The following is a 55483-nucleotide window of genomic DNA, read 5'->3' on the forward strand; positions in this document are numbered from 1 at the left end:
CCGAACGAGGGGTCGCGCTCGCCGTGGGAGCAGCGGTGCTCGGGATCGGGGTCCTCAGCCTGGTCCGGGCCGTGGGCTAACGGGCGCGGGCCCCTGCCGCCTCGAGGAGCTCCTCCACCCGGTCGGGGGCCTCCCAGGTCGGGGCAAGATCGAGCCGGCCGAAGTGCCCGTAGCACGCGAACGGCTCGTAGATCGGCCTCCGCAGGTCCAGCCGCTCGATGATCGCCGCCGGGCGGAAGTCGAACACCTCGAGGACCACCCGGCGCAGCGCGTCCAGGGAGAGCCTCCCGGTGCCGTGCGTCTCCACGTTCACCGCGATGGGACGGGCCTGGCCGATGGCATACGCCACCTGGACCTCACACTCCTGGGCGAGCCCCGCCGCCACGACATTGATGGCCACGTAGCGGGCCATGTACGACCCGGACCGATCGACCTTGGTCGGGTCCTTGCCGGAGAACGCCCCCCCGCCGTGGGAGCCGTAGCCGCCGTAGGTGTCGGCGATGATCTTGCGCCCGGTCATCCCGGTGTCCGAGGCCGGGCCCCCGATCACGAACCGCCCCGATGTGTTGACGAGGATCTCCGTGTCCTCGTCTAGCCATCCGTCGAGCACCGGTTCCACCACCAGCCGCTTTAGATCCAGCCGCAACTCCTCAAGGGGGGTCTCCTCCGCGTGCTGTACGGCGAGGAGCACGGTATGGGCCCGGATTGGCCGCCCGTCCTCGTACTCCACCGTGACCTGGGTCTTCCCGTCCGGGCGTAGGTAGGGAAGGGTCCCATCCCGGCGCACCTCGCTCACCCGCTGGGCCAGCTTGTGGGCCAGGGTGATGGGAAGCGGCATCCGCTCCGGCGTCTCGGTGGTAGCGTAGCCGAACACGATCCCCTGGTCCCCCGCTCCCACCTGGTCGTACGGGTCCGTGGACCCGGCCCGGGCCTCCCGCGCCTTGAGCACGGCCTGGGCGATGTCCGGCGACTGCTGGCGGATGAGCACCGCTACCGCGCACGCATCGTGGGAAAGCCCGTACTCCGGCCGCGTGTACCCGACGTCCCGGATCACCCGGCGCGCGATCTCCCCCGGCTCGATGTGGGCGGTGGTGGCGACCTCGCCGCCGATGATGACCAGCCCTTGCATGGTGAACGTCTCGCATGCCACCCGGCCCTGCGGGTCCTGGGCGAGCACCGCGTCCAGGACCGCGTCGGAGATGCGGTCGGCGAGCTTGTCCGGGTGCCCCTCGGTCACGGATTCCGCGGTGATCAACTTCGTGGCCAATCCCACCTCCTCGGATCTAAGCTCTTCCCAGAGCGTCGTCGGGGAAGACTACCATACCCGCGTCCGATCGGCCAGCGCACCTTCCTGGCATCGGTCACTGCCTCGGGTTTTGAAGTAAACTCGGGGGCTTAAGATCGGTGCGTGTCGAGTTCATCCCAGGGAGGGACGATGGAACGGACGCTTGTGCTGCTCAAGCCGGATGCCGTGCAGCGGCGCCTCATCGGGCGGATCATCAGCCGGTTCGAGGACAAGGGGCTAAGCATCGTGGGGTTGAAGCTCCTTCGGATCTCCCCCGAGCTCGCGGAACGGCACTACGCCGAGCACCGTGGAAAGCCGTTCTACGGGGAGCTCGTGGCCTACATCACCTCGGCCCCGGTGGTGGCGATGGTGGTGGCAGGGCCGCGGGCCATTGACACCGTGCGCCGGCTGATGGGGAAGACCAATCCACTCGACGCCGAACCGGGCACGGTTCGCGGGGACTTCGGGCAGTCCATCACCATGAACCTCGTCCACGGCTCGGATTCCCCAGCCTCAGCAGCACGGGAGATCCCCTTGTTCTTCGGGGATCAGGAGTTGGTGGACTACCGGACGGCGGACGCGCCGTGGCTGGGAGGCTGACGTGGAACTCCCGGCGCGTTACGACCCCCGTGAAGTCGAGCCCCGCATCCTCCGGATGTGGGAGGACGGCGGCTACTGGGCCTGCGACCCTGGGAGCGGGAAGCCTCCGTTCTCCATCGTCATCCCCCCGCCCAACATCACCGGCCGCCTGCACTTGGGCCACACCCTCGTCAACACCCTCCAGGACCTAGTGATCCGGTACAAGCGCATGGACGGCTACGAGGCGTGCTGGTTCCCGGGCACCGACCACGCCGGGATCGCCACCCAGAACGCGGTGGAAAAGGAGCTTGCCAAGGAAGGCAAGACCCGACAGGATCTGGGGCGGGAGGCGTTCCTCGCCCGGGTATGGCGGTGGAAGGAGCGGTACGGGAACGAGATCGTCGACCAGCTCAAGACCTTGGGCTGCTCGTGCGATTGGTCCCGCCAGCGGTTCACCCTGGACGAGGGCCTGTCGCGGGCGGTGCGGACCGCGTTCGTCCGCCTATACCGCGAGGGCCTGATCTACCGGGGCGACTACATGATCAACTGGTGCCCCCGCTGCTCAACCGCGCTTTCCGACATCGAGGTCGAGCACGAGGAGCAAGACGGGAACCTATACTTCATCCGATACCCGCTCGAAGGTGGGGGGTCCGTGACGATCGCCACCACCCGACCGGAGACGATGCTCGGGGACACCGGGGTCGCAGTGAACCCCGGCGACGAACGGTATCGGCACCTCATCGGCCGCGCCGCCGTCCTCCCCATCCTTGGGCGGCGGCTCCCCATCGTCGGGGCGGAGGAGGTGGACCCCACGTTCGGGACCGGTGTCCTCAAGGTCACCCCGGCCCACGACCCGGTGGACCGGGAGATCGGGCATCGCCATGGCCTCCCGGCAGTGGACATCCTCAACGCGGACGGGACGATCAACGACCGCGGCGGCCCGTTCGCCGGCCTGGATCGGTACCGGGCCCGGGAGGCGATCCTCGCGCGCCTGAAGGTGGACGGGTTCCTGGAAAAGGTCGTCCCGTATCGGCATGCCGTCGGACACTGCCAGCGCTGCCAGACCCCGGTGGAGCCGCGGATCTCCACCCAGTGGTTCGTGCGCACGAAGCCCCTGGCCGAGCCGGCCATCGACGTGGTGCGGGCCGGGAGGATCGAGTTCATCCCCGAGCGGTGGACGAAGGTCTACTTCGACTGGCTTGAGAACATCCGCGACTGGTGCATCTCCCGCCAGCTATGGTGGGGGCATCGGATCCCGGCTTGGTACGGCCCGGACGGGGAGATCTTCGTGGGCCTGGATGTGGGGGAGGCCCGCGCCCTCGCCCGGGACCACTACGGACGTGACGTGCCCCTGCGCCAGGATGAGGATGTGCTCGATACCTGGTTCTCCTCGTCGCTGTGGCCATTCTCGGTGATGGGCTGGCCGGACGAGACCGCGGACCTGCGGCGGTTCTACCCGACCTCGCTCCTCGTCACCGCGTTCGACATCCTGTTCTTCTGGGTGGCGCGAATGGTCATGATGGGCCTTCACTTCATGCACGAGGTACCGTTTCGCCAGGTCATGATCACCCCACTCATCGTGGACGAGCACGGCCAGAAGATGAGTCGGTCCCGGGGCAACATGATCGACGCCCTCGAGGTGAAGGAAAGCCACGGCATGGACGCCCTGCGGTTCACCATGGCCCAGAGCTCGTCCAAGGGGCGGGAGCTGCGCCTGTCGATGCGTCAGCTCGACGAGGCCCGGAACTTCGAGAACAAGGTGTGGAACATGGCTCGGTTCGTGCTCGCCACCACCGCCGACGTCCCAGCCGGGGTGGACCTCGCCGGCCGGCCGCTGGCCTGGGAGGACCGATGGATCCTGTCCCGCCTCGCCCGGCTCGTAGCCAAGGTGCGGGAGGAGCTGGACCGCTACAACTTCCACCTCGCCGCCGAGTCCCTGTACCACTTCACGTGGCACGAGCTGTGCGACTGGTACCTGGAGCTCGCGAAGCTGCGCCTCCATGATGGGCAAGGGGAGGCCCGTACCACATGCCAGCTCGTGCTGCGGGAGGTGCTGGACACGGTGGTCCGTCTCCTTCACCCGTTCATGCCCTACCTCACCGAGGAGATCTGGCGGCACATGGGCGGGGCGGGGACGGTGGCCCGGGCGGTTTTCCCCCGGCCTTGCCCCGAACGCATCGACCCCGAGGCCGAGGCGCGCCTGTCCCTGGTGATGGACCTGATCCGGGAAATCCGTGCGGTGCGCGCCGAGCTCGGGGTCCCGGCCGCGGCCGAGGTGGAGGTGGTCCTCGTTGCCGGGGACAAGGCGCGGGAGCTTGCGGCCTCGTTTGCCCCGGCGATTCGGCGCCTGAGCCGGGCCGCGTCCGTCCGCTGCGCGGCGGGGTACCTCTCGAGCGCGGGCACGGCCTGGGGGGTGGCCGGGGACATCGCGTTCTTCCTGGCGCTTGGGGACATGGTGGACTGGGATGCGGTGGCCGCCCGGCTCTCGCGGGACCTCGCGCAGGTGGACGACGCCCTGGCCAAGGTGGAAGCCCGCCTGGGGAACCCGGCGTTTCGGGACAAGGCCCCGCCGGAGGTGGTGGCCAAGGCCGAGGCCGAGGCCGAGGGGCTCAGGACCCGCCGGGCCCGGTTGGCACGCCTGCTCGGGGAGGGAAGCCGGTGAACGGCCTCCCCTGGTCGGCCCTGGCCCCGGAGCGGGAGGTCAAGCCCGGCCTCTCCCGGACGCGGGCGCTCCTCTCCCGGCTCGGGAACCCGGAGGAGCGGTTCCCGGCGGTGCACGTGGCGGGGACCAACGGCAAGGGGTCGGTGGTGGCGTTCCTGGACTCCGTGTTCCGCGCCGCGGGCTTGCGCGTGGGGATGTACACGTCCCCCGACCTTGGCGACCCCACCGCCCGGATTCGTGTGGATGGGGAGAAGATCCCCATGGGCCGGCTGACCGAGCTCGTAAGCGAGGCGGCGCTGCCGGTGGAGGAGCTCATCGCCGGCCCGGGGCGGCCCACATACTTCGAGGCCTTGACCGCGGCCGCGTTCGGCCACTTCGCCGCGGAGCGGGTGGACCTGGCGGTGGTGGAGGTGGGCTTGGGCGGCCGCTACGATGCCACCAACTGCCTGGCCCGGCCGATCCTGTCCCTGCACACCAACGTTGATCAAGACCATAGCGAGTTTTTCGGTCCAGGCCTCGCCCGCGCGGCATGGGAGGATGCGGGCATCGCCCGGCTCGGGGTGCCGTTCCTGACCTCGGAGGACAAGGAAGACGTCCTGGCGGTGGTGGCCGCGGAGTGCCGCGCCGTCGGGGCGGCGCTGTGCGTGGTGGATCCGGAGGACGTCCAACCCGTAGAGCTGGGGTGGGAGAAGGCAGTGTGGCGTTCCCGGACCGACCCGTTCGATCTCGGGCCATTCGAGACCGGCCTCGTGGGCGCGTACCAGGCGCGGAACCTGGCCCTGACCCTGGGGGCGCTGGCCGAGCTCGCCGGGGGGATAGGGCTGTCCCGAGACGCGGTGCGGGAGGGGCTGGCCCAGGCCCGGTGGCCGGGTCGGTTCGAGGTGGTGCGGATGCGGCCGTGGGTGGTGCTGGACGGGGCCCACAACCCGTCCGGGGCCCGGGCCCTGGTGGCAGCCCTGGACCGACTGCCCCCGCCGCCGGGACGGTGGACCTTGGCGTTCGGGGCATTGCGGGGGAAGATGGTGCGGACCATGGCGGAGATCCTGTTCCCCCGGTTCGACGAGGTGGTGCTGGTCGCGTCCCGTACGGAGCGAGCGCTCCCGCCCGAGGCCCTGGCCCATCAAGCACGGCGCCTGGCGGCGCGGTGGCGGATCGGGGCCGGGGAGACGGTGGCCGAGCTCGTTCGTAAACTGGGAGAAGGGGATCTCCTGGTGGTGAGCGGGTCGCTTACGGTGGTGGGGGAGGCGCGGCGTGTCCTTGTCGGAGCTCCTTAGCGCGGTGCGGGCGCGACCACTCCCCCAGCACGTGGCGGTGATCATGGACGGGAACGGCCGCTGGGCCAAGGCCCGCGGGCTTTCCCGCACCGAAGGCCATCGGCAGGGGGCGTTGGTGGTGGAGCGGCTGACCCGGTTCGTGGGCGAGGAACGCCTGTTCCCCTACCTCACCGTGTTCGCCTTCTCCACCGAGAACTGGGGCCGGCCCAAGGAAGAACTGGAGTTCCTGTTTGCGCTCCTCGATGGTTTCATCCGCGACAAACTCGGCGAGCTCGCCGCACGCGGGGTGCGGTTGCGGGTGCTGGGCGCGGTGGACCGACTTCCGGCGTCGTTGCGCCGCACCCTCGCCGCCGCGGTGGAGGAGACCAAGGGCAACGACGTCCTCCACCTTTCGGTGGCCCTCAACTTCGGCGGACGGTGGGAGATCGTGGAGGGGGTGAAACGGGCGATGGCCATGGCCCGGGAGGGGAAGGCGACCGCCTTGTCCGAGGACGCGTTCCGCAAGCTCCTGCCCACGGCCGAGCTCCCCGATCCCGACCTCATCATCCGCTCCGGCGGGGAACAACGCCTGTCCAACTTCTTCCTGTGGGGAGCGGCCTATGCCGAGCTCTACTTCACCCCCACCCTATGGCCGGACTTCGACGAGGAGGTACTGCTCCGGGCGATCCACGACTTCCAAGGCCGCAAGCGGAACTTCGGCCGGGTGACCACGTGACTTCGCTCACGAAGCGCCTCGTCACCGCCACCGTGGCCATTCCGCTCGTGCTGGCCGTCTTCTGGGTTGCCGAGCGCTACCAAGCAGGATGGGCGGTGGCCCTGTTCCTCGCCGCAGTGGGCACGGTCGCCGGCTGGGAATACCTGGACCTGGTGGGCCGGCTGGGCATCCCCCTGCCGCGGGAGCTGTTCCTCCTGGCCGTTCCCGCGTTCTTGCTCCTTCTTCTCCCCTGGAACGGCCAGTACGCCCTTGTGCTGGCGTGGGGCGTGGTGTACCTGATCGTGATCTACAGCTTCTTCCGCCGCGGCCCCGAGGAGGGGTTCTTCGCGTCCCTGGCCGGGATCTTCGGGTTCCTGTACGTCCCGGTGACCTTGGGGTTCGTGTACCTCTTGTTCAAGGCAGGGTTCGCCTACGTGGTGCATTTCCTGCTCATCGTGTGGGGCTACGATTCCGGAGCCTACTTTGTGGGGAGCCAATTCGGCCGTCACCAGCTCCTCCCCCGCATTTCGCTCGCCAAGACCTGGGAAGGGACCGCTGGCGGGCTGCTCTTGGCCACCGTCGGCGCGGTGTTCCTCCCCGAGTTCTGGCAGGACCTTCCGCGTTGGCTCCCCCACATCGTGGCCCTCGGGGTGTGGGTGGGGAGCTTCGTCCAGCTCGGGGACCTGTTCGAGTCCCTGGTGAAGCGGGCGGCAGGGGTAAAGGACGCCGGGCACCTCTTCCCCGGCCACGGGGGGATGCTGGACCGCATCGATGGCCTCCTCGCCGCGGTCCCCGTATACTTTTTCTACATGCACTACATCGTGCGTCTGCTCTAGGCCCGGGCGAGCTTTTCCTCCACCGATTGGACCTTGGCCTGAAGCCGCCCCGGCGGGGCATCGCGGTCGTCGATGCGGATCGTGGTCAGGACGCGGCGGTTCCTCGCTCGCACCGCCTCGTGGCAGCGACGGACCACGGCCATGATTTCGTCCCATTCCCCTTCGAGCAGGGTGCCCATCGCCGTGAGCTGGTGGGAGAGGCCGCTCTCCCGCACGATCCTAAGGCACTGGGCCACCTCGGCGGACACCGACTCCCCTCTGCCCAAAGGGACGACCGAGAACTCGCACACGATCATCCCGTGCCCCGCACCTGGACCCCTGTGAACTTGGCCGGGGCCGTCCCGTGCCCGACCTGCATCACCTGGCCCGGCTCCCCTTTACCGCAGTTGGGTAGGCCCCACATGTGCCACTCCTGGGGGCCACAGATGGCCACGCACGACCGCCAGAACTCGGGGGTGATCCCGGTATAGAGGGCGTTCTTGAGCATCCGGGCCTTGCGCCCGCCCCGGATCTCCCAGGCGATCTCGGTGCCGAACTGAAAGTTGACCCGGCGGTCGTCGATGGACCACGACTTGTTCGTCTCCAAGTAGATCCCATGCTCGGTGCCCGCGATGAGCTCGTCCAGGGTCCCCCGGCCGGGGAGGAGGCTGATGTTGGTCATGCGGATGAGAGGGATCCTCGCCCAGCTCGACGCTCGGGCCGCCCCGCCGCTACGCTGGACGCCGATCTTGGGCGCCGTCTCCCGTGACGTGAGGTAGCCGACGAACATGCCGCCCCTCACCAAGTCGACCTTCTGGGCGGGCACGCCCTCGTCGTCGTAGCCGAACGTACCGAGGCCCCCGGGGACGGTGGCATCGGCGACGATGTTCACGATGTCTGACCCGTACCGGAAGTTCCCCCGCTTATCCAGGGTGAGGAAGCTCCCCCCGGCGTAGGAGAGCTCGGTGCCCAGCACCCGATCCAGCTCCGAGGGGTGCCCCAGGGACTCGTGCACCTGGAGGGCCATCTGGGAACCCCCGATGATGACGTCGAACACGCCCGTCGGGCAGACCGGGGCGGAGAGGAGGGCCACCGCCTCCTCGGCGATGCCTTGGGCGTGGCCGGGGAGGTCCATCGCCTCGATGAACTCGTAGCCGGCGTTGGCGAAGTCCCCCCCGAAGGAGTTAGGGTAGGAGCGGCGCTGGATCTCCCCCGCTCCTGCGGCGTAGGCCTCGATCCCGGCCCCACAGCTGGTGATCGTCTGCCGAATGAGGCTGCCCTCGGTGTTTCCGAATACCTTCTCGATGCGCCACGCGGCCATCGACCCCTTGGCCATGGCCACCCCGGGAACGGCGAGGATCCGCTCGGCGGCGGTGATGAGGAGGCCCAGCTTTTCCTCGAGGGGAACGGCCAAGGGATCGCGGACGCAAGGGGTGGCGAACGCGTCCCGGTGGGCGGGTTCCGGGGCGAGTTCGACCGGTTCCCGCTGCAGTTGAGCGGTGGCTCGGGCGATGGCCAGGGCGCTCGTGGCGGCGCGGCGGAGACCCGTTTTCGTGAGGTCACCGGTGGCGGCGAACCCCCACGCGCCTCGGTGGAGGACGCGGATTCCAATCCCTCGGGATTCCCGGCGCGACAGCATGTCCACCTCGCGGTTCCTCGTGTCGATGTTCTCCTCGATGCGCCGCTCCCCCCGCACCTCTCCGTAGTCCACCCCGAGGTCGGCCAAGACGTTCAGCCCAAACTGGACGAGCTCTTCCATACCGTCCCCCTTTCGAGAGCTAGTATAGCGGGCCCGCCGCTTCTCCTACCACCTTGGACGAGCATGCGCCGCGTCACGGCATGCCAAGCCGTCGAGTCCTTGGGGTAGACCGCACCGAGCTATGCCCCGCGTTGGCCTCCACGTCGGTCAACGGCGATCACGGCCGGCTTCATCGTGGCCCTCCTCGAGTTCCGCGAGCAGCTCCACCCCCCGGCGCAGATGGGGGATGACGATCGATCCGCCCACGACCAAGGCGATCGCCATGGCTTCGGTGATCTCCGCCGCTTTGGCTCCGGCCAACCGGGCTTGGACGAGGTGGTAGGTGACGCAGTCGTCGCACCGCAGGACGAGCGAGGCCACGAGGCCCATCAGTTCCTTCGTCTTGCGGGGAAGGGCCCCGTCCTCGTACGCATCCCCGTCCAGGGCGAAGAATCTTTTGATCGTCAGGTTCCCGTGCTTGAGTACAAGTTCGTTCAGCCGGGCTCGCTCGCTGAAAAACGCCTCCGCTTTGCCCATCGAATGGTCCTTTCTTCACCCTCCCCCTGCCCCTCCCATCAAGGGAGGGGGACCAGGAGGCTACAGGAGAGGGCTGGGATGAAGGGAATGCAGTCACGGCTTCGCCCGGGGCTCATCGAGGAGCCGCCGCTCTCCCTCGATCCGCTTCACCCCCGTGATCTCCTGGGTCACCTCCAGCGTGCCCAGGTACTGGCCGTCCTTCCCCCGCACAGGGAAGTACCGGATGTACACGAGCTTCCCCTGGACGGGGATCCAGAACTCGGCCACATCGCGTCGGCCTTCCCGGAACTCGCCCACGATGCGCTCCACCACGTGCACGCTCTTCTGGGGGTGGCAGTTCTGGACCTTGCGTCCGATCACGGCGGGGGTGCGCACGAAGATCCGGTCTTTGGACTGGTTGAAGTAGCGCACCGTGTCGTCCTTGTCCACGAACGTGATGTCCACCGGGAGCGTGTTCAGGACGGCCTCCAACTCCTCAAAGGACATGTTCCCGGTGGGGAAGCTCACCCGCTCCTCCCTGGCACCCGGCGTGGCGCCTTGTTCGGCGGCGGGGGCGGCAGGCACCGCCGGGGTGAAGCAACAGTACCCGATCTCGTCGAACTGGGCTCGGATCCCCCGCCATTCCCCCTCCGGGATGACCTGGAGGGCGGTGGGAAAGAGGATGTGGTTCTCCTTGTAGAAGTGGCCGGCGAGCATCTCCGCCATGGCCACGGCGACCTCGGCCAGCCGGGCGCGGGCCCGTGGGCGTTCGGCCTCCGCGGCGTGGCGCAGGATGGCCTTCTTGAGTTCCCGGATCCGCTGGTGCTCCGACCACATCACCGCCGGGGGCTCGGTAACCCCATGCCGCTCGAGGTACGGGAACAGCACGTTCTCCTCGCGCAGGTAATGGCTTTCCGACTCTTTCGTGTGGGCAAGGAGCCGCTCCCGCTCTTCCCGGTCCTCCTCGGTTTCGGGTTCCTTGCGGACGAGCGCCGCCAGGCGGTTGGCCATGCCGAGGAGCTCCTTATGCTCCTCCATCAGGATGTGCACCGGGTGCCACGGCGGGGCCAAGGGCGCCGTTCGCTCCAGGGACTCCCGGAACAGGGCCAGATGAACATCGCACAGGCGCTGGATCTCCGCCCGCGGGATCCCCTCGCGTACCAACTCCTCTTCGAGCTGGGCGATCTCCATCGGGGTCACGTTCCCGACAGCCTCCCGGAACGCGGCCTTGACGGCGTCCGGGCTCTCCCCGGCGTGGAGGCGCCGGAGGATCGCCTTCAACGCCTCCTTCCGTTTCGTGCCGATCAACTCGCTCATGCGAACCTCCTTCGCGCGCGGAGGGCAGGGCTGCCGATCTTCCTTGTCACGTCGGCCAAGGTGGTGGCCGCGAGGAAGTCCACAATTCGAGCCCGCAGCGGGTCCCACACCGGCTGTAGCGGGCACGCTGGATTCCCCGGGCAGGGGGCGACCTCGAACGGGCACTCCTGGAACACCCCTTCCCCGTCCAAGGCGCGGATCACGTCGGCGAGGGCGATTCCCCCAGCCGGTCGGGCGAGGTGGACGCCTCCGCCGCGGCCGCGGGAGGAGGCGAGAAGCCCGGCCCGCGCCAAGGGCGGAACGAGCTTGGCCAGGTAGGCCTGAGGGACACCTGCGGCCTCGGCAAGCTCGTGGACAGTGGCCGGGCCGCCGTCGCGGGCGGCAAGGGCGGTCAGGGCCAGGATCGCGTACTTGCTGGACTGCGAAAACCTCACCGTCATCTCCAGATAACCGGATCTCTTTATCTTGTTTATGGTACAAGGTCGCCCCTTACCTGTCAAGGAGCGAGGCTAGGCGACGAAACACATGACTGGGAACCGAGGTTTGACACTCAGAACTTGGAACCTCGAACTGGGAACTGAAGTTTACGGGCCCGTGCGGGCCTCCGTCGTGGCCGGCTCAACGGGCGCACCCGGCTCCCGAGCTCAGGCCAAGGGATCCCCTATCACCCACAGGGACCAGCTTACCGTTGCTCCCTTCCGGGCCTAGCGGGGTTCACCGGTATGCGTCGCAGGGGGCTCGACCGTCATCGCCCGGGGCATCCGGGCCCTTTTCCGTCTCCCCGCCCTCTCGGGAAGCCCATGGGTTCCACGTATAGCGGGTTTTGGATACAGGGGACCGCTAGCCCCCCACCTGCACGGGCCCGAAAGGCAGTTTAGAGGTTCTCGGTTGGTCGGTCAAGTTTCTTCCCCTCAAGGCGAGCGCCTGCGGGAACGGCGGTGTGTACGTACAAAGGGGCGAGGACTCAGGTGCGTTGGAGGTAGCGGATGAACCCAGAAAGAAGCCACGCCGGCTGCGCGGTCCGCGGTGGTCTGGAACGCGTCCTGTGGGATATAGCCGAGGCCATGTGCGAGGTACAGGAGGCTGCGAACCTCACCTACCGATCCGCGAGCCTGGGCGAGGAACTGGATACATTGCCGGTTTGATCCCCGCTCGAACCCCTCGGCGTGGCCAACCAAGAACTTCTGGACCGGGAACCGACCAACCGATGTTCTGGCGGAGGGGGTGGGATTTGAACCCACGGCACCCTTTAGGGGTGCACCGGTTCTCCAGACCGGTGGTTTAGACCGCTCGCCCACCCCTCCGTAACCGTGATTGTAGCGAGGCGGTCCCCCGCCGGTCAACCGGGCAGGGCACGGCCGATGGTGAGCCAAAGGGCGTACCCCACCAACCCCGCTCCCACCGGGGTCAATGCCCACCCGGCCGCGATCGCCAGGAGCTGGCGGAGGTTGACCGCGGCCACCCCCTTCACCAGGCCAATCCCGACCACCGCCCCCACCACCGCCTGGGACGCCGACACCGGAACCCCGATCACGGTGAACGCCTGGAGCACCGCTGCCTGAGAGGCCACGGCGAGGAGCGCCGGCCACGCGCCGAGGGCGACCAACTTCTCCCCCACCGTCTCCATCACCGGCCGGGCGTAGGTGAGCACCCCGAGGGCGATGCTCCCCCCACCGATCAGGGCCGCCGCGCCCACGGAGAGGAGCCCAGCCCCCACGTACACCCCGGTCACGTTGGCCACGTTGTTCGCCCCTAGGGCATACGCCCCCCATACCCCGATCGCAATGATCCCTCCTCGGACAACGCGATCGTACCACAGGACGCCGGCGAGCCGCCGCTCCACGAGCGGGCTCAGGAACTTGTGCAGGAAGTAGGCCAGGGCCAGGCTCCCAAGCGGTGAGGTGATCCAAGAGAGCACGATCCGCGTGAGCACCCCCCATTCCACCGGGCGACCGGCGGCCAGGGCCACACCGAGGATCGCCCCCACCGCAGCCTGGGTGGTGGACACGGGGAGACCACGCCAGGTCATGAGGGCCACGGTGAGCCCGGCGCTCAAGGCCACACAGAACGAGCTTCTAAGTCCCTGAGCGGCGAGGGCGCTGTAGGTGGCCATGCCCCTCTCGCCGGCAAGATACGCCCCAAGGAGGGCAGCGACGGCGGTGAGCAGGACAGCAGTGGGGTAGCGCACGGCGCGCACGCCGACCCCGAGGCCGAACACGTTGGCCGCGTCGTTGGCCCCGAGAGCCCAGCCCATCAGCACCGCCGGGATGATCGCCCACATGTCGCACGGCGCGGGGCGCCGTGTATGGGGGCCTTTATACTCTATAGAGAGGTTCGTGCAAGGGAGCTGCGCCCGGGAGGACTTGAACCTCCGACCTGCGGTTTAGGAAACCGCTGCTCTGTCCGAACTGAGCTACGGGCGCATGGAAGGCCACCGAATGATGGCCACCAAGGGCATCATAGCCGGAGGCGGGCCGGACCGGCAAGGCCTGAAACCCCTGTGCAGCGCTTTGCCCCAAGCGTGGCCCCTCCGGGGCGAATGCCCTACACTCGCCGTCTTACCCTGGTTTCCGCCGGGCACAGAGCTGGCCGCAGCCGGCCAGGATGCGCACCCCACGAGACCGGCGCACGGTGGCGTCCACCCCGTGCCGGAGGAGCTCCCGCCGGAACGCGTCCACCCGCGCCTCGTCCGGCCGCGCGAACGGAAGCCCGGGGGCCGGGTTGAACGGGATCAGGTTCGCGTGCGCCAGCCGCCCCCGGAGGAGGCGGGCCAGTGCCCGCGCCTGATCCAGCCCATCGTTGACCCCGGCGAGGAGCACGTACTCGTAGGTCACCCGTCGGCCGGTGGCTTGGGCATAGACGTCGGCCGCGGCCAGCACGTCGGCAAGGGGCCACCGCATGGCGAGCGGCACGAGCTCCGTCCGCAGGGCATCGTCCGGGGCATGTAGGGACACGGCCAGGTTGAGCTGCAGTCCCTCCTCGCTCAACCGGAGGATCCCCGGGACCACCCCGGCGGTGGACACGGTGATCCGCCGCGCCCCGAGGCCGAACCCGCGCCGGTCGTTCAGGTTACGGATCGCCTTCACGGTGGCCGCGTAGTTGAGCAAGGGTTCACCCATGCCCATCACCACCACGTGGGCCACCTGCTCGCCGCGGGCCCGCAGTTCCCGGGCGAAGTGCAGCACCTGAGCGGCGATCTCCCCGGCGGAGAGGTCCCGCCGGTAGCCCATGGCCCCGGTGGCACAAAACGCGCAGCCGATCGGGCAGCCCACCTGAGTGGAGACGCACACTGTCCGGCGCCCGTCCTCCGGCATGAGCACGGCCTCCACGGCCGCCCCGTCGGGGAGGGCAAACAGGACCTTCGCTGTTCCCTCTTCGGGGTCGCCATGGCGGGCCGCCGGGGTGAGGATCCCGAGGCAATAGGTCTCGGCGAGGCGGTCGCGGAGGGCACGGGGGAGGTTGGTCATCTCCGCAAACCCGGTAGCCAGGTGGCGCCAGGTCCACTCCCACACCTGACGAGCGCGGAACGCCAACTCCCCCCAGGAAGTAAGCAACTCCTCGAGCTCGGGGAAGGACAGGTCCAGAAGATCCTGGCGAGGCATCATCCCGATTATAGTCGGGACGGCCACCCGGTTGGACGTCCCCTGGCCTCCGGGCTATCTTCCACGATGTGGATGAACTGGGCATCGTGGGGGGTACGGTGGTCACCTCGCGTGGGGTTCGCCCCGCGGACATCCTGGTCCGAGACGGGCGGATCGCCCGGGTGGGGAAGATCCGGGCGGTGGGGAAGTGCGTATCGGCCCAAGGGCTCTACGTCCTTCCCGGTGTGGTCGATGCCCACGTGCACCTGGCGCTCCCGGTGGCCGGGACGCGATCGGCCGACGACTTCGCAACCGGCACCCTGGCCGCGGCCGCCGGCGGGGTGACCACGGTGATCGACTTCACCGTGGGCGCCCCGGACCTGGACCTCCCCGCGGCCATCGAGCAGCGCCTGCTCCAGGCCAAGGCCGCGGCAGTGGACTTCGCCCTGCGCGCGGAGATGGTGGGGTGGACGCCGGAGCGGGCGGGGGAGCTTGCGGCCGCGGCGGAGCTTGGGGTGTGCTCGTTCAAGTTCTACCTCGCCTACGCGGCCAGCGGCCGGCGAACGCCCTTGGGGACCCTGCACGCGGCGATGAAGGGGATCCGCGCCCTGGGGGGGGTGGCGATGGTCCACGCCGAGGCGGAGGAACTGGTGGATGCAGCTGGGGGGCCATTCCCCGCGGCCCGCCCCGCGGTGAGCGAGGAGGTGGCGATCGCCGAGGTGGGGACCCTCGCCCTTCGTACCGGGTGCCCCACGTACATCGCCCACATCTCCAGTGCCCAGGGCCTGGCCGCGTTGCTCGCCGCGCGTCGGGCCGGGGCCCCGATGATGGGGGAAACCTGCCCCCACTACCTCCTCCTCGACGAGGCGGTCTACGGTAGGCCCGATGGCCACCGGTACTCCGTGACCCCGCCCCTCAGGACCCCGGACGACCGGGAGGCCCTGTGGCGGGCCCTCGCCCGGCGGAACCTCCAGGCGGTGGCCACCGACCACTGCCCGTTCACCCGGGCCCAGAAGGACGCGGCCGCCGGCGACCCGGCCCGCCTCCCCTCGGGCCTCCCCGGGGTGGAGACCCTGCTCCCCCTGCTCTATTCCGAAGGAGTGGCCAAGGGGCGGATCGCCCTCCGCCAACTCGCCTGGTACCTGGCCGAAGGGCCGGCCCGCGCGTTTGGCCTATGGCCGCGCAAGGGCGCCATCCGACCCGGTGCGGACGCGGACCTGGTCCTGTTCGATCCCCACGCCCACTGGACGGTACACACCTCGGATCTGCACATGGCCACCGACTTCTCCCCCTACGAGGGGCTCAACCTCGCCGGCAAACCGGTAGGGTTGCTCTCACGGGGGGAGTGGCTCGTGCGGGACGGGGAGTTGCTCGCCCGTCCAGGGCGGGGGACGTTCGTCCCCTGGCAGTCAGGGCCAAGCTGAGGTCGACCTCGACCGGGTATCCATTTGCCCCTTACCCTCCCCCCCCAGGTACATCGAGGCAAAAGGAGGTCTTCATGCGGCGGCGGGGCAGGAGATCGCGTTCGGCGGGTTCACCGTGGAGGTGGCGCGGCCGGCGGCAGAGCGGACGCTGGTAGGGGTCGGCGCAGCCCTGGGCGGCGGGTCCCTCGACCTCACCGTGCGCGCCCGCTACCCGATGGACTTCGCCGACGCCAGCGCCGAGCCCACCTCCACCCGGCTCAGCCTGGGGTTCGTAGGCGGCCTGGGCTACCTGCGCCTGCAGATCCAGCCGCTGGACTGGTTGTGGATCGAGGGGTGGCTGGGTTACCTCTTGGGCTTCCCCGGGCGGTGGACAGAGGGCGACCGAGAGCTGGCCGGCCCGGGGGTGCAGGTGCAGGGCCCCTTCTTCGGGCTCCGGATCACGTTTGGGGGCATGGCCGAGACCGCCGAGGAGAAGCCGGCGCCCTGACGCGACACTGGCATTCCCCCGCCGCACGAGCGGATTGGAATCAGGGGGTTAGCGGTTCCGCCAGGTGGCCAGGATCTCCCCGAAGAACAGGGTGTGCAGGTCTCCCCGCGGGTAGTACCGCGAGCGAACGCCGTCATCCAGCAGGCCCTGAGGGACGAGGGCCGTCTTGGCCACCACCCGGCATTCGTAGACAATGGTGCACCCCGCGAGCATGGGGACGGGTACCTCGTGCCCCGGTTCCGTCTTTAGGCCCAGGGCAGCGAACTTGTCCGTCTCCCGCCCCGAGCGGCTCCCGCAGAACTCGAGCTCCTCTGCCATTGTTCCCACCGGCACGTTCACCGTGAACGCGCTTGTATGCTCGATGCAACCGTGGGTGTAGCGGGACGGGCGCACGAGGGCGAGGAAGATAGGCCGCGACCACACCGTACCGATCTGGCCCCAGCCGATGGTCATCGCGTTCGGCCGGCCGCGCGCGTCCACCGACACCAGCAATGCCCCAGCCTCGCCGAGCTGTTCCTGCACCCGCGCGAACTCGTCCCACGGCCCTATTCTCTCGCGCATCCTCGCCTCCAGGTTGCCCGTTCGAACGGGCTCGGGAAGTAACCGGCCAGGATCCCCCCGCCGATGAACTCCCGCAGGATGGACGTGGCCGGGATCTCCTCCTCCGGGTATGGGGTAAGCCAGCGGAGCATGCCCAGGAGCCGTTCCGCCTCCAGCCGAAGGCGCGGATGGCGCACCTGCAGGAGCAGCGGTTCCGCCCGCTTGCGGAGCACCGACCACTCGTACACCAGGGCCGAGTTGAACATCACGTCCGCTTCCCCCTGGTAGGGGAACACGTGCCGCTTCTCCCCCCGCCGGACGTTGGCCCACAGGCGCAGGGTGTTCTCGGCGCTGTATCCACGGAACGCCGCATCCCGCACGATGCGCCGGATGAGCCGGGTGTCGGTGGTGGAGAGCCGCACGTGGTCGTCCAGGTTGAGCTGGGTCAGGGCGGACACGTAGATCTTGAACGTGCGCCCCCCCAGGCCGGGGGGGAGGAGCCCCGGATTCAGGCAGTGCAAGCCTTCCACCAAGAGCACGGCGTCCTCGGCCAGGCGCAGCTCCGCACCCTGTTCGCGCTTTCCCGTGAGGAAATCGTAGCGCGGGAGGCGAACCACCTTCCCCGCGAACAGTTGCTCCATCTGCCCCTGGAACAGGGGGAGATCCACCGCGGACAGGTCGTCGAAATCCGTCAGCCCCCGCCGGGCCATCTCCTCCCGGGGGAGGAAGTAGTCGTCGAGCGATAGGGGATAGGGCCTGAGGCCGTGGGCGAGGAGTTGGATGGCCAGCCTCTTGGTGAACGTGGTCTTCCCCGAGGAGGAGGGCCCGGCGATGAGCACCAGTTGCCGTCCCGTGCCACGGGCGGAGATGGTCTGGGCGATCTGGGCGATCCGTTGCTCATGAAGGGCCTCGGACACGAGGATCACCTCCGCCATCCGCCCGGTGCGCACCGCCTCATTGACCGTCCACGCGTCGTAGAGCCCCAATAGCTCCAACCAGTGTCCGTACTCCTCGAACACCTGCCACAGGGGCGAGTAGTCCTCCGGCGGAGCAAGCTCGGTCGGCCGTTCCCGGCGTGGGAACCGGAGGATGAACCCGTTGTGGTATGGGGTGAGGGCGAAGTACTTGAGGTACCCGGTGGAGGGGACCATGGGGCCGAAGAAGTAGTCCCGCAGCTCCCCCAGCCGATAGAGCGGCACCCGGTCCCCGTTCATCCCCTGGGCAAGCAGCGCCGCCTTGTGGGGGAGCCCTACCCGTTGGAACCAATCCTGAGCCTCGGCCAGGGGCACCAGCTCCCGGCCGATGGGGAGATCGGCGGTGACCAGCTCCCGCATGTGCGCCTCCAGCTGCGAAAGCTCCTCCGGGGTAAACGGTGGGCGCCCGGCCACCCGGCAGTAGTAGCCCCCGAACGGCACGGAGTGGTCGATGATCAGACGGGCGTCGGGAAACGATTTTCGCACGGCGGCCGCGAGGAGGAAGCTCAAAGACCGGGTGTAGATCCTAATGCCATCGGAATCGGTGAGGAACACGGGCCGCACCTGGGCGTCCTCCCGGAGGGGGTCGGCAAGCTCACACAGCGCGTCATCCACGATGGCGGCCATCGCCGGGACCGGCGCGTCGGGGTACGCGGCGCGCACGAACTCCGCAAGGAGCGTCCCGGCCGGCCCTTCGAACGTCCGCCCGTCGGGGAAGTGGGCCTGGACCGTATCGCGCCTCTTCGCCAGATGCACCTGGGACATGGGACGTGGATTATACCCGGCTCGCCTGGGGCTTCCGGTCAGCCGGAAGCGGCGGTGCGGTAGGCGAGGAAGTCCGCTTGAGAGAACAGGACAAAGCGAACCTCGTCGAGCGCGCCCGGGTGCTCGCCCAGGAAGTCGCGCACCGTCTGCAGGGCGACGCGGGCCGCCTGCTCCACCGGATAGCCGTAGACGCCGGTGGAGATGCTGGGGAACGCGACCGACCGCAGGCCGCGCGCCACGGCAAGGGCCAGGCAGGACCGGTAGGCGCGGGCGAGGAGCGTGGGCTCCCCGTGGGCGCCGCCGTGCCAGACCGGGCCCACGGTGTGGATGACCCATCTGGCGGGAAGCTCCCCGCCCGGGGTGATCACCGCGTCCCCGGTGGGGAGGGGCCCTCGTTCCCGGCGGATCTCGGCCGCGGATTCCGTCACCAGGGGGCCGCCGGCGCGGTGGATGGCCCCGGACACCCCGCCGCCCGGGGTGAGGTCAGGGTTGGCCGCGTTGACGATGGCGTCCACCTCCTCCCGGGTGATGTCCCCCCGGACGAGCACAAGCCGCGTTCCCGAAAGGTCGACCTCGAACTGCTCTTCAGCCACGTCCGTTCACCTCCCACCTTGCCACGCATTGCGGGCCTTGGCCACCAGCTCCCGGGCATGGGCGATCGCTTCCTGGGCCCACTTGGGACGCACCCGTTCCGCCGGGGACGGTGCCCCGGCGTCCCCCATGTCGAGGGCGATCTGGTCCAGGCGCAAGAGGGGCCGCAACCTGCGGAGTGGGGGGTCGCGGCGGGCGGCGCGGGCGAGGAGCTCGGGGACCCCCTCCTGGGCGACGGCCTCCGGGTCCTCCCCGCGCACGAAGAGGAACGCGCGGAGCGCCCGATCTGCGGCGGCGAGGGCGGCATCCAGGGCCCAATCATGGTGACCTCCTGCCAGCAGGGCCTCGGCCGCGGCCAGGTCGTGCTCCGCCTGGCGCAGGTACCGGCCGGCCTCCCCGCGCCGGGCTGCCTCGGGCCACGGTGTCCCCGCCCCGGCCCTGAGCTCGTCCGGCATCCCCTCGTCGGAGAACCCGAACCGGTGCCCGAGCTCGTGGTACACCGTGCGCCGGATCTGGTCGCACAGCTCCTCCTCGCTCCGGCACCACGCCTCAAGCGGGCGTTGGTAGATGATCATCACCCCGGGGAACACGTCCCGGTCCTCCACCTCGGGCAGCGCTGGCCCCTCGTACATCCCAAACGGATAGTTGGGCGGGACGAGGCCCCACTCCGCCATCAGCTCATCGTCCGGGTAGTCCTCCACCCGCACTTCGAGCCCCCGGAGGTAACGGCGGAACGGGGCCGGCAGCTCGGCCAGGGCATCTCGAACCAATTGCTCAAACCGGTCACGACTCACGTGAACGGGCATACCTATGGAATCCTACTCCTCCCGTCGCCCCCGGGCATCTCCGGATGGAGTTGACCCGGCGCAGCCGCTGAGTACAGTGCGGTCCATGCGCGTGGGTTATGTCCAGTTCGCCCCGGAGTTCGGGGCGGTTGAGCGGAACCTGGAGGAGGTCGCCGAGTTCTTTCACCAGGACCGGGCCGACCTGTGGGTCCTCCCCGAGCTTTTCAACACCGGCTACCAGTTCGCCTCTGAACACGAGGTGCGGGAGCTCTCCGAACCCCTCCCCGACGGTCCAACCACCCAGCGATTGATCGCCCTCGCCCGCGGGCTGGGGTGCCACATCGCCGCCGGGGTTGCCGAGCGGCATCGCGATCGCATTTACAATGCCGCCGTGCTCGTGGGGCCGGGGGGTCTCGTCGCCCGGTACCGCAAGGTACACCTCTTCTACCAGGAGAAGCGGTGGTTCGTCCCGGGAGACCTCCCGTTCCCCGTGGCCGACCTCGGCCCGGCCAAGGTGGGGCTGATGGTCTGCTACGACCACCTGTTCCCCGAGTCGGCGCGGTCCCTGGCCCTGCAGGGGGCGGAGGTCATCGCCCATCCCGCAAACCTGGTCATCCCGGGCCTCGCCCAGCTCACGATGCGCGTGCGGGCCCTGGAGAACCGGGTGTTCACCGTCACCGCCAACCGCATCGGTACCGAGGCCCGCACCGGGGAGAGCCTTCGTTACACGGGAGAGTCCCAGATCGTGTCCCCGACCGGGGAAGTGCTCGCCCGCGCCGCCCCGGACATCGAGGAAGCGCGGGCGATCGAGATCGACCCCGCCCTTGCCCGCGACAAAAGGCTCCCCTTGGGTGGCGACGTGTTCGCCGACCGGCGCCCGGAGTTCTACCGTCGCTTGGTCGAGGGATAGAATGCCCCCGGAGGGGAAGATGACACGCACGTTCAAGGTGGCCACGTTCAACGCGAACTCCATCCGCAGCCGGCTTCCCTTGGTGCTGGAGTGGCTTGCCCGGGAGCGGCCGGACGTCCTGGCTCTCCAGGAGACGAAGGTCCAGGACCCGGACTTTCCTGCGGGCGCGTTCCGAGGAGCTGGGTACCACGTGGTCTTCCGCGGTCAGAAGGCCCAGGCCGGGGTGGCCCTGGCCAGCCGTGAGGAACCGAAGGACGTGGCGTTCGGGCTGGACGACGGCGGCCCCGCCGACGAAGCCAGGCTTGTCCGGGCCACCGTGGGCGGGATCCCGGTGGTGAACACGTACGTCCCCCAGGGCCAGTCGGTGGAGTCGCCGATGTTTCGGTACAAACTGGAATGGCTCGAGCGCCTCAGGGCCTACTTTGCCCGCCACTTCTCCCCGGACGAGCCCCTTCTGTGGTGCGGGGATTTCAACGTCGCCCCGGAGGAGATCGATGTCCACAACCCGGACCGGCTCAAAGACCACGTGGACTTCCACCCGGAGGCCCGGGCGGCCCTCGCCCGGGTTCGGGAGTGGGGGTTCGTGGACGTGTTCCGCCGCCATCACCCTGGGGAGCCGGGCCAGTACACGTTCTGGGATTACCGCGTGCCCGGGGCGCTGGACCGGAACCTGGGGTGGCGGGTGGACCACATCTGGGCCACCAGGCCCCTGGCCGAGCGCTCGACGGGCGCCCGGATCGACCGCGACGCCCGCCAGGCCGCGAAGCCCTCCGACCACACGTTCCTCGTGGCCGAGTTCTCCCTCTAGACCCACGGCACCCGGACGAAGGACCCGCGCCCTTGTTCTCCGTCCGGTGGCAGGGGACGATGGCCGCGATGACGGGCGTTCGGGTAGCGGTGCTGTGCGGCGGTCCCTCCGCCGAGCGCGAGATCTCCCTGCGCTCCGGGCGCGGGGTCGCCAGCGCCCTGCGCCGGCGTGGCTGGAACGCTGACCTCGTCGAGATCGACTCCTTCGATGGCCTCCCCCAGCGTCTCGGCCCGTTCGCGGCGGTGTTCAACATCCTCCATGGGGGGCCTGGTGAGGACGGCACCGTCCAGCTCCTCCTTGACCTGATGGGCAAGCCCTACGTGGGCTCCGGGCCGCTCGCCTCGGCCCTGGCCATGGACAAGGTCGAATCCCGCAAAGCCTTCCAGGGGAAGGGCCTGCCCGTGCCGGACTGGTTTCTCTACTCCGAGGGCGACCTGGACGCGTTCCTCGCCCGGGCGGAGGACGAGCTCGGCTACCCGCTCGTGCTCAAGCCCCGTCGGGAAGGATCGAGCGTGGGGGTGCACTTCGTCCGCGACCGGGTCGAGCTCGTCCGGGCCGCGGAGGAGCTTGTGGCGCGGTTCGGGGAGTTCTTGGCCGAGCGGTTCATCCCCGGCCGCGAGGTCACCGCCGCCGTGCTTGAGGTAGACGACCGGGTCGAGGTGCTGCCCCTGGTGGAACTGCGTCCGCAGGGGGCGCTGTTCGACTGGGGGGCCAAGTACACCCCTGGAGCGTGCACGTTCGTGTGCCCGGCGGAGCTCCCGCCCGAGGAGGCCCGACGGACCCAGGAGGTGGCCCGGGAGGCCCACCTCCTCCTCGAATGTCGGGACTTGTCCCGCGCCGACATCCGCCTTGCCCCGGACGGGACCCCGTACCTCCTCGAGGTGAACACCCTGCCCGGAATGACCGAGATGTCCACCTTCCCCCGCGCGGCCAGAGCGGTAGGCATCTCCTACGATGAGCTTGTGGAGCTGCTTCTCAAGCGGGCGCTCGCCCGCTTGCCCACCACCGCCCCGCTCGGGTAGAGTATCCTACCATCACCCCACCGAGATCTTGCGGTTTCATGGGGCCCTTAGCTGGCGGAGGGGGTCCAGAACCCGCAGGGCTTCTGGGGACAAGGAGGAGGTGGTGGTGTTGAAGCTCCAATGGATCGGACACGCCTGTTTTCGCATCGAGAGCAATGATGGCACGGTAATCCTCACCGATCCGTACGATGAGAGCGTTCCCTACAAGGCCCCCACCAGGCCGGCCCACATCGTGACCGTGTCCCACGATCACTTCGACCACAACGCGGTGGGGCGGGTCAAGGGTTCCCCGGAAGTGATCCGCGGGCTGGGGGAGCGGACGGTGCGGGGGATCACGTTCCGCGGGATCCCCGCCTACCATGATACCGAAGGGGGCAAGAAGCGCGGCCGGGACGTGATCATCCGCTTCGTCGTGGACGGGGTCACCCTCGCCCACTTCGGCGACCTCGGCCACACCCTGAACGCCGAACAGCTCCGGCCCTTGCAGGACGTGGAGGTGGCCCTGCTCCCGGTGGGGGGGCACTTCACCATCGGGGCCAAGGAGGCGAGCGAGGTGGTGCGGTCGCTGCCGAGGCTCCGGGTGGTGATCCCCATGCACTACCGGACCGAGGTCGTCAAGGACTGGCCGATCCGGCCAGTGGACGAGTTCCTGGCCGAGGCCGGGCTCCCGGTGAACCGCATCCCCAGCTCGGAGGTGGAGATCACTCCCGAGGCCCTTCCCACGAAGAAGGAGGTGTGGGTCCTCGACCATGCCTAAGCCGTCGGCTCGCAGCGCGGCGGCCCCGGCTTCGCCGATCCGGCGCCTGTACCCTCTTGCCGTGGAGGCGAAGCGGCGGGGCAAGAAGGTGTACCATCTGAACATCGGCCAGCCCGACATCCCCACCCCGGACGCGTTCCTGCGCGGGGTGCGGGAGTCGGACGTGAAGGTCCTCGCCTACGCCCCCTCCCCAGGGATCCCTGAGGCGGTCGACGCCCTGCACCGCTACTACGCGGAGTGGGGCCTCGACGTGGCCCGGGAGGAGATCCTCATCACCATCGGCGGGTCGGAGGCGATCACGTTCGCCCTCACCGTGACCTGTGATCCCGGGGACGAGGTCCTCGTTCCCGAGCCGTTCTACCCGAACTACCAGGGCTACGCCCGCCTGACCAACGTCGAGATCGTGCCCATCACCACCTCGCGCGAGGACGGGTTCCATCTCCCGCCCCGGCAGGACATCGAGGCCCTGATCGGCCCCCGTACCAAGGCGATCCTGTTCTCCCATCCCGGCAACCCCACAGGTGTGGTGTACACGCCAGCCGAGCTGGAGACGCTCGTGGACATCGCCACAAGACACGATTTGTTCATCATCTCCGATGAGGTGTACCGGGAGTTCGTGTACGAGGGGAAGCACCGAAGCATCCTGTCCTATCTCGAGGCGGGCGATCGGATCATCCTCGTGGACTCCATTTCCAAGCGGCTATCCGCGTGCGGGGCCCGGGTGGGGGCGTTCATCTCCCACAATCGGGACGTGATGGCGGCCGCGTTCAAGTGCGCCACGATCCGCCTGTCGGCCCCCACGTTCGAGCAGCTGGGCCTGGTGGCGTTCATGGCCGATCCCGATCACAGGCGGGTGGTGACGGACATGATCCGGGAGTACCGGAGGCGGCGGGACGTGTTGTGCCAGGAGCTTGCGGCGATCCCGGGGGTCACGTTCAGAAAGCCAGAAGGCGCGTTTTACATCATGATCGGACTCCCGGTGGCTGACGCTGAGGCATTCGTCCGGTGGATGCTCACCGACTACCCGGGGCAAGAGACGGTGATGCTCGCCCCCGGGGCCGGGTTTTACCGGACCGAGGGCCTGGGGCTGGACGAGGCCCGTGGCGCGTACGTGCTCCAGGTGGACGATCTCCGCCGGGCCTGCGCCGCCCTGGCCGAAGGGCTGGAGCTGTTCGCCAAGGCCGCCGCCGAGGAGGCCGTGGTCGGGAGGGGATGACGGCGGGGAAAGAGCGCCTCGACGTCCTCCTGGTGGAACGAGGGCTGGCTACGTCCCGGGCCCAGGCCCAAGCGCTGATCCGCGCCGGGCAGGTACGGGTGGACGGCCAGGTTGTGGACAAGCCCAGCGCGGCGGCGGCCGGGGATGTCGTCCTCGAAGTGAGCGCTCCTCCTCGCTACGCCTCCCGCGGCGGGGAAAAGCTTGCCGCGGCGCTTCTTGCGTTTGGCGTGGATCCCGCGGGCAAGGTCTGTTTGGATGTGGGGGCATCCACGGGCGGGTTCACGGATTGCCTACTCCAGCACGGGGCGGCACGGGTGTACGCAGTGGACGTGGGCCGGGGCCAGCTCGACTGGAAGCTGCGGAACGACCCGCGGGTGGTGGTGAGGGAGGGCCTGAACGCCCGTTATCTTCGGCCGGAGGACATCGGCGCGCCGGTGGACCTGGCCACGGTGGACGTGTCGTTCATCTCCCTACGGCTGATCTTGCCCCCCTTGCGCGGGATCGTGAAGCCCCAAGGGGACGTGGTCGCCCTGGTGAAGCCCCAGTTCGAGGCTGGCCGGGGAAGCGTCCGGGGCGGGGTCGTGCGCGACCCGGCGGTGCACCGGGAGGTCCTGATCGGGATCGCGGCGTTTGCCAGGGAAGAGCTGGGCTGGTCGGTGCGGGGAGCGACCCCTTCCCCCCTCCTCGGCCCGGCCGGCAACCGCGAGTTCTTCCTGCACCTCGTCCCTCGGCTCGGGGAAGACGCCCCTATTGAGTGGACCCGCGTCGCGACGGCCGCTTTCAACCTACGTGAGGGCCAGACCCCAGCCCTGACCGAAGGAATCCATGATTAGAACGGAATGTGGTGTGGCTCCTCGAGAACGATACCGCGGGCAAGGGCCCAGCGCTCGACCCCAGACCAGAACGCCTCGCACGCGTCCACGACATGCTCGGGGTTGTCCAGTTTCCCCTCCATCGCCAGGCGGCACAGGGCATCGTAGCCGCCGGGTCGCCCGAGGAGCCGGAGCGACTCCTCGAACACCCGGGTGCCCGAGGTGTAGCAGTGCCGGTTGTCGAGCCCCACCAGAAACGCCCCGTACAAGGCCATGTGCACGGCCAGCATGGGAAGGCCGGCGGTGTGCCCGAAATGGCGGGCGTTCCGGAGCTTGCCCACCAGTTCATAGAGGTCCCCCACGATCAGCTCCCGCATCGCGGCGAGGAACTTCTCCTTCGGCTGGTTAAGCACAACACCGCGTAGCTCAGGGAAGAACCGGTCCGGGTCGTGAAGAGCGCGGACATGGACGTACGCGCCGTGGGTAAGGGACCAGCGCCCATCCACCCCGGCCGCCTTCTCCAAGAGCACATCCTGCCCGTAGAAGTCCACCTCGGCCTTCCACGGCCCGGCCACCCACTCGTGGGTGGAGTCCTCGCCCATGGTACGCAGGACGCACAGGATTTCGATGTCGGAGCAGGGGCCGTCCGTGCCGCGGGCTAGGGACCCGTATAGCCCCACCGCGAGCACATCGTCGCCCCGGGAGGCGCGTGCCCGATCCGCGATCGTTCGGGCCAGGGTCAGCCGTTCCTTGCACGCCATCGGCTGCGGTCCACCGGCCATCTCGTTCCCGCCGAACCCATTGTAGCTCCGCCGCCAGGGCCCATCAGTCGCGTCTTGCATCCTGACCTGAAAGACAGCCGGGCGGGCATCCCGCTGCTCCCGGGGCCTGGCCGCCGGCCCGTCGTCCGCTAACCGGTGAGCCGGGTGCGGGTCAAGGTTAAACCGGATTCAATGCAGAGCAATTCACCGCTCGGCACCGGCCGCCAGCCAGGCCCTGCGTCCAGGGGCTCCGAGGCCACGACCACGGCCCCCTCGTCCATCCGGTGGTGCAAGGTGTAGTAGTCGGGGTCCCGCGTGTACAAGCAGAACGCATACAGCGAACTTCCATCGGTGAGGAGCAGGTTGAGCGCAGTGTAGTCGCGGATCATGCCCAGGAGCTCCCGAAGGGCGCCGGTGAGCCCTTGGAGCGTACGCGGTTGCCACGCCCGCGCTAGCCACCGCACGAGTTTTTGGGAATCGGTGCCGCTGCCCCGGTCCAACACCTCGGCGTCGCGGACCGTCCCGTTGTGGGCGAGGAACACCCCGTCGTGAACCATGGGGTGGGCATGGGCTCCCCCAGTCAGAGCCCCATACTCCGGGGATGCCTTGCGGGCGTGGGCAAGGAGCAGGGTCGTGGCCGCATCGAGGTCGCTGGGGACCCCGTCGCCGACCCTGGCCAGGACGGCCCGGCCCCAGCGGTACAGCCGCATCCGCCCCCGCCCGTCCAAGTACGCCCAACCGAACCCGTCCCGGTGGGGCGCCTTCTGGCCGCGCCGGCTCATCGCCAGAAGCCCGTGCGGGGCATCCACGAGGTACCGCCGGATCGGGATCGGCTCCCGGCTCACGAACCCGAGCATCCGGCACATCCCGTGCTCCTCTAGTGGGCCACGGCTTCCGCCAGGAGCCGACCCAACACCTTGGCCGTCTCGAACGGCTGGAGGTCGGTGTCCTCATCGAGGTCGCCCTTCCCGCCCGCGCCGTAGTACGGGTAGCGCTTCACCGCAACCGGGGTCATCCGCGCGGAAAGGGCGAACCCAAACAGGTACCTGAGCACCTCCAGAGGCTCGCTTCCCCCGGTCACCGCTGCCAACGCGCACGGCTTGCCCTCAAGCGGGTGCGGCTCCGTGTGCCCACGCATGTCGTGGAAATAGGCCAAGCACGCGAGGCGCTCGGTCACGGCGATCAGCCGCGACGGCACGGGGTAGTACAAGGGGGACCCGAGAACCAGTCCATCGGCTTCCTTCAGCGTTTGGAGGAGCTCCTGGAAGTCGTCCTCGACCACGCACCGGTACGGGACTTTCCCGCACACGTCGTAGCAGGCCTCGCAGGGGCCGATGTCGAGGTCGGCGAGGTGCACGACCTCGGTGCGGATCCTGGGGTTGGCCTCCTTGGCCGCAGCGAGCACCGCCGCGACGAGCCGGTTCGTGTTCCCCGCCTTGCGCATGGAACCCACGATGCCGAGAACGTACATGACCGCCACCTCCGTCGATGGCAGCCTATCCCCAACGCCCCGTGGCGGGCAAACGGCGGCCCCCAAAGGCGGTGGAACCAGGCTATTCAGGCCTGGAGCGGCCTTTTTGCTCCTCCCTGATTAGCTGCGCAGGCCGAGGATGTCGGCCAGGTTCGCCTTGGGCTCGATACGGAACGCGAGCGCCCCCGGCTTTGACGTGGTGAACAGGGTGGTCACCCCTGGTCCATGGCCACTCACCACGCAGTCGGAGTGGACGACGATGCCGATGGACAGCGCCCCGGGGCGGTACACCCGGCCAAACGAGTGGTCGGTGTCCCGGATCGCCACCAGGTCCCCGAGCCGCAGGTCGGAAAGCCCATACCGCTCCACGGTCTCCGGGTCGAACAGCTGGATGTCGTAGTCCCCCCGGTAGCACGTGTCCGCTCCCAGACCTGAACCCATGATCGCCGCGGGGACCTCGTGGGCCACCCCAACCACCAGCGCTCCCTCCTCTTCCCATACCGGCAGGCGATCGAGCAGCCGGGGGTCAAGGTTCATGACCCGTACGTGGGGATGATCGGGCAAGGTCAGCCCCACGCCGTACGCCTTGATCCCGACCTTGTCCCCGATCTGGAGCTTGTCGAGCGTGTCGGGGGGGAAATCCACGAGCACGTGCTCGATCCCGCCGTGCTTGCCGGTGACCACGCCCTTCGCCCCCTTGGCGTCCCCGGTGATCACCGTGGCCTCGTTCCCCACGCACGCCAGGAAGTTCAACCCCTGGTTGGTCGCGGGCAGGTCCTCCCGGTCCGTCATCAGGTTGCGCAGGGACACCCCAGGCTCGGCGTGATCCGCCGCCCACCCTACCGCCGGATCCCCGACCCGCAGGTTGTACGTGATCCCGCCCACGCCGGGGAGCATCACCGGCTGCCCCTCGTGGGTGATGCGGTAGCCGCGCACGGACGGATTGGTAACCTCTCCCAGCACCGAGATCATGATCAGCCGATCGGCATTGGTCCTCATGTCCTCCTGCACCTCCAGCCCCATGCTATTGAGCACGGTGGGGATTGACAAACGCCCCCTCGTCGGCTACGTTGCCCCCGTGACCTGGACGATCCCGAATCAGATCACACTCGCCCGGATTTTGGCCATCCCTCTCTTCATGTACTTCCTGTTCGCCGAGGGCACGGTCTTCAAGATCCTGGCCCTCGCCATCTTCGCCGCCGCGGCCATCTCCGACGCCGTGGATGGTTACCTGGCCCGGTCCCTGCGTCAGGTGACCCCGTTCGGCGTGTTCGCCGATCCCATCGCCGACAAGCTTTTGCTCACCGCAGCCGTGGTGTCGTTCGTCCAGCTCGGGGAACTGACCGCAGTGCCGGTGGTGGTGATCCTGGCCCGGGAGTTCCTGGTCACGGGCCTCAGGATCCTGGCCATGGCCGAGCGGATCGTCATCCCAGCGAGCCCCTTGGGAAAGTTGAAGACGCTCTCCCACATCGGCCTTGTCCTGTTCATCCTGGCCACCCGCTATTTCGGCTTGGGGCCTACCGGACAAGCGCTGAAGGACGTCTTTCTCTACTTGGCGGTGGCCCTGGCTCTCATCTCCGGGGCGGAGTACTTCTGGCGGGTGCGGGACTTGTTCCGGGGTTCACCCCGAGCAACTTCACGCTAGCCTACGGGCCCCATCGCCACCGGGTGGGGTGGTCGATCCCGTACCGCTGAGCGTAGTCCCGCACCGCGCCCTCTAGGTCCACGTCCGGCCCGTACCGTTCCCGCAGGTAGTAAAGGTGCTCGGACACCCACACGTAGAGGTCGGCCTCGGTGCGGCCGGGGAAGTGGGCAAGGGCCTTGGTGCGGCGGAACGTGTCCACCAGGGGCCGGTATACCCGGTCGTACCAGGAGGCCACCGCCTCTGCGCACGGCACCTCACGGCGCTGCTCCAGCCCGAGGAAGTAACGGTGGACGTCGATGTGCTCGAGGAGAATACGGTACTTCCCGAGCTCGGTGAACACGATGTCCTGCTCTGGCCGGAGCTCGTCGAGGCGGGTGTGGGCGAGGAACGCGGAGTACTCGGCCTTGATCAGGATGTCCTTCGGGGTGTCGGTGGCGGTGATGGGCACGTCGGGCACGAACTCCACCACCTCGGCGTCGATGAACCGGCCGCCCCCCCGGCGGGCAGCGGCCACGCGGTGGTGGCCGTCCTCGACGAAGTAGGCGTCCCCGATCTTGTAGAGCTTGATCGGCGGGAGGATCTCCCCCCTTCGCCACGCCTCCTCCAGGCGCTCCAGGCGCTCCGAGGGGCCTTGTCGCGGGAGAAAGGCGCGATCGAAATCGCGGTACCGGTTCACGCTGCCCACGATCTTGGCGATCTCCACCTCCTGCAGGCCTAGGTACCTCCAGGCCTTGATCCGCACGTGCTCCTTGACCCAGTCGAACGGGAGGAGCAGGCTCGGCTCTTGGCGCACGTGGGCGAGCACCCGGGCGATCAGCCGGTGCCACCGCGACCTAGGCATCGGGCACCTCGAGAAGATAGTGGCCGCGCACGTGGATCACCTCCGTGTCCCGGTACCGGGTGCGGTTGGGTTGTCCTGGGCGGGGGTAGGAGTGGCCGTGGATGAGGTACCGGGGCCGGTGGTGCTCCATGAACGGGAGGAAGGCGTGGAACCCTTGGTGGGCAGGATCCTCATGATCGTGGATGCCCCGCGGTGGGGCGTGGGTGAGGAGGATGTCCAGGGCCTGACCCCCGCGCACCCGGTTCCACCACAGCGCGGGTCCCAGGCGGCGCACGCGCCGCCGCATCTCCCGCTCCGTGTACTGGTGCTCCCCATGGGCCAAGTAGCGGGGGCTCCCCCCGAGGCCGGCGATCAGGAGCCCCTTGGCCTCCACCACCCGCCCCTCGATGTTCACGCCGCCCGGAGGGGCGGCGATCACCCCGTGCTCCGTCTCCGCCGGGCGGTCGTGGTTCCCGTGTACGTAGAGAAGGGGCACGTCCAGGGCATCCACGAGGTATCCAAGGTAGTCGTAGGGCAAATCCCCGCACGACAGGATCAACGCCACGTCGCGGAACTGCTCCCCCGGGAGCGCCCGCTCCAGGGCCGGACTGACCTCGTCGCCCACCACGAGCAGCTTCATCGCATCGTCATTGTAGCCAGGGCCATATCAGGGGCGGATTAGGACACAGGGCCGCTTCTCACCGGTCCGGCGACCTCGCATCGCGCCGCGGCTGGACCTGTCCCCCAGGGCCACCGGCCGTATAGTGGGCCATCAACCGGTTGCTGCAAGGAGGTTGCGCCATGGTGCGATGGGGGCTGATCGTGGTTTTTCTCGTCCTCGCCGGGCTTCCGGCGATGGCCGATACCTTGCACTTCAAGGACGGTCGGGCCTTGTCCGGGGAACTGGCCGGGATTGGGGATGCTGGCTTGGTGTTCCGGGTCGATGGGGTGAGCACGGTGTACCCGTTCGCCGCGGTGGCCCGGGTGGACATCGACTGGCAGGGGAACCCCGAACCCCGGTTGACGAAGGCGAAATGGCAACGGGCGATGGCCAAGGCCCAACGGGCCCTGTTCGCCTGCCGGTCGGCCCGGTACGGACTTATGTTGGGCGGGTTCCTGTTCATGGGCGGCGGGTACTGGCTGAGCCTGGAGGGGTATGGGCCGTTCGGCAACCTCCTCACCGCGCTCGGGGCGGTGGCCACGGTGCTGGGTGTGGTGGCGCCCCCTTCGGAGTGCCCGGCCCAGGAAGCGCAGGTGAAGCTCCTCGCGCGCATCGGCCTTGACCACGACTGGGTCTACTGAGCACGAAAGCCTAACCCGCGGGCAAGGGGAGACAGGCCGGCGCGCCGCATCCCCCGCGTTTACGCTATAATCACGACGTGGCCGTCCAGAACAGGATTCGAAAGGTCCAGAAGCGCGACCGGTCCCTGGTCCCGTTCGATCAAGGGCGGATCGTGCACGCGATCCTGCGGGCTGCCCGCTCGGTGGGCGGGTTTGCGTTGGACCTCCTCCCCGGGGTGAACGACCGCCTGTTCGCGTACGGGGACGACGAGCACATCGCCGAATTCCTGTCGGACGTGGTGATCACTGTCCTCAACCGCGACCCCCGCCACTGGGTGGCCAACTTCCCCCCCACGATCGAGGAGATCCAGGACACGGTGCTCCACGTGCTCAGGAGCTTCGGGTTCGTGACCGTGGCCGATGCCTACGAGTGCTGGCGGTGGGGGAAATACTGGGTGCGGGTGGGGGCGATCACCCTGGACCAGTTCGTGGGGAACGGCTACCCCTCCCCGTTCCACGATGAGATCCTCGCCTGGAACCGCGACCATGGCTGCGACACGGTGGACGGGTTGAACGCGATCGTCCGGTCGGGACGGCTTCCGGATCTGGTGGCCGCGGCCACCGAACGCTACGAGCGGTCGGTGGACGGGGCGGCGGAGGAGATTTTGCGGCGCCTCGAGCGAGGCGACGACCTCCGGATGATCTGGATCTCCGGACCCTCCTCCTCGGGCAAGACCACGACCACGGTCAAGCTCACCGCACGCCTGGGGAAAGAGGGCCTCCAGTTCCTGATGCTGAACCTGGACGACTACTTCTGGCCCCTGGTCGAGCATCCCACCGACTGGCTGAACGACCGGAACTTCGAGACCCCGGAGGCCCTGGACATCCAGGCCATCAACCGCCACCTGCGAGCGCTCCTTGAAGGCGAAACGGTCGAGAAACCGATCTACAGCTTCAAGGAAGGGCGGCACGTGGGGACGAAGCCAGTGCGCCTCAAGAAGGGGCACATCCTGCTGTTGGATTGCCTGCACGGGTTCTACCCGCCCCTCACCGCGGGGATCGAGCGGGAGTGCATGTTCCGCCTGTACATCGAGGCCGTGAACATGCTGTACGAGGGCGACGGGGCGAGCGAGCGGCTGACCCAGTTCACCGACGTGCGGCTCCTCAGGCGGATGCTGCGGGACGTGCAGCACCGGAACCATCCGCCGCTTCAGACCCTCCTCCATTGGCACTACGTCAGGAGCGGGGAACTCTTCTCCATCATCCCCCTCATGGGCCTCGCCGACCACGTGGTGAACGGGGGGATGCCGTTCGACCTGCCCGTCTTGAAGCCGTTCTTTGTCCCGGACGGGATCTGGCCGCGGCCGGAGGAGGTGGCCCCGTACGATTCTTTCCTCGATGCGCGGATTCGGTATCGACGGATTACAAACCTGCTTTCGCAGGTGGCCGGGCTCACCCTGTGGGAGGCCGAGGACCACGGGCTGATCCCTGGGGATCACCTGGTGCGGGAGTTCATCGGCGGAAGCACCCTCCGGATCCCGCATAACGAGTAACCCCCTTGACAGGGGGCGACGGGCGTCGTATCTCTCTTTGTGCCGGGCGGAAGCCCGGCGCTTCGTTTGGTACAAGTTTTTCCGTGGCCCATGGAACCGAAGGCTTCCGCCGATGGGCCCGGACAGCCGCGGCACAACAAAACTTGTGTTTGGCCTATCCCCCGAACAGCCTTGCCCAGAACGAGCGGTTCGCCCGCGGGGGCTGCGTCTGCACCGCTCCCTCCTGCCGGGCCTGGGCCACCGCCGCGTCCCACTTGCCCCGGGCCCGCGCCTTGGCCTCCCAGAGCTCGGCGAACTTGGCCACCGCTGCGTAGGCGTCCTTCCGCGACACCGCCGATCCCCCGCGGGCCAGGGACGCCAGCACCTCGTCCAGGGAGGCGATGTCCGGCCGGATGTGCACCTCCTCGCCCTCGGCCACGAGGAGGTACCGGGTGGCGTCGGCGATGAGCCCGAACGAACCGGCGTCCACCGAGCCCACCGGGAGCACTTCCTCCACGAACTCCCGGTCGGCCTCCAGGTACTCCCGCTCCAGCCGCCCCCTCCAGCCCATCGCCACGCCCTCGGCCACTACCGGCCCTTCATCACGAGGAACGCGTTGTGGTGCTCCTCCTCGTCGGCGAGGATCCCCTCGAAGAGCGTCCTGGTGGTGGAGTCCTCCTCCTTCGTGGCCAGCTTGATGATCTCCTTATAGAGGGCGATCGCTTCCTCCTCGGCCTTGATGTCGAGGTCGATCATGTCGGAGAGCTTCTCCCCCACCGTGATCGGCGCGGGCTGGGTGGTGGGGACGCCGCCCAGGTAGTCGAGCCGCTCGGCGATCGCCTCGGCATGCTTCATCTCAGCGATCGCGATCTTCCTTAGCCGGTCCGTGACCTCCAGCGACTCCACCCCCGTGGCCCGCACGTGCTGCCACATGTACTGGATGGACACCTGGATCTCCCGGGCGATCGCCTTGTTCATGAGCTCCTTCAGGTTCTCGGATGCCATACCGCTTCCTCCTTTCGCGCGTCACCGGCCAGCGACCATGATAGCCGATGGCGCGCGGTCGGGCCAAGACGGCTCCCCTTGGAGGAGCCGGGACATCGCGGCGAGGGCCTGGCGCAGCCAGCTGAAGCCCGACGTCGGGGATAAACCCCGACGCTACGGTCCTTCCCCCTCCCCCTTGATGGGGGGAGGGTCAGGGAGAGGGTGATCGCGGCACGAGGACGACCCCCCTCTCCCCCACCCTCTCCCACAAAGGGGAGAGGGGGCAAGCATAGCGTCGGGCTTTATGGCCGACGACAGGTTTTCCATGGGCCCTTGATGAGGTAGGTAAGATACGCCCTGGGCGAGGAGGTCATAGAGCTCCCCGCGCCGAGCCATCTCGACGTGAGCTCCGAGCGCACCGCCTTGAGGTTTTGCTCCCGAAGGCCGCCTCCAGGCCGAGCCGCCCGAAGTGCCGGTACGTCTCGGCGATCACGTTCGCGTAGGGGACGGCCGATGCTTCACCCGCTCCGCCACCCGCCGGCCGAGCTCCTCACCTTGGGCGAGGTCCTCCCGGACGGGAGCGCCTTTGAATTCGAGCTTGTCAACCAGTTCCCACCCCAGCTTCGCCACTTCCTCGGCCATCTTCCGCACTGCCCCGCCCTGCCACCCCGAGGACCCGAACAGCCCCACCACCCGGTTCGCGAGGCGCTTTCGCGCGATAAGGCGCAACGCGTGCTCCACCGCGGGGAAGATCCCGGTGTCGTAGGTGGGGGAGCCGAGGATGAGCCCCCGCCGCCGCCAGACCTCGGCGAGGACGAAACTCGGGTGGACCCGGGCCGCATCGATGACGCTCACCGGGAGGCCGGCGGCGGTCACCCCGCGGGCGACGGCGTCGGCCATCCGCCGGGTGTGGTCGTACATCGACCCGTACACCACCGTCACCGCCGGCTCCCCCTCCATCTGGGCGAGCCTGACGTACAACTCCACGATGCGCTGAGGATCCTTGCGCCAAACCAGGCCGTGGGATGGGGCGATGACCTCGATGGGGAGGGCGGCGAGCACCTCGATCGCCCGCAGCACGGGCCGCGTGTACATGCCCACGATGTTCGCAAAATAGCGCACGGCTTCGTCTCCATACCGTGCCAGGTCCGCCTGATCGTCGCAGAGCACGCCATCCACGGCCCCGAAGCTCCCGAACGCGTCGCACGGAAACAGGACGCGTTCCGTTGACTCATAGGTGGCCATCGTCTCCGGCCAGTGGACGAACGGGATCGGGTGGAACGAGAGGCGTTTGCCGCCAAGGTCGAGGGCCTCGCCGTCGGCCACCGCCTGTGCCCCGGCTTCGATCCCGTAGAACCGCCGGAGCATCGGCAGGGCGGCCCCCGTGGCGAGGATCTGGGCGTTTGGGGCGACCCGGCGCAGGAGGGGCAGGGCCCCGGAGTGGTCGGGCTCCATGTGGTTGACCACGAGGAAGTCGATCCGGGCCGGGTCCATGACCTGGGCGATGTTCGCGAGGAGCTCCTCGGCGAACGCGGCCTTGACCGAGTCGATGAGCGCGGCCTTCTTGCCCAGCACCAGGTACGCGTTGTAGCTGACCCCGGTGGGCAGGGGCCATTGTCCCTCGAACAGGTCGGTGACCCGATCGTTCACCCCGACCCAGAAGATGCCCGGACGGATCTCGAATGCGGTCATGTTCCACCTCCGACCGAAGTTTACGCGGCCCCGTCAGGGGGCAACACGCGTGGTCTGGGGCTGAACGGGGCGTCTCCTCGGACGGGCCCGTTCGCGCCCCTTTTTACCGGCTACCTCGGGCCGCGTTTGCGGGCGGCGAGAAGGGCGTCCAGGGGGAGCACGTTCAGCACGTGCTTGGCCTCCGCCCACCCCCGGCGGACGGCGATCACCCCAAGCTCCAAGAAATCCAGGTGCTCCGGGGAGTGGGCATCGGTGCCGATGGCGAGCTTCACCCCGACCTCGAGCGCCCGGCGGACAAGGTCGGGCGAGAGGTCCAACCGCTGGGGGTTGGCGTTCACCTCGAGGGCCGTCCCGCTCTTGGCCGCCCGGCGAAACACCTCGTCCCAGTCGACTTCGTACGCCGGCCGCTCCCCGATCAGCCGCCCGGTGGGGTGCCCGAGCACGTCCACCCCCTCGTCCTCCACCGCCCGGACCAGCCGCTCCGTCATCTCCTTCTTCCCGAGGCGGAAGTGGGTGTGGACCGAGGCAATCACCAGATCCAGTTCAGGCAAGAGGTCCCGCGGCACGTCCACCGTCCCATCGCGGGCGATGTTCGCCTCCACCCCGGTCAAGAGCTGGATTCCCTTCAGCCTTTCGTTCAGGTGCCGGATCTCCTCGATCTGGCGGGCGAGGTCGGCGGCGGAGACGCCGGGGATGGCCTGGGCGAACCGGAGGTGGTCGGTGATCGCGATGTACCGGAGCCCTCTCGCCCGGGCGGCCCTGGCGAGGTCGGCGAGGCTCGCCGTCCCGTCCGACCAGTCACTGTGCACGTGGAGGTCGGCGATCACCTGGGCTTGCGTGACGAGGGTCGGGAGGGCGCCGCGCTCGGCGGCCTGGACCTCTCCCTGGTCCTCCCGCAGCTCAGGGGGGATGTACGCGAGATCCAACGCTCGGTAGATCCCGTCCTCGTCCGCCCCGGCCAGCGCCCTCCCGTCCGCGGCGAACAGCCCGTATTCGTTGAGCTTCCACCCTCGGGCCACGGCCCGCTCCCGCAGGCGGATGTTGTGGTCCTTGGACCCGGTGAAGTACTGGAGCGCCGCCCCGAACGAGCTTTCGGGCACGAGGCGCAAATCCACCTGGAACCCCCCGGCAAGCTTCACCGACGACTTCTTCGCCCCCTGGGCGAGCACCTGTTCGACTTCGGGCAGGGAAACGAACGCGCGTGCCGCCTGCTCGGGGTGATCGGACACGGCGAGGATGTCCAGGTCTCCCACCGTCTCCTTCCCCCGCCGCAAGGACCCCGCCGGCTCCAGGCGGCGGAACAGGCCGGTGCGCTCGAGCTTGCGGCACAGGTCCCGGGCCAGGGGCAAGGCGTACCCCAAAAGCTCGCGGTGCTCCGCCCCACGGGCTTCCTGAAGCCCGCGCAGGATCTTCTCCTCCGTCTTCGCCCCCAGGCCCTTCACCTGGCGGATCCTCCCCTCCCGCGCCGCTCGCTCCAGGTCGTCCAGGGTCCGCACCCCCAGCTCCTCATAGAGGAGCTTGGCCGTCTTCGGTCCCACCCCCTCGACCTGGGTCAGGGCGTACAGGTCCACCGGAAGCTTCCCCCGGAGCTCCTCGTGGTAGGCGAGCTTGCCGGTAGCCACGATCTCCTCGATCTTCCCGGCGATGGACTCCCCCACCCCGGGGAGCTCCCCCAGCCGCCCTTCCGCCACCAGGTCCTCGATCGGGGTCGGACAGGATTCCACCGACTGGGCAGCGCGGCGGTAGGCGCGGGGCTTGAACTGGACCCCCTCCAGCTCGAGGAGCTCGGCCACCTCGTACAGGATCTTGGCCACGAGCCGATTCTTCATCCGGTGTGGAGCCCGGCGAAGCGGCGGAAGGACCGATCGTAGGTGCGCTCCACCTCCGGCGGGAAACAGCACGCCGGGAGTTCCTGATGCGCGAGGTGGTAGTGGAGGCACTCGCAGCAGTTGCCCTTGCGGGAGCACTCCGGCCACGTGCACGGGCAACGGGCCAGGTTTTCCTTCAGGTTTGAGCAGGCCGCCATCTCCAACCCTCCCTTCGCTCGCATGGGTTAGGCCACGGCTATAATGCCGAAGCCATGCTTACCGGGCAAGACGTGCTGAAGCGCATCCTAACCGATACCCGTGGCGAGCGCCCCCACTACGAGCGGTACTCCCTCCTCGCCGTCCCGGCCACGGTGGAGGAGCTGTTCGGCCTCTCCGGCGATGTCCACGGCCTGCGCGACGAGCTTGGGCTGCCGGAGGCGGAGGTGGTGGTGAGCGTCCTCCTCGATGGCGTTGGGTACAGGCGGTTGGAGGAGCTGCGGACAGGAGGCGCGGTGGACCTCGCGCCGTTCCTGGACGGGGGGGCGTACATCCCGCTCACCTCGGTGTTCCCCACCACGACCACCACCGCTCTGGCCACCCTGGCCACCGGGGTAAGCCCGATCGTCCACGGGATCCTCGGGTACAAGCTGTTTCGCCCGGACCTGGGGGCGGTGGTGGACATGATCCGCCTCGCCACCCCGGGGGCGCGGGAGAACGCGGTGGAGAAGCTGGGCCTCCCTGCGGAGCACCTCCTCACCGCCCCCACCCTGTACCAGCGGTTGGGCATGGCGGGGATACCCACCGTGCTCTTCCTGCCCAAGTACATCGCCGATTCCGGTCTCTCCCGCATCCTGTACCAGGGAGTGACACGGACGGTGCCGTTCCTCACCGGATCGGACCTGGTGATGCTCCTCGGGGAGGCGCTCGCTCGCCCGGGGCGGGCGTTCCTCGCCGTGTACTGGCCGACCACGGACGGCTTGGCCCACGTGTACGGCCCGGGGTCCCCGGCGTTCGCCGCCGAGGTCGCCCATGTGTTCCGCCTCCTGGCCCAGGTGCTGGCCGACTCTCCGCGGCACAGCGTCCTCCTGATCACCGCCGACCACGGGTTTCAGGAGGCGGACCCGGAGCGGGACATGGTCTCCTGCCCGGCCCAGCCGACCCTGCGGGACGGCCTTCTCCTCCCCCCGGTGGGCGACCCGCGGGCCGCGTACCTGTTCGTACGGCGGGGCCACGAGGCGCGGGTGCGCGACTTCTTCTCCCGGTTCTTCCCGGAGGAGTTCGCCGTCCTGTCCGTTGAGGAAGCGCTCTCCCGGCACCTGTGGGGGCTGGAGGAGCCCACGGCCGCGGTCCGGGTACTGCTCGGGGACTACGTGGTCATCGCGAGGAAGCGGCGGTTCCTCCTGTGGCCCACCGAGGAGTTCAAGCTGCGCGGCCTGCACGGGGGGCTCACCGCGGATGAGCTGTTCGTGCCGTTTCTAGCCAAGGCGCTGTGAAGGAGGGGAAGATGGCGGTGGTGAAGCGGATTGCGTGCGTCCCGGCCAAGGACATGTCCGATGGCCAGGAGGTGGTCGGGGCGACGAAGCAGGTGCTCATCGGCCCTGGCGAGGGAGCGCCCACGTTCGCCGTGCGCCTGTTCACCCTAGCTCCTGGCGGGCACACCCCGGCCCATGGTCATCCATTCGAGCACGGGGTGATCGTGCTCCGGGGCGAGGGCGAGGTCCTGACCCCGGAGGGGCCGCGGGCCATCGGCCCGGGCACCGTCGTGTACGTGCCGCCCGGGGAGCACCACCAGTTCCGCAACCCCGGGAACGCCCCCCTGGAGTTCCTGTGTATCGTCCCGGTGCACGTGGAGGGATGAAGCGCGTCCTTTTGGGGATGTCCGGGGGCGTGGACTCCACCGTCGGGGCGTGGCTTCTGCGGGAGCAGGGCTACGACGTCCTCGGGCTGACCCTGTGGCTATGGGACCCGGCTGGCTCCCTGGAGAACCGGTGCTGCTCGGTGGACACCGCTGCCCTGGCCGCGCGGGAGCTGGGCATCCCCCACGAGGTGGTCCACGCCGAAGCCGCGTTCCGCCGGCTCGTGGTGGAGCCGACCCTCGCCGCCTACCGCCGCGGCCTCACCCCAAACCCATGCGCCCTCTGCAACCGGGAGGTGCGGTTCGCCCTCCTCGTAGCCGAGGCCGACCGACGTGGCATCCCGTTCGTGGCCACCGGCCACCACGCCCGGGTGCGGTGGGAGAACGGCCGGGGGCTGCTCCTGCGGGGCCGTGACCCGAACAAAGACCAGTCCTACTTCCTGTACGGGCTGACCCAGGGCGAGCTCTCCCGGGCCCTGCTGCCGGTGGGGGAGCTCGTCAAGGACGAGATCAAGGGACGGGCGAGGGAGCTCGGCCTCACCGCGGCCCAGCTCCCGGAGAGCCAGGACCTGTGCTTCGCGCCCGAGGGCGTCGCCGGGCTCATCGCAGGCGCCCCCCCTGGGCCGATCCTCGATCTCTCCGGCCGCGAGGTCGGAGAGCACAAGGGCCTTCCCCACTACACGGTTGGCCAACGCCGGGGGCTTGGGATCGCGTCCCCGGAGCCCTTGTACGTAGTGGCCCTGGACCCGAAGCGGAACGCGGTGATCGTGGGGCCGGAGCGGGCCCTGTACGCGGACGGGCTTGTCGCCACCGATCTGCGCTGGATCGCCGGGGAGCCCCCGGCGGACCGGTTCTCGGCCGAGGTCCAGATCCGCTACCGCGCGTCCCCGGTCCCGGCGGAGGTGGAGGTGCGGGGGGACGAGGCGTGGGTGCGCTTTGCCGAGCCGCAGCGGGCGGTGACCCCGGGCCAGGCGGCCGTGCTCTACCGGGAGGAGGTCACGTTGGGCGGGGGTACGATCGCCCGCGCCTACCGCAGGTAGGGCCTCGCCTGCGGCAAACATGCTGCGGACAAAGGGAACGCCCTCTGGAGATCCTCACTCCGGCAGCGCCGTGCGGGCGAGCTTGGGGTCCAGGGCGTCCCGCAGCCCCTCCCCGAGCAGGTTCATGCCGAGCACGAACAGGAGGATCGCGACCCCGGGGAACGTGGAGATCCACCACCCGCGAAACAGGTAGTCGCGGCCGTCGGCGATGATCGCCCCCCAGCTCGGCTTGGGTGGTTGGATCCCGAGGCCGAGGAAGCTCAGCGACGCCTCCATCAGCACCACCCACCCCACCCGCAGGGTGGCGACGACGATCGCCCCAGGGATGACGTTGGGAAGCATGTGCACGAGGAGAATGCGGCAGGGGCTAGCCCCGATCACCCGCGCCGACTCCACGAACGCGGCCTCCTTGAGGGCCAGCACCTCGCTGCGCACGATGCGGCAGGAGGTGACCCATTCCTTGCACGCCAGCGCCACCACCATGTTCGCGAACCCCGGGCCGAACAGGCCCATCAGGGCGATCGCGAGCACGAGGTACGGGAACGCCAAGAGCACGTCCACCGTGCGTTGGATTGCTGCGTCCACCACCCCACCCGCGTACCCGGAGATGAGCCCCAGGGCCACCCCGACCACGGTGCACACGGTGATCACGACCAACCCCAGGGAGAGCGAGATCCGCGTCCCGTAGATGATGCGGCTCAGGACGTCGCGGCCGAGGTTGTCCGTGCCCAAGAGGTACCCGCTCCCCCCGGAAAGCCAGCGCGGGGGGCGGAGGCGGTGGACGAGGTCGCCGCGCTCGGGATCGTGAGGGGCGATCCACGGGGCGAGGATGGCGAGGAGGGAAAACATGAGGACGATCGCGCCCCCGGCCACCGCGAGGCGGTTCCGGCGGAACACCTGCCAAAAGCGACGCCAGGTCACGCGATCCCCCTCACTTCGGCCCGATCCGTGGGTCCAGGTACACGTAGGAGAGATCGGCGGCCAGGTTGAGGAGCACGTAGGTGAGCGCGTACACGAGGACGCAACCCTGGACCACCGGATAGTCCCGCGTGTACACCCCCTCCACCGTGAGCCGCCCCAGCCCCGGCCAGGCGAACACGGTCTCCACGATCATGTTCCCCCCGAGGAGCGCCCCCAGGTTGAGGGCCACCGCGGTCACCACCGGGAGGAGCGCGTTGCGCAGGGCGTGTCTCAGGATGACCCTCCGTTCGGGCATGCCCTTCGCCCGCGCGGTCTGGACGTACTCCTGATGGAGGGTCGCAAGCAGGCTCGACCGCGTGAGGCGCATCGTCATCGCCATCATCCCGGTGGACAGGGCGAGGGCCGGCATCACCAGGTGCCGCAGCACGTCCCCGAGGGCGCGTCCGTTGCCCTGAAGGATGGCGTCGAGGATGAGGAACCCGGTCCGCGGCTCAAGGCCCGTCCCGTACGTGACCCGCCCCGCCACCGGCAACACCTTCAGCGTCACCGAGAACAGGATGACCAGGATCAACCCCAGCCAGAACCCGGGGATCGACACGCCGATGAGGGAGACCATGGTGCCTGCCGCGTCCAGCCAGGAATAGCGGCGCACGGCGGAGATCACCCCGGCCGGGATGCCCACGAGAAGGGCGACGAACGCGGCGAAGAGCGTGAGTTCCACGGTGGCAGGAACCCGGTCCCAAATGAGCTCAGACACCGGCCGGCGGTAAACGATGGAGTGGCCGAGGTCCCCGCGGAAGATCCCGGCGAGGAAGCGGCCGTATTGCTCGTGGAACGGCTGGTCGAGCCCGAACTCGTGCCGGACGCGCTCGATCTCCTCGCGGGATACGATCCCTGTCCGCCCCATGATCAGTTCCACCGGGTCCCCAGGGGTGAGGTACAGCAGGAGAAACACGATGAACGTAACCCCGAGGAATACGGGGATGGCCTGCAACAGCCGGCGCACGAAATAGGCAGTCATCCAGGTGATGGAACCGGGGAGGGACGGCCCCCGCCCCTCCCCGAGGTGGGCCTACTGGCCCAGGTCCACGTCGTGGAGGTTGATCCGGCTGTCCGGGCTCGGCTGCCACCCGATCACCCGCCGACTCACCCCGTACAGTTCCTCGGCCACGTACAGGAACACCATCGGGGCCTCGTGATGGATCAGCTCTTGGGCGATATGGTACGCAGCCGTGCGGCTTGTGGGATCGCGGGCGATGCGCTCGGCGAACTCCATCAGCCCGTCGTAAAGGCAGCTCGAGTAGCCCGTGTAGTTGCCCCGTTCCCCGGTGCGGAGCTTGGGGATCATGATGTCCATCGGGTCGAGGGTGGCATTGCCCCAGTCGCCGATCCACATCGCCCGCTCCCGGTTGAGGAGCTTCGTCCGGAGGATCCCCCGCTCCCACACCTGGACCCGGGCGTCGATCCCGATCTCCCGCAGCATCTGGGCGCACACCAGGGCCACGTCCTTGAGGTAGTCCTCGCAGTCGATGGTCACCGAGAACCCGTGGGGGTAGCCGGCCTCGGCGAGGAGGGCCTTGGCCTTCTCCGGATCATACCCGTAGGGTTCAAGGTCCTTGAAGTACGGGGAGTCCGGGGACAGGAGGCTGGGGATGGGGGTGGCCAGTCCCCCGAGGACGTGCTCGATGATCTTGTTCACGTCGATCGCGTAGTTCATGGCCCGCCGCACCCGGACGTCGTCGAATGGGGGTTGGGTGACGTTCATCTCGAGGAACGTGCTTCTCGTCCCGCGGACGCTCATCACGAGGAGGTTCGGGCCGGCCTCGATCTCGGGGATCAGGTCCACCGGGATCCGGGTGGCGATGTGGATCTCGCCGGCCCGCAGCGCGGCGATGCGCGTTGAGGTCTCGGGAAGCACCCGGAAGATCACCCGGTCCAGCTTGGCCGGGCCCACCGGGGGGATGTCCGGAGATCCGCCGTAGTAGCCGTCGTAGCGCTCCATCACCACCTGCACGCCCTTGTCCCACCGCACGAACCGGAACGGGCCGGTGCCGATGGGGTTCTCCGCGAAGTACGCGTCCCCCACCGCCTCCACGTAGTGCTTGGGCACGATCTCGTGGAACGGGAGGAACGCGAGCAGGGCCGGGAACGGGACCGCGGTGATGATCTTCACCGTGAGCCGGTCCACGACCTCGGCGCCGATCACCGGGTCGAGCAGGCTCTTCCTGGGCGAGGTCCGCCCGCCGATCCGTCCCTCCTTGACCGTGCGGTCCACGGTGAACTCCACGTCCTCGGCGGTGAACGGGACCCCGTCGTGCCAGGTCACTCCGTCGCGGAGGTGGAACACCCACTCCGTATCGGAGATCCGCTCCCAGGACACGGCGAGTTCGGGCACCACCTCCATCGCCGGCGTGCGCGTGACCAGGCCATCGAACATGTTCCTGATCACGTTTTGGGTGGTCCGATCGCGATGGTTCCCGGGGTCGAGGGTCATCACGTCGGCCTCGATGCCCACGATCAGGGTCTTCGCCTCTTGGGCCACGCCAGCGAGCGACGGCACCAGGCACAGTCCCACGACCAGGAACGTCCACAGTCTCCGGTTCATGTTCTCCCTCCTTGGATCGGTACAGGATGAAGGGGGTAGCGGCTGCTGGTCTCGATAGCAGCTTCTAGGTGCGAGGTCATCCAGAAAAAAGGATACGGGGCGGTTCTCGGTAGCGCAAGCGGGCGGCGCGGGAGGAACTTCCCGCATGGCTTGACCCCGACTGCGGAAGCGGCCGTTCGACTCCTACGTGAGCTTGGGCGGGAGCACGATCTTGCCGAAGTTCTTCTCGTACTTCTCGATGTTCTCCCCGATCGCGTCGTGCAGGCGCTTCATGTGGCGGGGGGAGAGGATGACCCGGGACACGAGCAGGGCCTGGCCCCGTTCCGGGGTCTGGGCCTGGGGGTCCACGAGCAGGAAATCGAGGAAGAACTCGTCCGGTTGGTGGGAGACGATGACGAGGTTGGAGTAGACCCCTTTCCGCGTGTCCATGTCCGCGCCGACCTGCATTTCCCGTTCTGGCATGTTGGTACCTCCGCTTGCATCCTAGCCGCGATGGGAGGATAGGGCAACCGAGACCGCGCATTCGGCGGTGAGGAACCGCGGTTTCCCGTATAATCTCCGATCGTCATGCGCGGCATCCTCCGTGAGCTTTGGCGGTATCGGCTGCGCCTCCTCGCCGGCGTCGCGGCGTTGTTCATCGTCGACGCCCTTCAGCTCATCGCTCCCCTCATCGTGCGCAGCGCGGTCAACGACCTCGTGGCCGGGGTCGGCACCGAACTCCTGCGCTACGCCCTGTACCTCTTGGGCATCGCCGCGGTGGTGTTCGTGTTCCGGTTCGTGTGGCGGATCCTCCTCTTTGGCGCCGGGCGTCTGATCGAGCTCGACCTGCGCAACCGGTTCTACACCCACCTCCTCAAGCTCTCCCCCACCTACTACACCGAGCACTCCACCGGGGACTTGATGGCCCACGCCACCAACGACCTCGAGGCGGTGCGGCGGTCGTGCAGCATGGGGGTCCTGCTCGCTTCCGACACGTTGATCATGGTGTCGTTCTCGCTGGCGGCGATGATCGGGATCTCCCCCCGGCTCACCATGTACGCGTTCGTGCCGCTCCCGTTCATCACGGTGGTGGTGATGGGGTTCGGCCGCCTCATCCACCGCCGGTTCGAGAAGGTGCAGGCGGTGTTCTCCATGCTCACGGAGCGGGTGCGAGAAGCGCTCTCCGGGATCCGCCTCCTGCGCGCGTTTGCCCGCGAGGACGGCATCGCCCGGGTGTTCGGCGGCACCAACCGGGAGTACGTGGACGCCAACATGTCCTTGGTGCGGGTGTGGGGGGTGTTCCAGCCGTCGATCGGGCTCCTCGCGGGGATGGGGACGGGGCTGATCATGTGGTTCGGCGGGCGGGGGGTGCTGGCGGGGACGCTCGAGCTGGGGGACCTGGTCGCGTTCACGAGCTACCTCGGGATGATGGTGTGGCCGATGATGGCCCTGGGGTGGATCGTGAACCTCCTCCAGCAGGGGGCGGCGTCGATGAACCGGATCGAGCGCATCTTCGCCGAGGTCCCGGACATCCAGAGCCCGCCGCGGCCGGCCCCGCTTCCGGCCTCGACCCGCCTCGAGTTCCGCAGGCTCACGTTTGCCTACCCCGGGGTGGAGAGGCCAGCCCTGCGGGACATCGACCTGGTGGTGGAGGAGGGGATGACCCTAGGGGTGGTCGGCCTCACCGGGTCCGGCAAGTCCACCCTGGTGCGCCTCATCCCCCGCCTGTACGACCCACCCCCGGGGTCGGTGTTCCTGGGGGGAGTGGACGTGCGTGCCCTTGACCTCAAGGAGCTGCGGGGAACGATCGGGATGGTCCCCCAGGACGTGTTCCTGTTCTCGGCCACGATCCGGGACAACATCGCATTCGGCCGGCCGGAGGCGAGCGATGACGAGATCTGGCACGCGGCGCGCCTCGCCGGCCTTGCCGAGGAGATCGCGACCTTCCCCAGTGGCCTGGACACCGTGGTCGGGGAGCGGGGGCTGGCCCTGTCGGGCGGGCAGCGACAGCGGGTCGGGATCGCCCGGGCCCTGCTCCTCGATCCCCCCATCCTCGTCCTCGACGACGCCCTATCGTCGGTAGATGCCCAGGTGGAGGAGGAGATCCTGGGGAACTTGAGGGAGGTGCTCCGGGGCCGCACCTCCATCGTGGTGGCCCACCGCATCTCCGCAGTTCGGGACGCAGACTGGACCATCGTCCTTGAGGATGGCCGGATCGTGGAGCAGGGCGATCACGACCGGCTGGTGCGACACGGCGGCCTCTACGCCCGCCTGAACGAGCTCCAACAGGCCCTCATCCGATGAACGGACATCACGACTACGAGGAAGACCAAATCGGCAAGGCGGTCGACGTCCGCCTGATGCGCCGGCTTTTGAGCTACGCCCGTCCGTACTGGGGCCTGTTCCTGGCCGCGCTCTTCCTCGCCGGTGGGGTCACGGTGGTCGAGCTGGCGATGCCGTACCTTGTGAAGACGGCGGTGGACGTGGTGCTCGTGCCGTCATGGCTAGAGGTGGCAACCGCGATCCCACCGAGCCCGGACGCGGTGTCCCTCGGGGAGGGCCGGTTCCTCGTGGACGGTCGCGCGCTCCCCGAGGCCACGCGACAGGCGCTCGAAGAGGAGAAGGCCGTCGTCGGTCGGTACCTCGTCATCGCCCACGACGACCCGGCGGCGCCGGTGGCCATGCGGTACCAGCACGTGTTCCGGGACACCCCGGTCGGCTACGCCGCCCCGGAGAGTGCCCTCCGCTCCATCCCCCCAGGGGACCTGCTGCGCCTGCGGGCGTCGTCGGTGCAGCTCCTGGGGCTCTTGGCCCTGGCGTACCTCGGGTTCCTCGCCCTCCGGTTCGGGCTCGCCTACGGACAGGTGTACATCCTCCAGTACGCCGGGCAGCGCATCGTGTTCGACATGCGGCGGGCCATCTTCCGCCATCTCCTGCACCTCCCGATGGGCTACTTGGACAAACAACCGGTGGGCCGGCTGGTGACGCGGGCCACCAACGACGTGGCCGCGATCAACGACATGTACACCCAAGCCCTGGTCAGCCTGGCCCAAGACTTCCTAATGATGGCCGGGGTGCTGGGGATCATGTTCGCCCTGAACCCGCGGCTCACGCTGATCCTGCTCGCGTGCGGTCCGCCGCTGCTCGCGCTCACGTTTTGGTTCCGGGGCCAAGCCCGCGACGCGTACCGAACCGCCCGTCGGCTCCTGGCCCGCCTCAACGCGTACCTCGCCGAGTCCATCTCCGGGATGGGCATCATCCAGCTGTTCCGCCAGGAATGGGCGAGCTTCAAACGGTTCGAAGACATCAACCGGGGCTACTTCCGGGCCCAGCTGCGGTCGATCATCGTGTACGGCGTGTTCGGGCCGGTGATCTCGGTCATGCAGTCGATGGCCCTGGCTCTCCTCATCTGGTACGGCGGGCGAGGGGTGCTCGGGGGCGTGTTCACGCTCGGGGCCCTCGTCGCGTTCACCAGCTACATCCGGATGCTGTTCCAGCCGCTCACCGACCTCTCGGAGAAGTACAACATCCTCCAGGCGGCGATGGCCGCCGCGGAACGGATCTTCGGGCTCATGAACGAGGCGGAGGAACCATCCGGGCCGCGCAAGCTCCCCGCCCTCCGTGGGGAGATCGAGTTTCAGGACGTGTGGTTCGCGTACCAGGGTGAGGATTGGGTGCTCAAGGGGGTCTCGTTCCGCGTGGCCCCAGGGGAGCGGGTGGCCATCGTCGGCCCCACCGGATCGGGCAAGACCACCGTGGTCAGCCTCCTCCTCGGCTTCTACCGGCCGCAGCGGGGGCGGATCATCGTGGACGGGGTGGACCTCGCGGACCTGGACCTCGAGGAGTACCGGCGGCAGCTGGCCGTGGTGCCGCAGGAGGTGTTCCTGTTCTCCGGGGACGTGGCCGAGAACATCCGGATGTGGGATGGGAAGCTTCCCCCGGATGCGGCGGAGCGGGTGGCGAAGAGCGTGGGGCTCCACGAGCACCTCCTGCGCCTGCCGGATGGGTACGGGACCCAGGTCAAGGAGCGCGGGGTGCGCCTGTCGGTGGGGGAGCGGCAGCTTCTCTCCCTGGCGAGGGCGGTGGCCGCTGGCCCTAAGCTGATCGTGCTGGATGAGGCCACGGCCAACGTGGACTCCCAAACCGAGGCCGCCGTGCAGACTGCGCTCGAACGGGTCATGGCCGGCCGGACCACGATCGCCATCGCCCACCGCCTTTCCACCATCCGCAACGCCGACCGCGTGCTCGTCATCCACCAAGGGAGGCTCGTCGAGGAGGGGACGGTGGAGGCGCTGCTCGCGAGGAAGGGCCTGTTCTGGGCCCTGTGGCAGCTCCAGTTCGCCGGGGAAAGCGGCCGGGCGGAGACGCGATAACCGGAAAAAGGATGAAGTCCCAGCTGCGCTTGGCCAGCGGAAGACGGCCGCCCCACGCGCTCTCGCCCGCTCAACCCAGGTGCCCCGGATCGTCGATTCGGGCGGCGTTTCGTTGGAGGGGCGCAGTGCCGTCAACTGGCACGGCGAGGTGCCACGGTCCGAACGGCCTTCCGGTCGCCGCGACCTCCGAGAGCGCAGGCAGACCGAGGGCGAGGATTACCGCCAGCCCGGCGACGGGCGCGACGACCAGAACCCGATTCCGGCGGTGGGCCGCCGGGTCCAAGGCGTGCAGGCCCAACCATGGCATCATGGCAATTGCCGTGCCGGCCGCCACCAGAACGATGTGCACCGACGTCGGATCGGCGAAGAACGCCATCCCAAGACAGCCCGTCACAAGCGGTGAAAAACCCCACCAGCCAGAGGCACACGGCCAGGGAGAATGGGGACCCGTGATACCATGGACTGAGCAAGATCAAGAGCACCGCCCCGATCGCGATCACACCCAGAAACCGTCGCCATCCACGGTTCTCCAGCCAACTCGTCACAACGTTTAGCCTCCTCCATCCAGGCGGGCCCTGCGGTGCATTTCCCGGCCCCGGAAACCCGGGCCCTTCCGCGTGGCCTTTCCGGTTTAGAGATACCCGAGCCTCACCCCCACGATCATCCCCACCCCAAGGAGGACCATCACGAGGCCGGTAGCGAAGTGGAGTTTCCCGAGGCGCGCCTTCCGCCACCGCTCGGCGCGGGCGGTGGTGGTGAGCCCGAAGTGCACCATCAGCGTGATCGCGATCATCGGCAGGATGAAGATGAAGTTGTAGAGGAGGAGGAGCCCCGCCCCCTGCCAACGGGTCGCGGTCTGGGAGAGGAGGGTCAGGATCACGATGTACGGGCCCGAGGTGCACGGGGCGAGGAACAGGGAGTCGAGGAGGCCGATCACGAATGCCCCCGGCACCGAGGCCACCGACGCCGTGACCTTCTTCACCGACGGCTTCCACCGCTCCGGAACCTCGATGGAGAACCACTTCCCGTACCAGAGGAGGTCCTTCATCTGCCAAAGGCCCACGACGATAGCGAGGCCCGACACGGCGATGATGAACGGCTCGCGGAACGCCCTCGTCCCCACGGTGAGCCCGAGCACGGAGTAAAGGAGGAAGCCGATCGCAAAGTAGGCCACGAAGATCCCGGTGGCAAACGCCAGTCCGGCCCAGATGACCTTCACCCTTTTCCCCACCACGAGCAGGGTCCCCAGGAGAAGGACCAGCACCGCGAAGTCGCAGGGGTTGATGGAGTCGAGGGCCGCCCCGGCGACCACTGCCCCCAGGGTGAGGTTCTCCCGGAGCGCGAGCCGGTCAAGAGGAGATGCGGCTTTGCTCGCGATCGCCCGCTTGACCGCCTCCTCCAGGGCCTCCTCCGCCTCCGGGCTCGGGAACGGCTGGGGATCGCGCCGGGGAGCATAGAGGTTCCCTCCCACCACGGCCACGTCGCCGACGAACAGGGCCGGGGGCTCGCCCCGGGCCCCGAACAGGCGTGTCAGCTTCTCGAACGTGGTGGATGTGCCCGGCTCATCGAGGGAGATCCGTCTCACCCCGAGATCCGGGTGACGCTCCATGAGCCGCATCACCCGATCCTCGAGCTCGATGCACGCCGGGCAGAGCTCGGCGCGGGTGATGAGTATGGCCTGGGTGGCGGTGGGGGGAAGCTTGTCGAGGGGGGACAGGGCCCCAGCGGCTTGGGCCCGGAGGATCGCGTCCTCCAGCGCCATCTCCTGCGCCGCCCCCGCGAGCGCCTGCGGCCCCGGGCCGAGGCCGTAGAACGTGTCCCCAACCATGGCCACGTCCCCTACGAACACCATCGGAACTGGGCCCAAGTTCGCCCCGTACACGCTGAGGAGCTTCGTCAAGAGCTCCCAACCCTCGGAGGTATGGATCTCGTAGCGCTGGATGACGAGGTCGGGGATCGTCCGCCGGAGCTCGATCAGGAACGTCTCGACTTGCTTGCAGTGGGGGCAGCCCTCGTCGTAGAAGAACAGGAGCTCGGTCCCCCAGACCGGCAGACCGAGGGCGAGCACCACCGCCCCCACGGCAACCGCGAGCCTGACCCTGGGCTTGCCCCAGACGTCCGTGTCCTTGGACCGTCCGACGTTGGTGTGCACGTTACCCCCTTCCGGTTGGGATCCTCCAGCCCCGCAGTATACCGGGGCCGGTCACCGTGCTCCGGTCGTCTCCGGGCGCTCCGGCCCGAACGTGCCGTCGATCCACGCGCTTATCGCGTCCCGAACCCGGCGGAACGCGGCCCGCCGCCATCTGAGACCAAGCGGAATTGTGGGTGCACAGGAGCAGAACCCTCCCCTTCTCCACGGTTACCGTCCCCACAAGAACAGGAACAGCACCAGCCCGACCGCGAGGAGGAGCGCGATCTCCAACGGGCTCAGCGCCGGCCGCATGCGATCGGGAAGCCGTTCCATGGGCGAGGGGCACCCTTGGGCGAGGCACCGCTCCACCTCTTCCCGGATCCTGAGCTCCACCGCCCGGCCGATCCCGGCCGTGGCGAGGCTCCCCACGATCACCGTGGGGGTGACCTCCCTGTCCAACCCGTAGGCCTGGGCGAGGGTGACCATCAGCCGCCAATTGTCCGGGTTGAACGTGACCTCGTGGGCCACGATCACAAGCTCGGGGTACTCCTGGGAGAGCTCCGCGAGGAACGCTTTCATCACCTGGCAGTCAGGGCAGGTCGCGGACCAGAAGTAGTGGAGCTCGACCTCTGCGGCCGCGGCCGCAACCCCGATGAGCCCAACCGAGAGCACCGCTATGGCCTTCGTCAGTGCTGAACGCGTCACGTCGCCTCCTTTGCCGGGTGACCGAGGTGGCGAACCAGCCCCGGGTGCGCAGGCAGGCCCGGACCAGCATCAGCATCACCGGGACCTCGATCAGCACCCCGACCACCGTCGCCAAGGCCGCCCCGGAGGCGAGGCCATAAAGCATTGTGGCCGTGGCGATCGCCACCTCGAAGTGGTTGGAGGCCCCGATCATCGCCGACGGGGCGGCGTCCTCGTAGTCGAGCTTGAGGACCCGCGCCGCGGTGAGCCCGAAGATGAGCCACGTCTGGAGAAAGAGGGGAATGGCGATCCACAGGATGGTCAAGGGGTTCTCGAGGATCGTCTCGCCCTTGAACGTGAACAGGAGGACCGGGGTCAGGAGCAGGGCCACCACGGAGATCGGAGTCAGGATGGGCAGGAACCGCGCGGTGAACCACGCCTCGCCCTTGGTCCGGACGATCCACCACCGGGTGAAGTATCCGGCCACCAAGGGGAGGGCCACGTAGATCGAGATCGAAAGAAGCAGCGCCTGCCATGGGACGGGCATCCAGTTGATCCCGAGGAGGAACTTCCCCAAGGGCCCGTACAGGACGAGCATCGCGATGGAGTTGATCGCGACCATGACCAGGGTGCGGCCCTGGTTCCCGCGGGCCAGGTACCCCCACATGAGGACCATGGCCGTACATGGGGCAATCCCGAGGAGGATCGCCCCCGAGATGTAGGAGCGGAAAAGCTCCACTTGGGTCCCGTCCTTGACGATCTCCGTTCCCGGGAGGAGCCCCCCGGAACAGCACCCCCAGGAATAGGGTAGCGATCCCGAACATGGTGAACGGCTTGATCCCCCAGTTCACGGCCAGGGTCAGCAGGACCGGCTTCAGGTTCTTGCCAGCCTTGAGGACCTCGGCGAAGTCGATCTTGACCATGATCGGGTACATCATGAAGAAGAGGGCGATCCCGATCGGGATCGACACCACCGGCGCCCCTTGGTCTTCGGGTCACCCTTTGGGCCACACGAGCTCATCCCCGTACTGGGCACGCCAGCTCGCGAGCCCACCGAACAGGCACCGCGCCTTGGTGAACCCCTGGGTCTGGAGGTACTGGGCGATCGTGCAGGCCTTGGTCCCGTCGTCGTCCACGATCCAGATCGAAAGCTCCGTGCCCGGCCGTGGCTTGGGGAGGGAAGCGGCCCACGCGGCGAGCTCGTCTTGGGTGGTCAGGGGCACATTCGCCGCCCCGGCGAGGTGCCCGTTGGCGTAGGCTTCGGGGGCACGCACGTCCACAATGTACAGGAAGCTCTCAGCGACGCGGGTCGGGTACACCGAATAGGGACCGAAGTACGGGGATCCGCCGGGCGGGGTCCTGTCCGCATCCGGAGCCCACACGAAGAAGAGGTCCCCAAAGGCCTGCCACCACCCGGCGAGCCCGCCGGAGATGGCCCGGGAGATCAGGAACCCGTTCTGCTGCAGGATCTGCGCCGCCTGGACGGCCTGGGCCCCTGTCTCGTCGTAGAGGTAGAGGATCTTCGACTTGGGAAGCCGGGCCAGCCACTGCCCAAGCTCGGCGAACGGGATGTTGATCGACCCGAGGAGGTGGCCGCGGGCGTAGGCCTCGGGCGTACGGAGGTCCACGAGCAGATAGAACTCACGATCCAGGGTCGCCGCCGGGGCCTCATACGAGGCCAGGCTCCGCACGTTGCCCCGCACGATGATCGTCTGTTCCGGCTTCTGCGGGTCGTTCGAGTAGATGGTCAGCACCTGCGACACCGGCTGCCGGTACCGGCTGTAGCCGGTGGTGTTGAACGTGATCGTCATCTTCACCGACTCCCCAGGGGCGAGCTCCCGTTTGGGAAGGTGGTAGCTCGTACAACTGCAGTTGTAGGCGACCCGGCTGATGTTGAGCTGGGCATCCCCGGCGTTGGTCAACGTGACCTCGAACCGGATCACCGTCCCGTCCATCGCCGAACCGAAGTCGTACAGGTCCCGATCCAGCACGAGCCGCGGCGCCGCCAGCGCCATCTGCCCCAGGGCTCCCAGCATCACGACCGTCAGCAACCATCGCTTCATGCCCTCCTCCTTTCCTCAGTTCCGTGATGGGTCACGAGTGATAGGCAATGAGTGACTGCCAATCAGCAGCTCCCCATTGGCCATTACCCATCACCGCGTTCCTTGCAGGTGCTTCTTGATCTCGGCCACGGTGGCGATGTGCCCACCCACCACGACCTCCCCGTCGATGGCCAGAGCGGGGGTCATCATCACGCCGCGGGCCATGATCTCCGCCTCGATCCCAAGCTCCCTCACCGCCAGCTCCGCGTTGCGCAGCGTGGCCTGGCACTTGGGGCACCCGGTTCCCAGCACCTCGATCTTCCGCATATACACCTCCCGGATTCAGATGGTTCCCTCGCAGCGAGAACCGCCTCTCCGGCGCTCACGGCGCGCGTAGATCAACAACTCCCCCTTGAACGCAGGCCCCCTCCACTTTGGGTTCGTCAACCCCTCCCTTGGGTTTCGCCCCTCAAGGCGCTGCGGATCAGGTCAGCGGCTCGCGCAACGTCTTGTGCCGGCACGCTTTGGGGCGACCCCTTGGCGATCCCGAGGTCCCCGGCGAGGACCAGGGCCCGGTCCGGGACGAACCCGGCCCGCTCCGCGATCCGGCGGGCGCAGGAAAGGGGGCAGCCGTCCACGGCCACGATGCGCTCCGTCTCCCGGAGGCGCTTCTGCACCACCGGGTCGCCGTTGGCCAAGGAAGCCAAACAGAAGACGGTCGTCTCCCCGGCCTTGGCCACATCCAGCGCCGCGAGAGCGGTCAAGGTCCCGACGTTGGACATGCCACCAAAGCAGACAAGCGGCGCTTTTTCAGCCATCCCTCACCGCCTTGTTGTACCGCGCAAGGAGCACCCGGGCAAGGCATCCTTGGCCTCGGCCGGGATTTTGCCGGCCAACCCGGGAAAGGAGCTCTTTCGTGACTCCCTCGTCGGACGTGAGCCCAAGGCTCCTCACCTCGCTCAGGGCCTCCCCAAGGCCGAGGCCCACCCGCTGGCCCGTGCCCTTCCCTGAGCCGAGGAGCCCCTGGAGGATCGGGACCTCGGTGAGGGTGGCGAAGTACATGAGCGCCGGCCACCGGGTACCGGTACCGCCATCGCCACAGGGCGGTGTAGGCCGACGGGACATACCCGGTCGCCACGATTAGGGACTGGGGGATGCGGGCAACCTCCCCGGTATCACGCTTGAGGAGGCAGGAGGTGCATGGCAAGGCCGATCACGACCGAGAACAACACCGCCCCGAGCGCCCGGGCCAGGCCCAGGGACGGGCCCAGGACGCATGCGGTGAGGATGATGGCCAGGATGTTGATCGCCGGCCCTGAATAAAGAAAGGCGATGGCCGGGCCAAGGCCCGCCCCCCGCGTGTAGATCCCGGCGAAGAGAGGCAGCACCGTGCACGAGCACACCGCGAGCACCGTCCCGGAGACCGACGCCACTCCGTAGGCGAGGGCCTTCTTCGCCCGGTACCCCAAGTACCGGATCACCGCCGCCTGGGAGATGAACACGGCGATCGCCCCGGCGATGAACAGCGCCGGGACAAGGCAAGTGAGGACATGCTCCCGGGCGTAGTCCTGAAGGAGGAACGCCTCGGCCAGGGCCTTCTGGACCTTGGGGTGGGAGAACGGGACGAAGTACGCGGCGAGGAACGTGTCGAGGAGGATGAGGGTCAGGCGGAGCTCGCGCTTCACTGGGGGGTCCTTTCGCAGGTCAAGGTGCTCAAGCAGTCCAGGATGCGGGGGATGTCGGGGCTGGTCAGGCGCCACAGGATCCGTACCCCCTCCCGCCGGGAGGTGACGAGGCCGGCCCGGGAGAGGAGGGCGAGGTGGCGGGACACGACGGAGGGGTCAAGGCCGAGCAGGGGCACGAGCTCGCAGCCACACCGCTCGCCGCCCTCGAGGGCCCGGAGGACCTGGACCCGAGCCGGGGGGGCGAGGGCCTTCCCGATCGCCGCTAGTGTCTTGTCAGCTTACTGAGTGAGCGGAGGATCTGGTCGGCGGTCTTCGTCCACCGGAACGGGCGGCCGTCGTGGTTGAAGCGGTCGATGTAGGCGAGGATCTTCTCCACCAGGTCGTCCTTCGTCGGGAACACCCCCCGCTGATGCTTGGGCTTGGCGTGCCAGGCTTGGACCTCCTTCGAGCGGTGGGTGATCACGTTGTCGAGGATCACGTGGATCTCCCCGCTGGGGTACGCCTGGAGGAGGTGGTTCATGAACGCCAGGAACTCTCGGGATCGGTGACGGTCCTCGATCCGCGGGATCACCCGTCCAGCATGGACCTCCAGCGCTGCAAAGAGCTGCACCGTGCCGTTGCG

58 protein-coding genes, 2 tRNA genes, 1 other RNA gene and 2 pseudogenes (1 of these 63 cut by a window edge) are annotated in these 55483 nt (G+C 68.5%); 22 read left to right on the top strand and 41 right to left on the bottom strand.

What is annotated here, in order from left to right; translation table 11 throughout:
* On the top strand, positions 1-80 hold the 3' end of the coding sequence (locus tag NUV94_00860; protein ID MCR4391345.1) for a sulfite exporter TauE/SafE family protein. Its footprint begins 670 nt before the window's first position; the window shows 80 of its 750 coding nt (coding positions 671-750); its start codon lies beyond the left edge, outside the window; its stop codon occupies positions 78-80.
* Here the strand turns inward: NUV94_00860 and metK are convergent.
* Positions 77-1267 (bottom strand): methionine adenosyltransferase, encoded by a 1191-nt coding sequence (gene metK / locus NUV94_00865; GenBank protein ID MCR4391346.1) that lies wholly within the window; start codon positions 1265-1267, stop codon positions 77-79. The two genes, NUV94_00860 and metK, sit on opposite strands and share 4 nt — an antisense overlap.
* 168 nt (positions 1268-1435) lie before the next feature.
* Between metK and ndk the strand changes: the two genes are divergently transcribed.
* From ndk to NUV94_00890, 5 genes are read left to right on the top strand one after another with little or no spacing between them, the layout of a single operon-like run.
* Positions 1436-1885, top strand: a complete 450-nt coding sequence (gene ndk, locus NUV94_00870; protein ID MCR4391347.1) for a nucleoside-diphosphate kinase — start codon at positions 1436-1438, stop codon at positions 1883-1885.
* Position 1886: 1 nt separating this feature from the next.
* Entirely contained in the window at positions 1887-4526 is a 2640-nt protein-coding gene (locus NUV94_00875) for a valine--tRNA ligase (protein ID MCR4391348.1), read from the top strand.
* Positions 4523-5800, top strand: coding sequence for a Mur ligase family protein (locus NUV94_00880; GenBank protein MCR4391349.1), 1278 nt, complete (start codon positions 4523-4525; stop codon positions 5798-5800). The genes NUV94_00875 and NUV94_00880 overlap by 4 nt, the downstream gene beginning before the upstream one ends.
* A complete protein-coding gene (gene uppS, locus NUV94_00885; GenBank protein MCR4391350.1) occupies positions 5778-6515 on the top strand; it encodes a polyprenyl diphosphate synthase in 738 nt (245 codons plus the stop codon). Before NUV94_00880 ends, uppS begins: the two co-directional genes overlap by 23 nt.
* Complete coding sequence (locus NUV94_00890) at positions 6512-7330, top strand: phosphatidate cytidylyltransferase (protein MCR4391351.1); 819 nt, start codon at positions 6512-6514, stop codon at positions 7328-7330. Before uppS ends, NUV94_00890 begins: the two co-directional genes overlap by 4 nt.
* On the opposite strand, the gene NUV94_00895 is transcribed toward NUV94_00890, so the two are convergent.
* The 10 genes from NUV94_00895 to rlmN form a co-directional block, all read right to left on the bottom strand.
* Positions 7327-7626, bottom strand: a complete 300-nt coding sequence (locus tag NUV94_00895) for an MTH1187 family thiamine-binding protein (GenBank protein MCR4391352.1) — start codon at positions 7624-7626, stop codon at positions 7327-7329. The two genes, NUV94_00890 and NUV94_00895, sit on opposite strands and share 4 nt — an antisense overlap.
* A complete protein-coding gene (locus tag NUV94_00900; protein ID MCR4391353.1) occupies positions 7623-9068 on the bottom strand; it encodes a TldD/PmbA family protein in 1446 nt (481 codons plus the stop codon). Before NUV94_00900 ends, NUV94_00895 begins: the two co-directional genes overlap by 4 nt.
* A gap of 147 nt (positions 9069-9215) precedes the next feature.
* The gene (locus NUV94_00905; GenBank protein MCR4391354.1) at positions 9216-9584 is read right to left on the bottom strand and encodes a carboxymuconolactone decarboxylase family protein; all 369 of its coding nucleotides are present in this window, start codon (positions 9582-9584) and stop codon (positions 9216-9218) included.
* 93 nt (positions 9585-9677) lie between these two features.
* Positions 9678-10880 (bottom strand): DUF438 domain-containing protein, encoded by a 1203-nt coding sequence (locus NUV94_00910; protein ID MCR4391355.1) that lies wholly within the window; start codon positions 10878-10880, stop codon positions 9678-9680.
* A complete protein-coding gene (locus tag NUV94_00915; protein MCR4391356.1) occupies positions 10877-11314 on the bottom strand; it encodes an Rrf2 family transcriptional regulator in 438 nt (145 codons plus the stop codon). The genes NUV94_00910 and NUV94_00915 overlap by 4 nt, the downstream gene beginning before the upstream one ends.
* A 158-nt stretch (positions 11315-11472) precedes the next feature.
* An RNA gene (gene ffs, locus NUV94_00920) (signal recognition particle sRNA large type) lies at positions 11473-11740 on the bottom strand.
* A 353-nt stretch (positions 11741-12093) separates the two neighbouring features.
* A tRNA-Ser gene (locus tag NUV94_00925) sits at positions 12094-12184 on the bottom strand.
* Positions 12185-12219: 35 nt separating this feature from the next.
* Complete coding sequence (locus NUV94_00930) at positions 12220-13161, bottom strand: anion permease (GenBank protein MCR4391357.1); 942 nt, start codon at positions 13159-13161, stop codon at positions 12220-12222.
* A gap of 67 nt (positions 13162-13228) precedes the next feature.
* Positions 13229-13303 (bottom strand) — tRNA-Arg (locus NUV94_00935).
* Positions 13304-13438: 135 nt separating this feature from the next.
* Positions 13439-14485, bottom strand: coding sequence for a 23S rRNA (adenine(2503)-C(2))-methyltransferase RlmN (gene rlmN / locus NUV94_00940; protein ID MCR4391358.1), 1047 nt, complete (start codon positions 14483-14485; stop codon positions 13439-13441).
* 65 nt (positions 14486-14550) lie between these two features.
* Here rlmN and NUV94_00945 point away from each other — a divergent pair, with 65 nt between their 5' ends.
* Both NUV94_00945 and NUV94_00950 read left to right on the top strand, forming a co-directional pair.
* Entirely contained in the window at positions 14551-15885 is a 1335-nt protein-coding gene (locus tag NUV94_00945; GenBank protein MCR4391359.1) for an amidohydrolase family protein, read from the top strand.
* 115 nt (positions 15886-16000) lie between these two features.
* Positions 16001-16372, top strand: coding sequence for a hypothetical protein (locus NUV94_00950; GenBank protein ID MCR4391360.1), 372 nt, complete (start codon positions 16001-16003; stop codon positions 16370-16372).
* Between the two features lie 48 nt (positions 16373-16420).
* Here NUV94_00950 and NUV94_00955 read toward each other — a convergent pair whose 3' ends face one another.
* The 4 genes from NUV94_00955 to NUV94_00970 are packed head-to-tail and all read right to left on the bottom strand — an operon-like array spanning position 16421 to position 20048.
* Positions 16421-16933 carry a flavin reductase family protein gene (locus NUV94_00955; protein ID MCR4391361.1) on the bottom strand — a complete coding sequence of 171 codons (513 nt, stop codon included), beginning with the start codon at positions 16931-16933 and terminating at the stop codon, positions 16421-16423.
* Positions 16918-18651 carry a nucleoside kinase gene (locus NUV94_00960; protein ID MCR4391362.1) on the bottom strand — a complete coding sequence of 578 codons (1734 nt, stop codon included), beginning with the start codon at positions 18649-18651 and terminating at the stop codon, positions 16918-16920. The genes NUV94_00955 and NUV94_00960 overlap by 16 nt, the downstream gene beginning before the upstream one ends.
* 38 nt (positions 18652-18689) lie before the next feature.
* On the bottom strand, positions 18690-19244 hold the full coding sequence (locus NUV94_00965; protein ID MCR4391363.1) for an O-acetyl-ADP-ribose deacetylase: 555 nt from the start codon (positions 19242-19244) through the stop codon (positions 18690-18692).
* A 6-nt stretch (positions 19245-19250) separates the two neighbouring features.
* Positions 19251-20048 carry a metallopeptidase family protein gene (locus NUV94_00970; protein ID MCR4391364.1) on the bottom strand — a complete coding sequence of 266 codons (798 nt, stop codon included), beginning with the start codon at positions 20046-20048 and terminating at the stop codon, positions 19251-19253.
* An 85-nt stretch (positions 20049-20133) separates the two neighbouring features.
* On the opposite strand from NUV94_00970, the gene NUV94_00975 reads away from it, so the two are divergent.
* From NUV94_00975 to NUV94_01000, 6 genes are all read left to right on the top strand, one after another.
* Positions 20134-20937, top strand: coding sequence for an acyltransferase (locus NUV94_00975; GenBank protein ID MCR4391365.1), 804 nt, complete (start codon positions 20134-20136; stop codon positions 20935-20937).
* Positions 20938-20956: 19 nt separating this feature from the next.
* Entirely contained in the window at positions 20957-21745 is a 789-nt protein-coding gene (gene xth / locus NUV94_00980) for an exodeoxyribonuclease III (GenBank protein ID MCR4391366.1), read from the top strand.
* Between the two features lie 68 nt (positions 21746-21813).
* Positions 21814-22767, top strand: coding sequence for a D-alanine--D-alanine ligase (locus NUV94_00985; GenBank protein ID MCR4391367.1), 954 nt, complete (start codon positions 21814-21816; stop codon positions 22765-22767).
* A 103-nt stretch (positions 22768-22870) separates the two neighbouring features.
* Positions 22871-23524, top strand: a complete 654-nt coding sequence (locus NUV94_00990) for an MBL fold metallo-hydrolase (protein MCR4391368.1) — start codon at positions 22871-22873, stop codon at positions 23522-23524.
* Complete coding sequence (locus NUV94_00995; GenBank protein ID MCR4391369.1) at positions 23517-24740, top strand: pyridoxal phosphate-dependent aminotransferase; 1224 nt, start codon at positions 23517-23519, stop codon at positions 24738-24740. The genes NUV94_00990 and NUV94_00995 overlap by 8 nt, the downstream gene beginning before the upstream one ends.
* Positions 24737-25573 (top strand): TlyA family RNA methyltransferase, encoded by an 837-nt coding sequence (locus NUV94_01000; protein MCR4391370.1) that lies wholly within the window; start codon positions 24737-24739, stop codon positions 25571-25573. Before NUV94_00995 ends, NUV94_01000 begins: the two co-directional genes overlap by 4 nt.
* Here the strand turns inward: NUV94_01000 and NUV94_01005 are convergent.
* The 4 genes from NUV94_01005 to NUV94_01020 form a co-directional block, all read right to left on the bottom strand.
* Entirely contained in the window at positions 25570-26394 is an 825-nt protein-coding gene (locus NUV94_01005) for a nucleotidyltransferase (protein ID MCR4391371.1), read from the bottom strand. The two genes, NUV94_01000 and NUV94_01005, sit on opposite strands and share 4 nt — an antisense overlap.
* A 68-nt stretch (positions 26395-26462) precedes the next feature.
* Positions 26463-27179 carry a class II glutamine amidotransferase gene (locus tag NUV94_01010; protein MCR4391372.1) on the bottom strand — a complete coding sequence of 239 codons (717 nt, stop codon included), beginning with the start codon at positions 27177-27179 and terminating at the stop codon, positions 26463-26465.
* A gap of 11 nt (positions 27180-27190) precedes the next feature.
* The gene (locus NUV94_01015; GenBank protein ID MCR4391373.1) at positions 27191-27784 is read right to left on the bottom strand and encodes a flavodoxin family protein; all 594 of its coding nucleotides are present in this window, start codon (positions 27782-27784) and stop codon (positions 27191-27193) included.
* Between the two features lie 120 nt (positions 27785-27904).
* Entirely contained in the window at positions 27905-28783 is an 879-nt protein-coding gene (locus tag NUV94_01020; protein ID MCR4391374.1) for a DUF4438 domain-containing protein, read from the bottom strand.
* 37 nt (positions 28784-28820) lie between these two features.
* Here NUV94_01020 and pgsA point away from each other — a divergent pair, with 37 nt between their 5' ends.
* Complete coding sequence (pgsA, locus tag NUV94_01025) at positions 28821-29429, top strand: CDP-diacylglycerol--glycerol-3-phosphate 3-phosphatidyltransferase (GenBank protein ID MCR4391375.1); 609 nt, start codon at positions 28821-28823, stop codon at positions 29427-29429.
* Position 29430: 1 nt separating this feature from the next.
* Here pgsA and NUV94_01030 read toward each other — a convergent pair whose 3' ends face one another.
* A complete protein-coding gene (locus NUV94_01030) occupies positions 29431-30270 on the bottom strand; it encodes a DUF4032 domain-containing protein (protein ID MCR4391376.1) in 840 nt (279 codons plus the stop codon).
* Positions 30263-30889: a metallophosphoesterase gene (locus NUV94_01035; protein ID MCR4391377.1), complete on the bottom strand. Its 627-nt coding sequence runs from the start codon at positions 30887-30889 to the stop codon at positions 30263-30265. The genes NUV94_01030 and NUV94_01035 overlap by 8 nt, the downstream gene beginning before the upstream one ends.
* Positions 30890-31050: 161 nt before the next feature.
* Here NUV94_01035 and NUV94_01040 point away from each other — a divergent pair, with 161 nt between their 5' ends.
* Both NUV94_01040 and NUV94_01045 read left to right on the top strand, forming a co-directional pair.
* Entirely contained in the window at positions 31051-31551 is a 501-nt protein-coding gene (locus NUV94_01040; protein ID MCR4391378.1) for a hypothetical protein, read from the top strand.
* Between the two features lie 77 nt (positions 31552-31628).
* Entirely contained in the window at positions 31629-33083 is a 1455-nt protein-coding gene (locus NUV94_01045) for an ATP cone domain-containing protein (protein ID MCR4391379.1), read from the top strand.
* Positions 33084-33237: 154 nt separating this feature from the next.
* On the opposite strand, the gene NUV94_01050 is transcribed toward NUV94_01045, so the two are convergent.
* The 5 genes from NUV94_01050 to NUV94_01070 all read right to left on the bottom strand — a co-directional run bounded on the left by NUV94_01050 (position 33238) and on the right by NUV94_01070 (position 37764).
* Positions 33238-33651, bottom strand: coding sequence for a hypothetical protein (locus NUV94_01050; protein MCR4391380.1), 414 nt, complete (start codon positions 33649-33651; stop codon positions 33238-33240).
* On the bottom strand, positions 33651-34067 hold the full coding sequence (locus NUV94_01055; protein MCR4391381.1) for a ferritin: 417 nt from the start codon (positions 34065-34067) through the stop codon (positions 33651-33653). The genes NUV94_01050 and NUV94_01055 overlap by 1 nt, the downstream gene beginning before the upstream one ends.
* A gap of 468 nt (positions 34068-34535) precedes the next feature.
* Positions 34536-35738, bottom strand: a complete 1203-nt coding sequence (locus NUV94_01060; protein MCR4391382.1) for an FprA family A-type flavoprotein — start codon at positions 35736-35738, stop codon at positions 34536-34538.
* A gap of 110 nt (positions 35739-35848) precedes the next feature.
* On the bottom strand, positions 35849-37552 hold the full coding sequence (gene polX, locus NUV94_01065) for a DNA polymerase/3'-5' exonuclease PolX (GenBank protein ID MCR4391383.1): 1704 nt from the start codon (positions 37550-37552) through the stop codon (positions 35849-35851).
* A gap of 11 nt (positions 37553-37563) precedes the next feature.
* A complete protein-coding gene (locus NUV94_01070) occupies positions 37564-37764 on the bottom strand; it encodes a DUF6485 family protein (protein MCR4391384.1) in 201 nt (66 codons plus the stop codon).
* 54 nt (positions 37765-37818) lie between these two features.
* On the opposite strand from NUV94_01070, the gene NUV94_01075 reads away from it, so the two are divergent.
* The 3 genes from NUV94_01075 to mnmA are packed head-to-tail and all read left to right on the top strand — an operon-like array spanning position 37819 to position 40441.
* Positions 37819-39039, top strand: a complete 1221-nt coding sequence (locus NUV94_01075; protein MCR4391385.1) for an alkaline phosphatase family protein — start codon at positions 37819-37821, stop codon at positions 39037-39039.
* 11 nt (positions 39040-39050) lie between these two features.
* Positions 39051-39404, top strand: coding sequence for a cupin domain-containing protein (locus NUV94_01080; protein ID MCR4391386.1), 354 nt, complete (start codon positions 39051-39053; stop codon positions 39402-39404).
* Positions 39401-40441 carry a tRNA 2-thiouridine(34) synthase MnmA gene (gene mnmA / locus NUV94_01085; protein MCR4391387.1) on the top strand — a complete coding sequence of 347 codons (1041 nt, stop codon included), beginning with the start codon at positions 39401-39403 and terminating at the stop codon, positions 40439-40441. The genes NUV94_01080 and mnmA overlap by 4 nt, the downstream gene beginning before the upstream one ends.
* A 54-nt stretch (positions 40442-40495) precedes the next feature.
* Here mnmA and NUV94_01090 read toward each other — a convergent pair whose 3' ends face one another.
* From NUV94_01090 to NUV94_01105, 4 genes are all read right to left on the bottom strand, one after another.
* Positions 40496-41362 (bottom strand): ABC transporter permease, encoded by an 867-nt coding sequence (locus NUV94_01090; GenBank protein MCR4391388.1) that lies wholly within the window; start codon positions 41360-41362, stop codon positions 40496-40498.
* 10 nt (positions 41363-41372) lie between these two features.
* Positions 41373-42383, bottom strand: coding sequence for an ABC transporter permease (locus NUV94_01095; GenBank protein ID MCR4391389.1), 1011 nt, complete (start codon positions 42381-42383; stop codon positions 41373-41375).
* Between the two features lie 51 nt (positions 42384-42434).
* Positions 42435-43967 carry an ABC transporter substrate-binding protein gene (locus NUV94_01100; GenBank protein ID MCR4391390.1) on the bottom strand — a complete coding sequence of 511 codons (1533 nt, stop codon included), beginning with the start codon at positions 43965-43967 and terminating at the stop codon, positions 42435-42437.
* 183 nt (positions 43968-44150) lie between these two features.
* Positions 44151-44429 carry a DUF3467 domain-containing protein gene (locus NUV94_01105; GenBank protein ID MCR4391391.1) on the bottom strand — a complete coding sequence of 93 codons (279 nt, stop codon included), beginning with the start codon at positions 44427-44429 and terminating at the stop codon, positions 44151-44153.
* 105 nt (positions 44430-44534) lie between these two features.
* Here NUV94_01105 and NUV94_01110 point away from each other — a divergent pair, with 105 nt between their 5' ends.
* Both NUV94_01110 and NUV94_01115 read left to right on the top strand, forming a co-directional pair.
* Positions 44535-46250, top strand: coding sequence for an ABC transporter ATP-binding protein/permease (locus NUV94_01110; protein MCR4391392.1), 1716 nt, complete (start codon positions 44535-44537; stop codon positions 46248-46250).
* Positions 46247-48319 carry an ABC transporter ATP-binding protein/permease gene (locus tag NUV94_01115; GenBank protein MCR4391393.1) on the top strand — a complete coding sequence of 691 codons (2073 nt, stop codon included), beginning with the start codon at positions 46247-46249 and terminating at the stop codon, positions 48317-48319. Before NUV94_01110 ends, NUV94_01115 begins: the two co-directional genes overlap by 4 nt.
* Before the next feature lie 70 nt (positions 48320-48389).
* Here NUV94_01115 and NUV94_01120 read toward each other — a convergent pair whose 3' ends face one another.
* The 11 genes and pseudogenes from NUV94_01120 to NUV94_01170 form a co-directional block, all read right to left on the bottom strand.
* Positions 48390-48695, bottom strand: coding sequence for a hypothetical protein (locus tag NUV94_01120; protein ID MCR4391394.1), 306 nt, complete (start codon positions 48693-48695; stop codon positions 48390-48392).
* Between the two features lie 255 nt (positions 48696-48950).
* Positions 48951-50471 carry a cytochrome c biogenesis CcdA family protein gene (locus tag NUV94_01125; protein MCR4391395.1) on the bottom strand — a complete coding sequence of 507 codons (1521 nt, stop codon included), beginning with the start codon at positions 50469-50471 and terminating at the stop codon, positions 48951-48953.
* 207 nt (positions 50472-50678) lie between these two features.
* Entirely contained in the window at positions 50679-51155 is a 477-nt protein-coding gene (locus NUV94_01130; protein MCR4391396.1) for a thioredoxin family protein, read from the bottom strand.
* Positions 51040-52114, bottom strand: a pseudogene (arsB, locus tag NUV94_01135) (ACR3 family arsenite efflux transporter). The gene NUV94_01130 and the pseudogene arsB overlap by 116 nt, the downstream one beginning before the upstream one ends.
* 15 nt (positions 52115-52129) lie before the next feature.
* A complete protein-coding gene (locus NUV94_01140; protein MCR4391397.1) occupies positions 52130-53197 on the bottom strand; it encodes a rhodanese-like domain-containing protein in 1068 nt (355 codons plus the stop codon).
* A gap of 90 nt (positions 53198-53287) precedes the next feature.
* Positions 53288-53503 (bottom strand): thioredoxin family protein, encoded by a 216-nt coding sequence (locus NUV94_01145; GenBank protein MCR4391398.1) that lies wholly within the window; start codon positions 53501-53503, stop codon positions 53288-53290.
* A 116-nt stretch (positions 53504-53619) separates the two neighbouring features.
* Entirely contained in the window at positions 53620-53994 is a 375-nt protein-coding gene (locus NUV94_01150) for a putative zinc-binding protein (GenBank protein ID MCR4391399.1), read from the bottom strand.
* Positions 53987-54238, bottom strand: coding sequence for a hypothetical protein (locus NUV94_01155; protein MCR4391400.1), 252 nt, complete (start codon positions 54236-54238; stop codon positions 53987-53989). Before NUV94_01155 ends, NUV94_01150 begins: the two co-directional genes overlap by 8 nt.
* Positions 54239-54372: 134 nt before the next feature.
* A pseudogene (locus NUV94_01160) lies at positions 54373-54861 on the bottom strand (permease).
* Entirely contained in the window at positions 54858-55118 is a 261-nt protein-coding gene (locus tag NUV94_01165) for a metalloregulator ArsR/SmtB family transcription factor (protein MCR4391401.1), read from the bottom strand. Before NUV94_01165 ends, NUV94_01160 begins: the two are co-directional and overlap by 4 nt.
* Before the next feature lie 5 nt (positions 55119-55123).
* Positions 55124-55483 (bottom strand): transposase (locus NUV94_01170; protein MCR4391402.1); only part of this gene is annotated, 360 nt, incomplete at its 5' end.

The organism is Candidatus Acetothermia bacterium (genome assembly GCA_024653305.1).
Taxonomy (GTDB): Bacteria; Bipolaricaulota; Bipolaricaulia; order Bipolaricaulales; family Bipolaricaulaceae; genus JACIWI01.

Coding starts and splice junctions, on each gene's coding strand:
- ndk (MCR4391347.1), top strand. CDS start 1,436: ATGGAACGGACGCTTGTGCTGCTCAAGCCGGATGCCGTGCAGCGGCGC.
- NUV94_00895 (MCR4391352.1), bottom strand. CDS start 7,626: ATGATCGTGTGCGAGTTCTCGGTCGTCCCTTTGGGCAGAGGGGAGTCG.
- NUV94_00900 (MCR4391353.1), bottom strand. CDS start 9,068: ATGGAAGAGCTCGTCCAGTTTGGGCTGAACGTCTTGGCCGACCTCGGG.
- NUV94_00905 (MCR4391354.1), bottom strand. CDS start 9,584: ATGGGCAAAGCGGAGGCGTTTTTCAGCGAGCGAGCCCGGCTGAACGAA.
- NUV94_00910 (MCR4391355.1), bottom strand. CDS start 10,880: ATGAGCGAGTTGATCGGCACGAAACGGAAGGAGGCGTTGAAGGCGATC.
- NUV94_00930 (MCR4391357.1), bottom strand. CDS start 13,161: ATGTGGGCGATCATCCCGGCGGTGCTGATGGGCTGGGCTCTCGGGGCC.
- rlmN (MCR4391358.1), bottom strand. CDS start 14,485: ATGATGCCTCGCCAGGATCTTCTGGACCTGTCCTTCCCCGAGCTCGAG.
- NUV94_00955 (MCR4391361.1), bottom strand. CDS start 16,933: ATGCGCGAGAGAATAGGGCCGTGGGACGAGTTCGCGCGGGTGCAGGAA.
- NUV94_00960 (MCR4391362.1), bottom strand. CDS start 18,651: ATGTCCCAGGTGCATCTGGCGAAGAGGCGCGATACGGTCCAGGCCCAC.
- NUV94_00970 (MCR4391364.1), bottom strand. CDS start 20,048: ATGCCCGTTCACGTGAGTCGTGACCGGTTTGAGCAATTGGTTCGAGAT.
- NUV94_00975 (MCR4391365.1), top strand. CDS start 20,134: ATGCGCGTGGGTTATGTCCAGTTCGCCCCGGAGTTCGGGGCGGTTGAG.
- xth (MCR4391366.1), top strand. CDS start 20,957: ATGACACGCACGTTCAAGGTGGCCACGTTCAACGCGAACTCCATCCGC.
- NUV94_00985 (MCR4391367.1), top strand. CDS start 21,814: ATGACGGGCGTTCGGGTAGCGGTGCTGTGCGGCGGTCCCTCCGCCGAG.
- NUV94_00995 (MCR4391369.1), top strand. CDS start 23,517: ATGCCTAAGCCGTCGGCTCGCAGCGCGGCGGCCCCGGCTTCGCCGATC.
- NUV94_01000 (MCR4391370.1), top strand. CDS start 24,737: ATGACGGCGGGGAAAGAGCGCCTCGACGTCCTCCTGGTGGAACGAGGG.
- NUV94_01005 (MCR4391371.1), bottom strand. CDS start 26,394: ATGCAAGACGCGACTGATGGGCCCTGGCGGCGGAGCTACAATGGGTTC.
- NUV94_01010 (MCR4391372.1), bottom strand. CDS start 27,179: ATGTGCCGGATGCTCGGGTTCGTGAGCCGGGAGCCGATCCCGATCCGG.
- NUV94_01015 (MCR4391373.1), bottom strand. CDS start 27,784: ATGTACGTTCTCGGCATCGTGGGTTCCATGCGCAAGGCGGGGAACACG.
- NUV94_01020 (MCR4391374.1), bottom strand. CDS start 28,783: ATGAGGACCAATGCCGATCGGCTGATCATGATCTCGGTGCTGGGAGAG.
- NUV94_01030 (MCR4391376.1), bottom strand. CDS start 30,270: ATGCCTAGGTCGCGGTGGCACCGGCTGATCGCCCGGGTGCTCGCCCAC.
- NUV94_01035 (MCR4391377.1), bottom strand. CDS start 30,889: ATGAAGCTGCTCGTGGTGGGCGACGAGGTCAGTCCGGCCCTGGAGCGG.
- NUV94_01040 (MCR4391378.1), top strand. CDS start 31,051: ATGGTGCGATGGGGGCTGATCGTGGTTTTTCTCGTCCTCGCCGGGCTT.
- NUV94_01055 (MCR4391381.1), bottom strand. CDS start 34,067: ATGGCATCCGAGAACCTGAAGGAGCTCATGAACAAGGCGATCGCCCGG.
- NUV94_01060 (MCR4391382.1), bottom strand. CDS start 35,738: ATGACCGCATTCGAGATCCGTCCGGGCATCTTCTGGGTCGGGGTGAAC.
- NUV94_01070 (MCR4391384.1), bottom strand. CDS start 37,764: ATGGCGGCCTGCTCAAACCTGAAGGAAAACCTGGCCCGTTGCCCGTGC.
- NUV94_01075 (MCR4391385.1), top strand. CDS start 37,819: ATGCTTACCGGGCAAGACGTGCTGAAGCGCATCCTAACCGATACCCGT.
- NUV94_01080 (MCR4391386.1), top strand. CDS start 39,051: ATGGCGGTGGTGAAGCGGATTGCGTGCGTCCCGGCCAAGGACATGTCC.
- mnmA (MCR4391387.1), top strand. CDS start 39,401: ATGAAGCGCGTCCTTTTGGGGATGTCCGGGGGCGTGGACTCCACCGTC.
- NUV94_01095 (MCR4391389.1), bottom strand. CDS start 42,383: ATGACTGCCTATTTCGTGCGCCGGCTGTTGCAGGCCATCCCCGTATTC.
- NUV94_01100 (MCR4391390.1), bottom strand. CDS start 43,967: ATGAACCGGAGACTGTGGACGTTCCTGGTCGTGGGACTGTGCCTGGTG.
- NUV94_01105 (MCR4391391.1), bottom strand. CDS start 44,429: ATGCCAGAACGGGAAATGCAGGTCGGCGCGGACATGGACACGCGGAAA.
- NUV94_01110 (MCR4391392.1), top strand. CDS start 44,535: ATGCGCGGCATCCTCCGTGAGCTTTGGCGGTATCGGCTGCGCCTCCTC.
- NUV94_01115 (MCR4391393.1), top strand. CDS start 46,247: ATGAACGGACATCACGACTACGAGGAAGACCAAATCGGCAAGGCGGTC.
- NUV94_01120 (MCR4391394.1), bottom strand. CDS start 48,695: ATGGCGTTCTTCGCCGATCCGACGTCGGTGCACATCGTTCTGGTGGCG.
- NUV94_01140 (MCR4391397.1), bottom strand. CDS start 53,197: ATGAAGCGATGGTTGCTGACGGTCGTGATGCTGGGAGCCCTGGGGCAG.
- NUV94_01145 (MCR4391398.1), bottom strand. CDS start 53,503: ATGCGGAAGATCGAGGTGCTGGGAACCGGGTGCCCCAAGTGCCAGGCC.
- NUV94_01150 (MCR4391399.1), bottom strand. CDS start 53,994: ATGGCTGAAAAAGCGCCGCTTGTCTGCTTTGGTGGCATGTCCAACGTC.
- NUV94_01155 (MCR4391400.1), bottom strand. CDS start 54,238: ATGTACTTCGCCACCCTCACCGAGGTCCCGATCCTCCAGGGGCTCCTC.